This window comes from Devosia naphthalenivorans (assembly GCF_003056355.1).
GTDB lineage: Bacteria > Pseudomonadota > Alphaproteobacteria > Rhizobiales > Devosiaceae > Devosia > Devosia naphthalenivorans.
On record NZ_PYVW01000020.1, the window covers coordinates 1 to 56,478 of the forward strand.

Below are 56,478 nucleotides of genomic sequence, written 5' to 3' on the forward strand. Positions count from 1 at the left end.
TCAAGGGCGAGCTTGGCTGGCTCTGAGGGGCTACAGGCTATCCGGCCCGGACCATGGCTCACGCCACGCTCCAAGGCCGATCATCGTCAATCACGGCCTCAAAGGAAACATACAAGGGGCGAGGTGAACCGGTGCCTGGCCATGCCGAAAGCCGATCAGAGCAGGCGGATCATCAGGGCGCCGGTGACGAGGAGCATGGCGCCGGCTATGCGGCCGAGGGAGATTTCGCGGACGGCCATGCCCATGAAGCCGATGCGGTCGAGGAACATGCCGCCGACGAGCTGGCCGGCGACCGACAGAGCCATGACGGCGGCGGCGCCGATCATGGGGGTGAGCATGATGTTGGAAAAGACGTAGAAGGCGCCGAGGACGCCGCCGGCGACGAAGGTCCAGGGTGCGGGAGCGCCGAAATTGATCGGGATCGAGGCGGCGGCGCTATAGATGAAGGCGATGGTCCACAGCAGGATGGCGCCCGCGACGAAGGATACGCCGGCAGCCGCGATGGGGACGCCGAGGCTGCGGCCCAATTGCGCGTTGATCGGTGCCTGGGTCGCCACGCAGGCACCGGCTATGACGCCCATCAGCGTCCAGAGGATGGCGTCCATACGCAAGCGCTGCTCCTTGAGTGGCTGACAAAAAGAACCCTCGGGTCAGGCCCGAGGGTGACGATTGTGGAAGCGACGAGCGCCCGATGAAGGCGCTGTCACTCAGCCGGACGCTCAGGCAGCGATGTCAGCGGCGACTTTGACCGAGACCATCTTGTCGGGGTTGATGACAGGCTCGCCGCGCTTTATCTGGTCGACGTTTTCCATGCCTTCGATGACCTGGCCCCAGACAGTGTACTGCTTGTTGAGGAACGGCGCGTCGGTGAAGCAGATGAAGAACTGCGAATTGGCCGAGTCGGGGCTCTGGGCGCGGGCCATGGAGGCGGTGCCGCGGACGTGGGGCTCGGCGTTGAATTCCTGCTTCAGGTTCGGGTACTTCGAACCGCCGGTGCCGCGGCCTTCGGGGCAGCCGGTCTGGGCCATGAAGCCATCGATGACGCGGTGGAACACGATGCCGTCGTAGAAGCCTTCACGCGCCAGCTTCTTGATGTGAGCGACGTGGTTTGGCGCCAGGTCCGGGCGCATCGCAATGACGACGTTGCCCTTGGTGGTTTCGATGACGAGGGTGTTTTCCGGATCGGCGTATTCAGCCATGTGCTTGATACTTTCGGTTTGCGATTGTGGGGCGGATGTAATGCGATTGGGTGATGGGTGCAACTACTGGATAGGCAACAAACCCGGTGTCACCCCGGCGGAGGCCGGGGTCCATCTTGAGATGTTTCCACCACTGCACCAAGTTCAGCCATCTCAGGATGGATCCCGGCCTGCGCCGGGATGACACCGAGCGTGTGAAGACACCGTGCGTGCAAAGAGGCTCGCTTACTTATATTCGATCTTGGCTTCGACGATCTTGTCGGGGTTGGCGACCTGGCCGTTCTGATCGGCGGGGCCTTTTTCGATGGCGTTAACGGCGTCCATGCCGGAGACGACCTTGCCGAAGACGGTGTATTGGCCATCGAGGAAGCTGGCGTCGCCTGTGGTGATGAAGAACTGCGAATTGAAGGAGTTGGGGTCCTGCGAGCGGGCAGCGCCAACAGCGCCGGGCTGGAAGCTTTCGCTGTTGAATTCGGCTTCGACATCGGGAAGTTCGGAGCCGCCCATGCCGGTGCCGGTCGGGTCGCCCGTCTGGGCCATGAAGTCTTCGATGACCCGGTGGAAAACGATGCCGTCGTAGAAGCCTTCGTTGGTCAGCGCGATGATGCGCTCGACATGCTTGGGCGCGATGGCGGGCAGCAGCTCGATATCGACGGTGCCGTCCTCAAGAGTCAGGATCAGGTGCGGCGTGCCGGTCTGGGCGAAGGCAGGTGCAGCGCTTAGGGCAGCAGCGCCGATGACGAGGGCGCCAAACAGGCGGCGAGTGATGGTGATCATTTGCTCTTGAGGGCCTTGAGAACGATTTGCGGGACGAAGGCGGAAATATCCCCGCCCATTTCAGCGATTTGGCGCACCAATGTGGCCGAGATATGCCGAACCGGGGGGCTGGAGGGCAGGAATACGGTCTGCAGATCGGGCGCCATCTGGGCGTTCATGCCGACCATCTGCATTTCATAATTGTAATCGGTGGTGTCGCGCAGGCCGCGGATGATGAGCTTGGCGCCGTGGTCGCGGGCGGCGTTGACCATCAGGCCAGAGAAATCGACGATGCGGAACTCGGTGTCGGTGCGTTTGCCGACGGGCGCCAGCACCTGCTCGAGGACGCGCAGGCGGTCGTCGTGGGCGAAAAGCGGCGTCTTCTTGCCGGGGTTGATGCCGACGGCGACCACCAGTGTGTCGACCAGCTTGCAGGCGCGCTCGATGACGTCCAAGTGCCCATTGGTCAGCGGATCGAACGATCCTGGATAAAAGCCCACCAGATTGGCCATGACGCCCTCCCCCTTGTTGTTGCAGTGGGTTTTGTCATGGGAGGCGATTGCTGGCAAGAACAAGGGGCGCCGAAGCGCCCCTTTCATTCTTATTCGGATGCCGGTGGCTCGGGAGCCTCAGGGGCTTCCGGAGCGCTCGGCAGGTCTTCTTCGCTCTCTGGCTCGCTGATGTGCTCGACGGAGACGACCTTCTCGCCTTCTGCCGTGTCGAAGACGATGACCCCCTGCGAGCCTCGCGAGACGATGCGGATCGGCTTGTCGCCGCCGACGGGCAGACGGATGGTCTGGCCGCCATCGGTGATCAGCATGATCTGGTCCTCTTCTTCCACTGGGAAGCTGGAGACCAGATGGCCGTTGCGCTTGTTGACGGCCATGGCGACGATGCCCTTACCGCCGCGGCCGGTGATCCGGTATTCGTGGCTGGACGTGCGCTTGCCATAGCCATTTTCGGAGATGGTCAGGATGAACTGCTCGGTGGCGCTCATCTCTGCATAGCGTTCCTGCGACAGGGCGCCGGCGACGACATCAGCTTCGTCGGTCGAGCTTTCCTCGTCAGTCTGCTCGCCACGGACCGCACGGCTCATCTTGAGATAGGCGGCACGGTCTTCGGCCGAGGCGTCGGAGTGGTTGATGACGGCCATGGATATGACCTTGTCGCCCTCGGCCAGCTGGATGCCGCGCACACCCATGGAATCGCGGCCCTTGAACAGGCGGACGTCATCGGTGCGGAAGCGAATGGCCTGGCCGAGTGCGGTGGTCAACAGGACGTCGTCATGCGCATTGGCGGTTTCGACGCCGACGATCTGATCGCCCTCGTCGAGCTTCATGGCAATCTTGCCGTTCTGGCGCACTTCGACAAAGTCAGCGAGCGAATTGCGGCGCACGGTGCCGCGCGTGGTGGCGAACATGATGTCGAGGTTAGCCCAGCTGGTCTCGTCCTCGGGCAGCGGCATGATGGTGGTGATGCGTTCGCCCTGCTCCAGCGGCAGGATATTGATCAGCGCCTTGCCGCGCGCATTGGCCTGCGCCAGTGGCAGGCGCCAGACCTTGAGCTTGTAGGCAATGCCGCGGTCGGTGAAGAACAGCACCGGCGTGTGCGTATTGGCCACGAACAGGCGGGATACGAAATCCTCGTCACGCGTCGCCATGCCGGAGCGGCCCTTGCCGCCGCGGTTCTGCGAGCGATAGGTCGAGAGCGGCACGCGCTTGATGTAGCCCTCGTGCGATACGGTGACGACCATATCCTCGCGGGCGATCAGATCCTCGTCGTCGAAATCGCCGACAACGTCGGAGATCTCGGTGCGGCGCGGGGTGGCGAACTGCTCCTTGATCTCGGTGAGTTCGGTGCGGATGATCTCGACCACGCGTTCGCGGGAACGCAGGATATCAAGGTAATCCTCGATCTCACCGCCAAGGCCGTTGAGTTCATCGCCGATTTCATCGCGGCCAAGCGCGGTCAAGCGGGCGAGGCGCAGTTCGAGGATAGCGCGGGCCTGTTCCTCGGAGAGGTTGAACGTGCCGTCTTCGTTGATGCGGTGGCGCGGATCGTCGATCAGCTTGATCAGCGGGGCAACGTCCTCGGCCGGCCAGCGGCGGGTCATCAACTGCTCGCGGGCCGTCGCCGGATCGGGCGCGGTGCGGATCAGGGCGATGACTTCATCGATATTGGTAACGGCAACCGCAAGACCGACCAGGATGTGGGCGCGATCGCGGGCCTTGTTGAGCAGGAAGCGGGCACGACGCGTAACCACCTCGTGACGGAAATCGATGAAGGCCTGCAGGATCTCGCGCAAATTCATCAGCTGTGGCTTGCCGCCATTGAGCGCAACGAAATTGCAGCCAAACGAGGATTGCAGCTGGGTGAAGCGGTAGAGCTGGTTGAGAACGACATCGGCCAGCGCATCGCGCTTGATCTCGATGACGACGCGCATGCCTTCGCGCGAAGATTCGTCGCGCATGTCGGCGATGCCCTCGATACGCTTTTCGCGCACGAGCTCGGCAATCTTCTCAACCATCGTCGCCTTGTTCACCTGATACGGCAACTCGGTGATGATAAGGGCTTCGCGTTCCTTGCGAATTTCCTCAACGGCAACGCGGCCGCGTACCATGACCGAGCCACGGCCGGTTTCATAGGCCTGGCGAATGCCGGCGCGGCCCAGGATGATGCCGCCGGTGGGGAAATCGGGACCGGGGAGAACTTCGAGCAGTTCTTCGGCCGTCGCATGCTCGTTGTCGAGCATGAGCAGGGCCGCGTCGATGGTTTCGCCCAGATTGTGGGTGGGAATGTTGGTCGCCATGCCGACAGCGATACCGCCGCCGCCATTGACCAGCATGTTGGGGAAACGGGCGGGCAACACGGTCGGCTCATGTTCGGAGCCGTCATAGTTGTCGCGGAAATCCACCGTGTCCTTGTCGAGGTCATCGAGCAGGGAATTGGTGATCCGGCGCATGCGCACTTCGGTGTATCGCATGGCCGCAGGCATATCGCCGTCGACCGAGCCGAAATTGCCCTGTCCTTCCACGAGCATTTCGCCCATGGAAAAATCCTGCGCCATGCGCACCAGAGCCATGTAGACCGCGCTGTCGCCGTGCGGGTGGTACTTACCGATAACGTCGCCGACGACGCGGGCCGATTTGCGGAAGGGCTTGTTGTATTCGTAGCCGTTCTCACTCATCGAAAACAGGATGCGCCGGTGCACCGGCTTGAGGCCGTCGCGCACGTCTGGCAGCGCGCGGCTCACGATCACGCTCATCGCGTAATCGAGATACGACTTGCGCATTTCGTCGGTGATGGAAATCGTCGTGATATCGGAGGGCGGCAGCGCGCCAGTTCCGTCGTTGGGCGTATCGGTCACTGGGGTGATTCTTGGTTGATCTGGTTAGCCAATATATAAGTGATCCCGACCGAAAATGCTAATTTCAGGCCGCTTGCCTGTGGAGAGCGGGCGGCGGGGCGTTTTGATGTCGGCTCACCATGATTCAATCCAGAGAATAAGCCCTCAGTAGACCTCATCCTGAGCTTGTCGAAGGACGAGGTTGTGGCACCACCAGACCCTCCACTCGCTCGACCTCGTGGTTCGACAGGCTCACCATGAGGTCTCCTGATGCACCTCAACTTGATTCAGGCCGCCTCGTCGAATACGGCGCGGGCCTCGTCGATGCGGGGGTGGTTCTGGCTGGCCCAGACGATCAGATGGCCGAAGGGCACGATGATGGATTGGCCCAGGTCCGTCAGGCGGTATTCGACGGAGGGTGGCTTGGTGTCGAAGACCTTGCGCGAGACCATGCCGTCGCGCTGCAGATCGCGCAGGGTTTGGGTCAGCATCTTCTGGGAAATGTCGGGCACTTCGCGGCGAAGCTGATTGAAGCGGCGGGGGGCGGAGGCCAGTGTCATCACCAGCAGCATGCTCCATTTGTCGGAGATTTTGTCCAGCACGCCGCGGACGGGACAATCGCCCTGCGGGTTTCCGACATTGTCGTTCCAGCGCTGGACGACTTCGGCGGCCTGATCGAGAGGTGCGAGCATGAAGTTACCTCGTGGTGACGTTGTGCGGGGAAAGTGCCTCCTTTCGCGACGAACCGATGCCGCCTAGATAGCACTCTCTATCCGATACTTACTCTCCCCAGGCATCTGCCGCAAGGATTTCGGACAATCAAGGAGTGCATCATGACGCAATTCAAGGATCAGGCGCTGCTGGTCACCGGCGCTGGCGGCAAGCTGGGCCGCTTGGCTGTGGAGGAGCTTGTTGCCAGAGGGGCGACGAAGATCATCGCGGGAACGCGGGACCCGGCCAAGCTGACGGATCTGGGCAGCAATGTAGAGGTGCGGCGCATCGATTTCGATGATCTGGCCAGCCTGGAGGCTGGATTTGCCGGTGTCGATCGGCTGCTGCTGATCAGCACGGACGGCATCGGCAAGCGCGTCGCCCAGCAGACGGCGGCGATCGAAGCGGCGAAGGCCGCGGGCATCAAGCACATCGTCTATACGTCTGCGCCAGCCGCACGGCCCGATGCAGATGCGGGTGTGGTGCCGGAACATTTCTGGACCGAGGTCGCGCTGGCGCAGAGCGGCGTCGATTTCACCATTTTGCGCAACCACATGTATGCCGAGAACAATCTGGGCAACATCAACCAGGTGATTGCCTCGGGACAATTGTTCGGGCTGATCGGCGACCGGGGCACGGCCTATGTCACCCGCGCCGATACGGCACGCGCTGCGGCCGGCGCATTGCTGTTGGCAGAGGGCAAGACCATCGAAGATGTGACGGGCCCTGCCCCAGTGACCAATGAAGACCGCGCGGCGCTCTATTCCGAACTTGGCGGCAAGCCGGTCAGGAGCATTGCCGTTACGCCAGCCGAACTTCGCGCCGGCATGGTTTCGGCGGGCGTGCCGGAAGGATTTGCGGACGTGCTGGTTGCGTTCCAGACCGATGCCGTGCTCGGCCATCATGGCGTCGTGACTGATGTCGTCGAGCGCTATTCCGGCCGCAAGCCGCAGGCGTTCGCCGAGTTCCTGCGGGCCAATTCGACGGCTCTTGCCGCATGAGTGCTTGGCCCCGGATCAATCCGGGGCCGACTTGCGTCCCAATGACCCTGACAGCGATACGCAGACCGGTTACAGCGTCGATACCGCTTACGAAGACGTGAGCATGGCCGCTTGTGGGCTCGTAGTGGCCCCGATTAGATGATCGGCGCCGATTCGGTGGTGTGGTTTGTTGGAGGCCGGTGGCCATGATCTGTTTCGGACGCCGGTCGCGTGTTGTGGCGCTGGCGGGTTTGCTTCTCGCTGCGGGCGCCGCAATGGCTCCTGCTTTCGCGGGGCCGGCAGAAATCGCCTTGCTGCAATCCTATATCGGGGAATGGCGCGGGCGCGGGGTGCTGATCGGTGCCGACAAGCAGACCGTGATGTGCCGCCTGTCGGTGACGCAGGGCAACGTGGACAAGGTCAACTATAATGGCCGGTGCATGCTGGCCGGCACGCAATTGTCGGTGGCCGGCACCATGGCCTATATCGCGGCGAGCAGGCGCTATGAAGCGGTGATGAGTTCCAATGCCAATTTCACCGGCATCGCCGTGGGACAGAAGCGCGGCGGCGGACTGGTGTTCAATCTGCGCGAGCGGGACCAGGATGACGAGGGCAAGGACCTCAACATCACGGCGCAGATCAACCTGCAGCGCGAGGCCATCGATGTCGTGTTTGAGGTGATGTACGTCGAGAACGGCGACTATCTGCGGGCAGAGGTGCCGTTCTCTCGATAATCTGCGAGAATATATCGAAGTCAGCGCCTCGTTGGTTATCGGCAAAGTCTTGAGGCAGAAGAAGTTTTAACCATCGGCAGATAGCCTAGACGTCTTGTCTTGGGAAGAATCCGTTGATAGCCGCAGAAGCGCTTTATTCAGACAACCATCGTTCTGACCACGAGGTGCATCAGAGCGCATTGGCACTTCGCCTGGAACGACTTTGTGTCTTGCTCGGCGTAGAGGGAGGCCGGCTGAGCACCATTGCTGCGGCGGGGCTTATTCCAACCGTGACCTTGGGCGAGTATGGTCCGGACATCGCGGCGCTCGAGGCTGCCGCTCTCGAACAGCCCTCCCCCTTTGTTCAAAACGGGCCCTGCCCTCGCGCTGGTTTTTATATCGGGCTGGTGCTCGCGTCCGCAGATGGCAGGCCCGCCATGCTGCTCAGCCTGTTCGATGCCCGTCCTCGTAGCGCCGAGGTCGCGCAATCCACGGCGGCCGTCGCCAGTGATGTGCTTGCGGCCGCCTTGGTGCGGCGGCAACAGGCGGTGATAGAAAAGCAGCAGGCAGTCATTGCTGACTATGAAGCGCTTGAAGAACAACGCCGGAACCTGTTCGATCGCGCGTCGGCGACGGCCAAGGTTGGCGTGTGGCAGTGCGATTTGTCTGACAACAAGCTGTTTTGGACCAACGGCGTCTACGATATCTTCGAAATCGCTCGCACCACGCCGGTCACGCGCGAATTGACGCTGGGCTTCTACAAACCGGAGTCCCGGATCGCAATGGAAGCGGCACGGGCGCAGGCGATTGCCAATTGCACGGACTTTTCGCTCAATGTGGAGATCGTGACGGCGACGGGCAAAGAGCGCTGGGTGCGGCTTACAGGTGCGGTGGAGAGCCGAAACGGCGTTGCGCATCGCATTTTCGGGATGAAACAGGACATCACGGAAGAAAAGCTGCTGGGTGATCAAACCCGCTATTTGGCGGAATTCGACGTGATGACCGGGCTGGCCAATCGCGCTCAGTTCCAGAGTTATCTGCAGGACCTTGGCAGGCACCGGATCGGTGGGTTGCTGTTGGTCGACCTGGATGGGTTCAAGCAGGTCAACGATACCTATGGGCATGCCGTAGGCGATGCCTGCATTCGGGAAGCCGCGCTGCGCCTCAAGGCCAGCTGCCAAAGCGCCGTGCTGGTCGCCCGCATCGGTGGCGACGAATTTGCGGTGCTGACGGCCAGCAATTGCACCGCCCAGGAGGTGGAGGCGCTGGCAGCAGAAATCGTCAGGACGATAGCCGAGCCGCTGGAATGCGCAGGACACGTGCTGAACCTGGGTGCGTCAGTGGGTGTCGTCCAGGGGAGCGGATGGCTTGCCGAGGATTTGTTCCGCAACGCGGATGCGGCGCTTTATGCCGCCAAAGCCGCCGGGCGCAACACCAGCAGGACATTCAAACCTGCCGCCTAGCCGGGGCCCGAACGGGAATACCCCCACAGCGAAGAAACTCACCATGGGGGCGTGTGTGGAAATCAGGCGTTAAAACGGGATGTCGTCGTCCATGCCGCCCGGCTCGAAAGCCGGGGCATTGGCCGCTGGGCGCCGGCCGCCGCCCGCGTTGTCGCGCGCGCCGCGGAAACCACCGCCCTCGTTGCCGCCACCGTAATTGCCGCCGCCACCTTCGGCATCGTTGCGGCCATCAAGCAGCGTCAGGTTCGAGTTGAAGCCCTGCAGCACGATCTCGGTGGAGTATTTGTCGGCGCCGGACTGGTCCTGCCATTTGCGGGTCTGCAACTGGCCTTCGATATAGACCTTGCTGCCCTTGCGCAGATAGCTTTCGGCCACGCGCGTCAGGCCTTCCGAGAAGATCACCACGCGGTGCCATTCGGTCTTTTCGCGGCGCTCGCCGGTGTTCTTGTCTTTCCAGTTTTCCGAGGTCGCGATGGACAGGTTCACCACCTTGCCCCCGCTCGGGAGGTTGCGCACCTCCGGGTCTGCGCCCAGATTGCCAACCAGGATGACCTTGTTCACACTGCCTGCCATCGCCTATTCCTTTTCAATTCAGCCCGGCGGCCCAGTGGCCCGGCCAGACGCTCACTTACATAGCGGATGCACTTTACTCCGCCGCCCTGCCCGACGCTCGTGCGATCTGAGGTTGTGAACAGGACTGTTATTTTCGTTCACTTTATGTTCTCAATCAGAGCACGTCAAGGCGGCGGGAAAGCTGAACCTGCTGACACGGTTTGTCAGCAGCCCTGCCCCAAGCAGCGGGCTCGTTCTCCCCTCGGCATTCACATCGATCAGCGCGTCGACGGATTGACTTGACGAACGGCAATTTGTTCCGCTTATGTTCACCAGTCAGAATCGTGCTTTGCCGGGGTGGGCGTAACGGTAAAATGACAGGCTGCCGGGCGGCCATGCATCTGGGCTGCTTGCGGCGGAGGCAAGCGACGCCTATTTGTGGGGCCTTCCCTACCTTACGCCAGCTATCGACTTTGTCGCGGTGCCGCATTTCGGCGCCTTGAGCCATGGACTGAAATGATGACGCCAATGCCCAGCCAGAATCGTGAACTCGTCGTGCGCGGTGCGCGCGAGCACAATTTGAAGGGCATCGATATCAGGCTGCCGCGCGACTCCCTGATCGTGATGACAGGGTTATCGGGGTCCGGCAAGTCGTCCCTGGCGTTCGACACCATCTATGCGGAGGGGCAGCGGCGCTATGTGGAGTCGCTGTCCGCCTATGCCCGCCAGTTCCTGGAAATGATGCAGAAGCCGGATGTGGAACACATCGAAGGCCTGTCTCCCGCCATTTCAATCGAGCAGAAGACTACGGGACGCAATCCGCGCTCGACCGTCGGCACGGTCACCGAAATCTACGATTATCTACGCCTGCTTTATGCGCGCGTGGGGGTGCCCTATTCGCCGGCGACGGGGCTGCCGATCGAGTCACAGACCGTGTCGCAAATGGTCGACAAGGTGCTGGAGATGCCCGAGGGCACGCGGCTTTACCTGCTGGCGCCGATCGCGCGCGGGCGCAAGGGCGAGTACAAGAAGGAATTGGCCGATCTGATGCGCAAGGGTTTCCAGCGCGTCAAGATCGACGGGGAATATCACGAGATCGAGGACGCGCCGGCGCTCGACAAGAAGTTCAAGCACGACATCGAAGTGGTGGTGGACCGCCTCGTGGTGGGGCCAGACATTTCCGGGCGCCTGGCGGAGAGTTTCGAGACGGCGCTGAAGCTGGCGGACGGAATCGCGCTGGTGGAATTCGCCGACCAGAAGAACGAGGACGGCACACCATACCAGGTCACGTTCTCGGAAAAATTCGCTTGCCCGGTTTCGGGTTTCACCATTGCCGAGATCGAGCCGCGGCTGTTTTCGTTCAACAACCCGTTCGGCGCCTGCCCGGTTTGCGATGGTCTTGGTACCGAGCAGAAGATCGATCCGGACCAGATCGTGCCCGATCCGACGCTGTCGATCCGCGATGGCGCCATCCTGCCCTGGTCCAAGACATCGGCACCTTATTACCTGCAGACGCTGCAGGCGGTGGTGAAGCAATATGGCGCCTCGACCGGCACGGCCTGGAACGAGCTGCCATTCGAAGTGCAGCATGCGGTGCTGTTCGGCACGGGCAAGGTCCCGGTCAACTTCGTTTATGACGATGGCCTGCGCCAATACAAGACAACCAAGCCCTTCGAGGGCGTGATCGGCAACCTTGAGCGCCGCTACAAGGAAACCGAAAGCGCCGGCATGCGCGAGGAAATCGAGAAATACATGTCGGCCAAGCCGTGCTTTGCCTGTGGTGGCTATCGGCTCAAGCCGGAAGCGCTGGCGGTCAAGCTCGATGGACTGCATATCGGGCAGGTCACGGAAAAGTCGATCCGCAACACGGCCGAATGGTTCGAGCAGTTGCCGGCCAAGTTCACGCCGAACCAGAAGCTGATCGGCGAGCGTATCCTCAAGGAAATCAACGAGCGCCTGAAATTCCTGATCGATGTGGGGCTGGATTACCTGTCCATGTCGCGCAATTCGGGCACGCTTTCGGGCGGTGAATCGCAGCGCATCCGGCTGGCGAGCCAGATCGGCTCCGGGTTGACGGGCGTGCTCTATGTGCTGGACGAGCCATCCATTGGCCTGCATCAGCGCGACAATGCGCGACTGCTCGAAACGCTGCAGCGGCTGCGTGACATCGGCAATACGGTGATCGTGGTTGAGCACGACGAGGACGCGATCCTGACAGCAGACTATGTCGTGGATATCGGGCCCGGCGCCGGTGTACATGGCGGCCATATCGTGGCCGAGGGCACGCCGCAGGACATTCTCAACCACCCAGATTCGCTGACCGGCAAATATCTGTCCGGCCGCATGGGCATTCCCCTCCCCGCCGAACGGCGCCAGGGCAAGACCGGCAAGGCGCTGAGTATCAAGGGTGCGACAGGCAACAATCTCAAGAACGTTTCGGTGGATGTGCCGCTGGGCATGTTCGTGGCCATCACGGGCGTTTCGGGCGGCGGCAAGTCGACACTGATGATCGACACCATGTATCAGGCGATTGCGCGGCGGCTGAATGGCGCGCGCGTAGTCCCTGCCCCACATGAATCGCTGACGGGCCTCGAATTTCTCGACAAGGTCATCGATATCGACCAGTCGCCCATCGGGCGCACGCCGCGTTCCAACCCGGCGACTTATACGGGGGCGTTCACGCCGCTGCGCGAGTGGTTTTCGGGCCTGCCGGAAGCCAAGACGCGCGGTTATGGGCCGGGCCGGTTCAGCTTCAACGTCAAGGGCGGCCGTTGCGAGAAGTGCGAGGGCGATGGCGTTCTCAAGATCGAGATGCACTTCCTGCCCGACGTTTATGTCACCTGCGATGTCTGCAAGGGTAAGCGCTACAACCGCGAAACGCTGGAAGTGCAGTTCAAGGGCAAGTCCATCTCGGACGTGCTGGACATGACGATTGACGAGGCCGTCGACTTCTTTTCGGCGGTGCCGACTATCCGTGACAAGTTCGTTACGCTTCAGCGGGTCGGGCTTGGCTATGTGAAGGTCGGGCAGCCTGCGAACACGCTTTCAGGCGGCGAGGCGCAGCGCGTCAAGCTTTCCAAGGAGTTGAGCAAGCGGGCCACAGGGCGCACGCTTTATATGCTGGACGAGCCCACAACTGGGTTGCATTTCCATGACGTAGCCAAGTTACTTGAAGTGCTGCAGGAACTTGTAGAGGGCGGCAATACGGTGCTGGTGATCGAGCACAATCTGGAGGTCATCAAGACCGCGGACTGGGTGATCGATCTGGGGCCGGAAGGCGGCGACCAAGGCGGAGAAATCGTTGCGGTGGGCACGCCGGAAGAGGTTGCGATGGTCGAGCGGTCGTATACGGGGCGATTCCTCAAGGAGGTGATGGAGCGCCGTCCAAATTATGCGACGAAGGCGGCGGAGTGAGTTGCGCAATCGGTTGTTCAAGGGTCTAAAGGCGCGATGTCCTCTGTGGGGCGTCGTACCTGAAGACTGCGGGTAGACTCCGTGCCCCTCGCCTACCGCGCATCCGGCGGCGGGACGTCGGTGCTGGTTTTGCATTCGATGAGCCAGACGTCGTAGACGGCGTGGTCGACGGCGTTCAGTGCGGGGCTGTCGGCGAACATCCAGCCGGTGAAGATGCGTTTGGAGGTGCCTGTGAGGCTGCGCTGGTCGACTTCGAGGAAAGCCGAAACACGCTGGGACTCGGTGGGCGGGCGGCTGTAGCAGGCGCGGGGTGTGAGTTCCAGGGCGCCGAACAGCACGGTCTCGTCGATATAGACGTCGAAACGCGTGATGCGGCCGGTGATCTTATCGAGGCCGGCAAAGGTGGCGATTGGATTGGCTATGGGCTGCGCCCAAGCAGGCGCTGCCAGGCTGACAAACGCCACGCCCGCAGCCAAGGGCAGCAGTGCTGCTAGAAGAGCCGGCAAGCGCAATGCGCCGGCCTTATTCTGGTGACCAGGCTTCGTAGTCACCGGTCACGCGTGGGCGTTCGCCCTTGTTGAGCAGGCTGCCATCGGGGCGGTAGGCCTGGGCCGTTCCGGTCAGATTGGGCTCGCGCGGCTTTTCCCAGGAGCGGGCCACATATTTGTCCTGGGTCGGAAGGACATCGGTGCGGTGATGAATCCAGCCGTGCCAGCCAGCGCCGATGGTGCTGGCGTCGGCGTCGCCGTTATAGGTCACGTAACGGCGGTTGGCCTTCTTGTCCTGGTAGTAGCGGTTGCCGTTCTCGTCGGTGCCCACGAAATCGCCGAACCGCCAGATCCAGAGACGCGTCCCCCAGGTCTGGCCGCTCCACCAGGAGAAGATTTCCGTCAGAAACTGCTTGATACCGGTCTTAGCCAATTGTCGATTCCGCCGTCGAGGTCTGCGATTGCGCCGGGTGTATCATGGGCCATCGGCCGAGCCTAGAAAGAAGTGCGGCAAAGGCGAGGGGATGGACGAATGGGCCAGGCAATTTGGTGATATTGCCGGTTCATTTTACCCTCACCCTTCAATGGGGAGAGGGGTGAAGGCTTCACGGCAGGAACACCGGCGCTGAACCCCTCATCCGGCCCTGCGGGCCACCTTCTCCCCTCAGGGGAGAAGGGAAGGCAGGCGTACACCACATGCCGCTTTTTTCGTCAGCTGTTCAAGGAAGTAGCAACACCACCAGTGCGTACCCGGCGCGCCTCCGACACTATACCTTGTGTCATGCAGATCTGTTCAAATCTGCAAAATTTATACGCTTGACAGACCCGTGGCCGAGTCTGCCTTCGCCCCCTCTCTCAAAAGAGTCAAGGAAGCCGCGGCTTTGGCGCCAGCAGTTATCAAGCTGCGCAATGCGGATCGAGTTTTTTAGCTTTTCGTTAATCATTTATGACGCTTGCGAGTTATCCACGCTATTCCCATATATAACACTACATTTTGCGTCATCCATAGGCGCGGTCACCAGCAGTGGTGTGGAAAAATTGGCGACGCGTAAAAAATCTTCGAGTCGACTCTGGGGCAAAACGGGCTTTGAGTGAACCCAACACGACCCGCGAGTCTAGGCTTGCGCTCGGCCCACCAAATCAGACGAGTTACTATCATGCGCATTGAACGCCGCTTTACGTCCGCCGGTCAGGATCGTTACGGTTCGATCGAATTCCGTTCGGCCACCAGCGAAATCCGCAATCCCGATGGCTCGGTGGTATTCAAGCTCGAGAACATCGCCATTCCTTCGGCGTGGTCGCAGGTGGCTGCCGATATCATCGCGCAGAAATATTTCCGCAAGGCCGGCGTCGCCAAGGTCCTGAAGAAGGTAGAGGAAAATTCCGTCCCGTCCTGGCTGTGGCGCTCCGTGCCCGACGAGGCTGCGCTCGCCAAGCTGCCGGAAGCCGAACGCTACGGCTCGGAAATGGATTCGCGCCAGGTGTTCGATCGCCTGGCCGGCACCTGGACCTATTGGGGCTGGAAGGGCGGCTATTTCGCCAGCGAAGAAGACGCCCTCGCCTTCCGTGATGAATTGGCCTTCATGCTGGCGACGCAGCGCGTGGCGCCGAACTCGCCGCAATGGTTCAACACGGGCCTGTTCTGGGCCTATGGCATCGATGGCCCCGGCCAGGGGCACTTCTATGTGGACCCCTTCACCCACAAGCTGGTGGCGTCCAAGAGCTCCTACGAGCATCCGCAGCCGCATGCCTGCTTCATCCAGTCGGTCAATGACGATCTGGTCAACGAGAACGGCATCATGGACCTCTGGGTCCGCGAGGCGCGGCTGTTCAAGTATGGCTCGGGCACCGGCACAAATTTCTCGGCCCTGCGCGGTTCGGGCGAAAAGCTTTCGGGCGGCGGCAAGTCGTCTGGCCTGATGAGCTTCCTCAAGATCGGCGACCGGGCAGCGGGCGCGATCAAGTCGGGCGGCACGACGCGCCGTGCGGCCAAGATGGTGGTGCTCGATATCGACCACCCCGATGTCGAGGAATACATCAACTGGAAGGTCAAGGAAGAGCAGAAGGTCGCGGCGCTGGTCACCGGCTCCAAGGTCGTTTCCAAGCACCTCAAGGCCATCATGAAGGCCGCCGTGAACTGCGAAGGCAGCGGCGACGACTGCTTTGACGTGGCCAAGAATCCGGCGCTGAAGCGCGAAGTGCGTGCGGCCAAGAAGGCGCTGGTGCCGGAGAACTACATCTACCGCGTCATCCAGTTTGCCAAGCAGGGCTATACCGATATCGAATTCCCGGTCTACGACACCGATTGGGATAGCGAGGCGTACCTGACCGTTTCGGGCCAGAACTCCAACAATTCCGTGCGCGTGACGGATGACTTCCTGCGCGCCGTCGAGGGTGATGGCGACTGGGACCTCAAGGCACGCCAGTCCGGCAAGGTGACCAAGACGCTGAAGGCACGCGATCTGTGGGAACAGGTTGGTTACGCGGCATGGGCTTCGGCTGACCCAGGTATTCAGTATCACACCACGATCAATGAGTGGCACACCTCGCCCGAAGCTGGTCCGATCAATGCGTCGAACCCCTGCTCGGAATACATGTTCCTCGACGATACGGCGTGTAACCTCGCCTCGGTGAACCTGCTGCCCTATCGCAATGCCGATGGCTCGTTCAACACGCCGGCCTATGAGCACACCGTGCGGCTGTGGACCATCGTGCTCGAAATCTCGGTGATGATGGCGCAGTTCCCGTCCAAGGCGATTGCCGAGCGCTCGTTCGAATATCGTACGCTGGGCATCGGCTACGCCAATATCGGCGGCTTCCTGATGACTTCGGGCATTTCCTATGACTCGGCCGAGGGCCGCGCCATTGCCGGTGCAGTCACTGCCATCATGACGGGCGTCTCTTATGCGACGTCGGCCGAAATGGCCAAGGAGCTGGGCCCGTTCAAGGACTATAAGCGCAACGCCAAGCACATGCTGCGCGTGATCCGCAACCATCGCAATGCCGCTCACGGCAATGCGCAGGGTTACGAGAACCTGTCGATCAATCCGGTGCCGCTGGACCATGGCTCGCTGATCGACGCGAACCTTTCCGAACGCGCCAAGGTGGCGTGGGACAACGCGTTGGCGCTGGGCGAAAAGCACGGCTACCGTAACGCGCAGGTTTCGGTTATCGCGCCGACCGGCACGATTGGCCTGGTCATGGATTGCGACACCACCGGCATCGAGCCTGATTTCGCGCTGGTGAAGTTCAAGAAGCTGGCCGGTGGTGGCTACTTCAAGATCATCAACCGCGCCGTGCCACCTGCCCTGCGCACGCTGGGCTATTCGGAGGCGCAGATTGCCGAGATGGAGGCATATGCGGTCGGCCATGGCAATCTGAACCAGGCACCGGGCGTCAATCCTTCGACGCTGCGCGCCAAGGGCTTCACCGACGAGAAAATCGCTGCGCTCAACGCCGCGACGGCCTCGGCCTTCGACATCAAGTTTATCTTCAACCAGTGGACCTTGGGCGTCGATTTCCTGAAGTCGCTCGGCGTGACCGATGAAAATCTCGCCGATTTCAGCTTCGACCTGCTCTCCTTCCTCGGCTTCTCCCGCGCGGATATCGAGGCGGCCAATATCCACGTTTGCGGTGCCATGACGCTGGAAGGCGCCCCGCACCTCAAGGCAGAGCACCTGCCGGTGTTCGATTGCGCCACGCCATGCGGCAAGATCGGCAAGCGCTACCTGTCGGTGGAAAGCCACATCCTGATGATGGCTGCCGCGCAGCCCTTCATTTCGGGCGCCATTTCCAAGACCATCAACATGCCCAATGACGCCACGGTGGAAGACGCCAAGGAAGCCTACATGCTGTCCTGGCGGCTGGCGCTCAAGGCGAACGCGCTTTATCGCGACGGCTCCAAGCTGAGCCAGCCACTGAACTCCTCCGTGTTGGCTGCGGCCGATGACGAGGAAGACGAGGACGTGGTGGAAACCCTCACCGCCATGAATGCCGATGCCCGCGTGCCGGCGATTGCCGAAAAGATCGTCGAGCGCATCATCGAGCGCGAAGTGGAAATCCGCTCCCGCGAGAAGATGCCGGACCGCCGCAAGGGCTACACCCAGAAAGCCGTCGTCGGCGGCCACAAGGTCTATGTCCACACCGGCGAATATGCCGATGGGCGCCTGGGCGAAATCTTCATCGACATGCACAAGGAAGGCGCTGCCTTCCGCGCCATGATGAACAATTTTGCCATCGCAATCTCGATCGGCCTACAATATGGCGTGCCGCTGGACGAATATGTGGAGGCCTTCACCTTCACCCGTTTCGAGCCCGCCGGCATGGTCATGGGCAATGACCGCATCAAGAACGCGACCTCGATCCTTGACTATGTGTTCCGTGAACTGGCCGTGTCCTATCTCGACCGCGACGACCTTGCCCACGTCAATCCGGACAGCCCGACTTCGCTCGGCAAGGGCGTTGCCGAAGGCCAGGATGCGCGCAGCAATGCGCCCGCCCCTGCCCCGGTGCCCGCCGAGCGCTTTGTCTCCCGCGGCATGACCCGCGGCAAGGTCAACAACAAGAGCCTGATGATCGTCTCGGGCGATCATCAGTTCAATCCCGTGCAGGCGATGCAGACCTCGACCGTGACGGCCCTGCGCACCGCCACGGCGCTCAAGGTGGACACTCAGTTGAGCCCCTCGGCCTTCGCCCCGGCAGAACTGAGCCCCATCCCAAGCCCGCCGCCGTCCAAGGATGCGGGATTACTGAGGGCCGAGGCCCAGATGAAGGGCTATACGGGGGATCAGTGCACGGAGTGCCACAACTTCACGATGGTGCGGAATGGCACGTGTCTGAAGTGCGATACATGCGGGACGACGACTGGGTGTAGCTAACTTACCTTGGCCGCAGCGAGAAGAACTCGCTGCGGCCAAATGGTTCAACGAACAAATCAAGTACGGAGAACTACGGTGACAAGAATCGACAATTTTGCCGACCGCTTGCGCGAACAACTTGGAATCCCGGACGATCTGCGGCCTGATGCTCTCGACGTGTTGCGTCGTATGAAGATCAGCAAGGTGATTTCTGATTATGCAGAAGATCCCGAGGCAGTCGGCCGCGATGCTCGTTGGGATGCGGACAACCGTGTCATCTACCTGTCGACCGCCCTATGGAATGCTGTTCTCGACGGTAACGACTACGATGCGAGGTTCACGGTGTTGCACGAAGTGGGGCACGCGGTCTTGGGCCACACTCATCGGAATCGCCTTACAGCCGGCAAACGCCAGTTCGGACGGTTCGTCGAAGCAGATGAGTCGGACGCCGATCAGTTTGCATTGGCATTCGCTATTCCGCTCAAGTTTGCTGCGCTCGCAAGCACATCTGGCATCGCGTCCCTAGCAGACCAATTCGGACTGCCTCAGGCTCAGACAAGTCGGCGTGTCGTAGATCTCCAGCGCGACCTGCGAGTATCGCGGCGGCAAACAACTGAACATGACATCGACAATTACACCGACGCTATGAGGGCCATGCGAATCAACGCTATTAACTGGAACTCATAGAAGAGGAATCGACTCAATTCCCGGCCCGCGAACCGCTTCCCATCTAAGGGATAAAGCTGTGGAAAAACAGTATTCCACATGAATCCATTGTTTGAGCTTGAAGTGGGCAAAACCCCACTTATAGTGGATCAAACGGAAATTGTACCTGTATCTAGTACGTCTTGCTTTGATAGTCCCGATTCTAGGCTTGACGCAAGAGCGCTGTGAATAGTGAAGGATTTTGTCTGCTGGACTCACCTATGACTTCAGCAGACCATCAAAGAATAAGGGCAGCATGAGTTGTGATCACACCGCCCTAATAGAACAGCCTAGGCGGACCCGCCGCCCTTGCGTCCATGTGCTTTGGTAAGCGTGGACATGCTGTTCTCCAGAGCAACCGATGTCAAGCGGACGAGATGCCGCGTGGCACAAAGTGATGCGGGACAAAGGAGAATGTCCAATGGCCTATCATTACGTGAACAAGAACGCCCAATCGAATGGCGATCACGAAGTTCATGCAGCCGGTTGCAGTTTCATGCCGGCTTCTGAAAGTCGCATCTATCTTGGCGATTTTTGAGCTGCACACCAGCGGTAGTGGAAGCTAAGCGGTACTACAGTCAGTCAAACGGCTGCTTTTACTGCAGTTCCGCTTGTCACACCCAGTAGTTGAAACGAAGACGGCGAGGGCCAACGGCCCTCGCAATTTCCCATGCAACTGGAGATACCCATGTCCAAGGACAGGAAAACGTTTGATGTCGGCCGCGATTCTAAATCGGGTCAATTTATCCCGGTGAAAGAGGCGGATCGCCGCCCTAGCACCACAACCGTCGAACGGGTTCCAAAACCCGGCTACGGTGACACGAAGAGCAAGTAGAAGTCTGCGTAATGGGGCACCAGCGGTGCCCCATTACATTTACACGTCGAGGGAAGGGTAACTGCGTAACAACACCCACCATGTTATTCCGGCGGCGGCCGGAATCCATCCTGAGATGCCCAGACACTCCGTGAACGTGGCAAGATAACAGGGTGGACCCCGCCGTCGCCGGGGTGACATTAGGGCGGCGTTGCAAATCCAAGCGGCCCCGAGCGTTGCTCGACTATTCCTCGCGGCCCCTGCCCGTGCGGTCGTGTTTGTATTGCCGCATTCGTGGAAAATTGGGCAGCCAGGTTTCGCGCCTGGTGGTCCAGCATTCGTAGCTGGGCGTTAGCTGGTTGGGTTCATCCAGGGCGCCCAGATATAGCTCTACCTCGTCGCCGCTCCGGGCGAAGACGGAGGAGCCGCAATTGGGGCAGAAGTGGCGGTCGCGGTAGTGGTGGGTCTCGCCGGTGATCGTCACGGCGTCCCGTGGGAAGATGGCGGCGGCGTAGAATGGGGCGCCGTGGTGCTTGCGGCAATCGAGGCAGTGGCAGATGCCGACACGGTATGGGTGGCCGGTCGCGGTGACGCGGACTTTGCCGCAGAGGCAGCCGCCGGTGAACTGGTCCATGTCGCATCCCCCTGAGGTCAAATTCTCCCGAGGGTAAGGCCGGCGGCCTTGTCGTGGCAATTGCCGGAGCAAACGCACTAGGAGATTGCGGTGATCTCGAGTTCCTGTTCTCCCAGGCTCACCACATCGCCCAGCGCCTTGCCCATCAGGGCGCGGGCGATTGGCGAGGCGTAGGAGATTGATCCGGCTTTGGGATCGGCTTCGTCTTCGCCCACGATTTTGTAGGTCTGCACGCGGCCATCGTCGCGGCTGAAGGTGACCGTGCTGCCAAAGGCGACTGCCGTGTTGCTGGTCGGCGCGGGTACGAGTTGGGCGGTGCGCAGACGTTCGGCGAAGTAGCGAAAATCGCGGAAGGGATTGGCGGCCTGGCGGCGGCGCTCGTTGACGTCTTCGATCAGCAGGGCAGCTTCGTAGGCGGCGCGGGCCTGGGCAAGCTGACGTTCAAGCGCGGCAAGGCCGGCAGCGGTCACCAGGTTCGGCCCGGCCGGAATGGGCCGGTCGGGCAGCATGGTTTCAGCGGCCGTTTCGGCACTGTCTTCCTTGGTGAAAGCGACGCTCAACGGGAATTCCTTTGGACCGGTAGCCAGTGGGGAATGGTCCCCACCGGCGCAGCAGATAGCTTAGGCGGCCTCGACGATTTCGACGAGTTCGACGTCGAACACCAGATCCTGGCCAGCGAGCGGATGGTTGGCGTCAACCTTCACGCTTTGGTCGTCCAGCGCCACCACGGTGATGGGCAGCATGCCGCCGTCGCTGGTGCGAGCCTGCAACTGGGTGCCGACCTTGACGTCGATGCCGGAGGGCACCTTGGCGCGATCCAGCGTCTGCACGGCTTCGGGGCGGTGCTGGCCATAGGCCAGATCACATGGAATGGTGACCGTGCTCTTGTCGCCCGGGGCCATGCGGGAAACTTCGGCTTCCAGGCCCTTGATGACCTGTCCCTCGCCGAGGGTGAACTGGAGTGGTTCGCGCCCTTCCGAGGAGTCGAACTGGGTGCCGTCGGTGAGGCGTCCGGTATAATTGATACGTACAACGTCGCCCATTTTGACTTGGGTCATGGCTGTGTCCTTCTGTGAATGCGGGCGGATTGCTCGACGCCCTTCCAGTGAGGCCGCGCACAGGAGCGCACGACAGCGAAGCGCGTAATGTAGGCACTCCAGGCGCGATGTAAACCGCAGCCGGGCAAAAGAGCCGTTCACGAGGGCCAAGCCTGGCCGCGGAGAAATCGGAATTCGTAGCGAAAATAATCTGTCCATGGCTGTCGGTCTCGGCATGGCTCGCTCGTCTATGATACAATTGGACGGCTGGAGGGAACGGCAAATGGAACGGCATTATGGCTGGGTGATCGTAGCAGCGGGAGCGCTGATCACCTGCGTAGCGGCGGGGTCGATGTTCGCCCTGCCGGTTTATCTGCAACCCATGGCCGAGGAGACCGGCTGGTCACGGGCCGGCATTTCGGCGGCCATGACGGTGGGGTTCATCGTCATGGGGGTTGCCGGCTTCGCCTGGGGTACCCTCAGCGACCGCATCGGGGCGCGGCCCGTGGTGCTGATCGCTTCGGTGATGCTGGGTCTGGGGCTCTTCATTTCGAGCCGCGCCAGCAATCTGCTGGTGTTCCAGATTGCCTATGGCGGGCTGGTCGGTGGCGCGGGCGGCGCGTTCTTTGCGCCGCTGATGGCAACCACGATCGGCTGGTTCGACAAGCATCGCAGCCTCGCCGTGTCGCTGGTATCGATCGGCGGCGGCGTGGCGCCGATGGTGGTTACGCCCCTGGCCAGTGTCCTGATCGGCATTTATGGGTGGCGCATGGCCATGCTGATGATCGCCATCGGTGCCTCGGCCATCATCATTCCCGCGGGCTTCCTGATCCGCCGGGCCCCTGAGGCCGCCGCCGCGCCGCAGGTCAGCGGAACCGTGGAGCATGCGGCCGTGCCGCGGGAGACAGGCATTGGCTCGGTCATGCGCAAGCCGCAGTTCATCGTGCTGGCGGGGACGTTCTTCTTATGCTGCGCCGCCCATTCGGGACCGATCTTCCACACGGTCAGCTATGCCATGCTGTGCGGCGCCTCGGCGTTGGCAGCGGCGAGCATCTATAGCGTGGAGGGTGTTGCGGGGCTGTTTGGCCGCCTGATTTTCGGCGTGCTGGCCGATCGGTTGGGCGTCAAGCGGGTCATCATCGGCGGCCTCGTGCTGCAGGCGCTGGGCATCTACACTTATATCTACGTTACCCAGTTGCAGGACTTCTACATGCTGGCGGTCGTTCTGGGCCTCGCCTATGGCGGCGTCATGCCGCTTTATGCCGTGTTGGCGCGCGACTATTTCCCTGCCCATGTCATGGGTACGGTCCTGGGCGGCATCACCATGACGGCTAGCCTGGGCATGGCGTTCGGGCCGGTCGGCGGCGGGTGGATCTTCGACACCTTCGGCGATTATCACTGGCTTTACGTCAGTTCCGCCGCGATCGGGCTGGCGGCGGCAGCGGTTGCCCTCACCTTCCCCCGGCCCAGCGTGCCAAACGAAGGTCAGCTGCAGCCGGCCTAGCCGATCAGGCGGGGCTCACTTGTGGCGCCCCGCCGTCCGCATCATCATTGCTGTTGCCGGCGTAGGCCGCCGAAAGATCGCGATAATAGCGCGAGTTGAAGGCGAGGATGGTCAGCATCACGCCCAAGAGCCCCGCAACGGTGAACACCAGCGCGATGCCGCGAGCCGGACCTGTGCCAAACCAGTCGCCGATGGCGTCGGCTCCGGCCCCGTCGGTCATGAACGGAATGACGATGAACTGGGTCAATGGTCCGATGAGAAACGCGGTCAGCGGCGATGCCGATTGTTCGACCGACTGGGCGAAGCCGAAGACGCGGCCCTGCCGCTCCGGCGGCACCACTTTTTGCAGTGTCGTGTGCTCGGCCGCTTCGGCATAGGGCCCCAGCAGCATCCAGACAAAGCATCCGCCGGCCAATAGCCAGATCGAGGGCTGGATGGTGAAGACACAACACACCGCCCAGGTGATGAGGTTGACCAGGAGCAGGGTCCGTAGCGGGTTCTTGCCCAGGCCGGTCCGCGAAATGATGATGCCGCTGGCGATGAACGCTGTCGAAAGGACGCCGAACAGCAGGCCCCAGACTTGCACCGAGACAAGCGACAAGCCATAGGCATCGAGCAGCGCCATGAAGATGCCGCCGAGAAAATTGTTGAAGGTGGCAAAGAAGATCAGCGCGAACAGTCCGGGCACTGCGGCGATCACCCGGATCGTGCCCCTGATGTCCACGGTCCGGGGCGCTGCCGGAACGCCGGGCTCCGCCGCGACGCGTTTCTCGTCGATATTGACCAGGGTCAGGTGGAGGAAGGCCAGCAGCGACAGGGCCAGGGCCATCAGCAGCACGGCCAGCATGCCACCATAGGCAACGAGGAAGCCGCTTATGACCGACGTGGTCAAAAAGCCGATGCCGCTCACCATGCCGACAAGACCGTTGGCCCGGTCGCGGCGGTCTTCGGGGATCATGACGGTCACCAGCGTCGGCAGGGCTATGGAGCGAATATTACCCGCGATCACGCCAAGCATGATGAGCAGGACGAAACCCCACAGGTAAGGACCGTACGGGTCCGCGAAGGCGGCCTCGGGCTCCAGCAGCAGCATGACCATGGAAAGCCCATAGAAGCCGAAGGACACTACGCTCGAGCCGAGCATTACGAGCTTTTTGGGATTGTGGTCGACGATGCTGCCCAGCCAGAAGCCGAAGCCTGCGGTAAACACCAGATAGATGCCGGCAATCATGCCCGTGGCGAACACCGACTGCGTCTCGATAAAGACCCAGAATGTCAGCGCAAACCAGACGGTGTAGTTGGTTACATTGGCAACGAGGTTGTTGCCAAGGACCTGATAAAACGGATTGTTCATGGTGCACCTGCTGCTGGCCAACCCACGCTAGCGGGCTATCGCGACTTGCTCAAGCAGTAGCGTTTTGTCGTGCCAGGATGCGTCAGTAGCGGCTCAAGACTTCGGGGTTTGTACCCCACCAAACGCGCCGACCTCTAGAGGTCCAGCGCTCGCGGCCAGTAAACATCGCTGTCGAAGTCGGCAGGGATGGGTGAAAGCCGCGAGATTGCCTCTGCCGCGAAGCCCACCTGCAGGGCAAAGTGGCGAATGTGCGCGGGCATGGGCTGGCCGGTGATAAACTCCCGGGTGCGCCATTCATTGAGTTTGACCGATCGCAGGCGACGGTTCGCTTCGGCCTCGACGTCCGCGACCAGCACCGGAACTCGAACTGCAGAGGCAGTGTGCCGCGCTGGCTCGGTCCACTCCCTGCTATTGTCGATCACTGCGAAACGCACGTCTCTCCCCTGCACTATCCCGTCGGGACCATCGGCATCGCCGATTTGATGCAGATTGTCACAATCACCTTACCGAACCGGTAACGGTGCTTGCCGACGGGAAGTACTAACGATTTTGTGAGGATTTCTTGTCGCGCCGGGCGCGGCTCCATGTGGTCCACCTGCGGCCACCACGAAGGATGGCGAGGTTTACCGGTCCCTGCAGGAACACCAGATCGAGAGCCAGCAACAACAGACCCAGCGGCAGCATCCATATGCCCAAAACGGGCAGAAAGCTGAAAATACCACCGAGAACCAGCAGGATTCCCAGCGGTATCCTGATCCAGCGCGCGCCGGGACGACGGATACGCTCAAGCCAGTTGGCAGCGAACTTGGGAATCCGGCGCTGCAAGCGGTCGAACTGGCGGTCGAGACGGTGTCTGGCTTTGGACATGGCGCCCCCTCGGATCACGTAGCGTTAGTTTCATCTAGGAAGTCTTGGCTTATTCGCCAAGTGTCTGCGACGCAAACACCCAGATGGGCGAAAGCCGGCAAGTTTGGAACTTCCATGTCTTATGCCGAGTTGATGCGACATTACCAAGTGGAGCGTCACCATGGCAATTGCGGCAAAACGAGCACTGAGACACGCTGAGGCGAGCGGCGAAGAATTGATCGACAACCTCTCGCACCAGATCGCCATGCTGCGGAAGGAAATTGCTTCCATCACCGAAGCCGTCAACGATTATAGCGGCAGCACGCTCGAGGATGTGCAGCACAACGCCGTCGTGCTGGCGCGGGAAATGCGCAAGGGCGGCGAACTGGTAGCCCGCCAGGTCGGGCGCAATGCCGGGCGCGCCGGCAAGGCTGTGCAGGAAAATCCGGTTCCGGTCATTGTTGCGCTCGGCACTATCGCGCTGATTTCCGCACTGATCTTCAGGCGCGACTAGGCGAAAAGCGGGGTTAGCGAATTACTAACCTTGCGGGTCAGACTTTCCTTAAGTCTGTTGGGTCATTTTCGGTCTTCATTGCACAATTGCAACAGACCGGAGATGGCCCCATGCGTTTTTCGACAAAAGCCGTGCTACGCGCTGCCGCGCTTGTCGTTTCCGCAAGTACACTCGGCGGATGCAGCTTTCTTGGCCTCAACTTTGGCATGGCCCAGCTGAGCGAGAAAGAGTGCCTGATGCGGGCAATGTATTTCGAATCGAATCGTTCGAGTTCCGAGGGCATGCTCGCGGTTGGTACGGTGGTGATGAACCGCAAGGACGACCCGCGCTATCCCAAAACGGTGTGTGGCGTGGTGGGGCAGAAGAACCAGTTTGCGCAAGGCGTTCTGAGCAAGAAAATGACGGACAGCGGCGCCGTGCTGGCTTCGCAGATGGCCGATCAGGTGCTGCGTGGTGCGCGTCACCCCGGCGTGCGCAATGCCCACCATTTCCACACAGCCGGGCTGCGGTTCCCCTACAACAACATGCACTATGTGCTCGAAGCCGGCGGCAACGAGTTCTACGAGAAGTACTAGCGCCTAAAACTGCGCCGGGACGCCGAGCAGGACAATCAGCGCCGCGATTGCTGCAAATGTGAGCGTCGTGCGCAAGGCTGTGCGCCGCTGACGATAGTTGTAGAACATCGGAAAACCCTCGGGACGAGTTGCATCCTGAGGGTCTTGCACCAGTGGCGTTGAACTGGGGCTGTGAGGCTCGTTCAGGTGGTGTTTAGAAATCGCCGCCCATGTCGAAATCGTCGCCGCCAAAATCATCGGCACCGGCATCGATCTCTTCAGCACCCGGATCGGCTTCCGGTTCCGGCTCGGGGTTGTATTCAGTTGCATTTGCGCCGCCGGTCATCATGCCGGCAATGGCGCTGCCCAACAGCACGCCGCCGGTGACGCCTAGCGCAGTCTGGGCCGCGCCGGCGAGGAAGCCGCCGCCGGATGGCCGACGCTGCTCTTCGTCATCCTGCCCGCGATCCCAGGGCCCGCGGCGGCGAGCGGGTTGTTGCTGTTGCTGTGGTTCGCTGCCGCCGAACATGCCGCCCAGAAAGCCTCCGCCGCGCTGCTGGCCCTGTGCCTCGAGCTGTTCGATGCGGGCCTGAGCCTGACGAAGCGCTTCCTCCTGGATCAGGATAGTTTGAGCCATATAGTAGGGCGCGGGCGGAAACTGCTGCAGCCGCTGCTGAATCTGGGTCTCGGCATCTCGGTCGCGCGGCTGGCTGTTGCGGGCAACATCCTCGATACGATCAAAAAGGCCGTCGATCGCGGCATGATCATCCTGGTTCGGCATGGCTCCACTCCAATTGGTGTTGGCTCGCCATGTGAAATGGGTGCCGTCCGCCATCGTTGCAATGATACGCAGCGAAAGCGACTGCCTATTTCTTTGCGCCGACCTGCAGCACGTAGCCGATCACGATCGCCACGGCCTCATAGAGTTCGAGTGGTATTGTGTCGTCCAGCTCAATGCCGGCAAGTGCTTCGGCCAGCGCCGGATTGGCTTCGATGATGACGCCGTTCTCTTCGGCCAGTTGAAGGATGCGCTCGGCGAGAAGCCCCCGCCCCTTTGCAACCACTCGCGGCGCGTCGCGCGTGCCCTTTTCGTAGCGCAATGCGACGGCGAGCGGCCGCTCCCTGGGCTGCTCCGTCATGTGCGTGCATCCAGGAAGTGCCCCGACGCGGCAGCTGCCTGCATGGGCGGTTCGCCGTGGCGCACGATCACCGCTCCGGCCCTGAGGCCGATTGCGGCGAGGGTTTGGCGCAAGGCGCCAAGGTCGCTTTCGAGCGCCTCCGAGGTTTCGCGCTCGGTGGCCCACAGCATGACCCCGGTTGCGCCGCCCCGCATCGACACCTGAGCGCCGACCTCACCCAGTTGCGGCAGGCTCAGTGCAAAGCGCATCTGCCAGCCACGCTCCGCTGGCGTATCCGATGTATCTTCTGCATCCCGGTGGATCTGCAAATGGAGCACCGTCTGCTGTGTTCCCACAAGAACCGGCAGGTCCATGCTCCAATCGGCTGTCTTTGCGACCAGGTCCGGCAAGGACGCACTCTGGTGCAATCTCAGCCGGGCGAGTGACGCTTCCGTGCGCTCCAGCAATTGCTTGCCGATTTCGGCGGGAAGGGCATCGGGATCGATGCGCGGGGCCTCCGCGACACGGGCGCGCGGCCCCTGCCCGCGCATGGGCGGCGCAAGCTGCATTGCGGGAGCGACCGACGACGCCAGCGGCCCCAGCCAAGTGGTCAGGGTCTGCCGCAGGGCCAGAAGGGTGGCTTTCTGGTCGGCCTGCATGGCTGGCGCTTGCGCTTGCCCATTGGCAAGTTTTGCCTCTTGAAAAATGCCGGAGTTCAGCACGGCCTTTTGCAAAACGGCCCCGTCCAGCTTGCCGCCGTCCACCGCGACGCGCCCAGCGAGCACCTGTTGGGCGGCTCGGATCACCGGTTCAGGCAGGGCTGTTTTGCCGGCTATCGCGGTCAAGGCGGTCATCAGGTTGGCGATGCTATCCTGCCGGGGCAATGCCGACTGCACCATCTGCGCAAGGGCCGCTTGGGGCGTGGTCGCGGGTGACGATGTAGAAGCAGGCTGCGTAGTGGGTCCGCTCCGAGGAGCCGCGGTCTGCTCGAGCGTTGGTTTGTGGGCAGTGGGTGGCAGATCAGCCAATGGAGCTTGGGGGCGCGACTGAGGCTGTAGTGGAGGATATGGGCTTGCCGGCGTTTTGGCGGCGGGCGTCGTGACCGTCGGCCGGCTTTCGGGTCTGGGCAAGGTAGCGGCTGGCGCTTGAGACAAAGGCGTTTGGGTCGCATTAGCTGGGGTGGGCGCGGCGGGAGCGCTGCCGGAAGAAATGGCCGGTTGTACAGGGCCAGGCGTTACCGCAGGCGCAGGCGGCAATATGTTGCTTTGCGGCTGCACCTGCACGGCAGCGACCGGCAAGGAGGTTTGCCCCGGAGGCAATGGCGGGGCTTGCGGTGGCGCGGTCGGCGCTTGGTGGCTCGGTTGCAGGGCCAGTTTGATCTGTGCGCCGCTGCCCTGCACCTGGAAGCGAAGTGTTTCACCGGGCTTGGCCAATACCGGCAACAGGAGATTGAGCATTTGACCGGCGATCTTGACCTGCGTGCCGCCGTTCGGAGCCGGGCCGATCACCTCGCCCTCGATCATCTGGCCCGCCTGCAGCGCCAGTGCCTGCAAAGCGCTGCTGCGCGCGGCGATCACGAACTGGGGAAGCTGCGGAGACATCGGCATGCCTGGGCCCTGGCCGCGTCATGCGGCGCCACAGTCTAGTCCATCGCAATGCGGATGGCTGCTGCCGTATTGACCAGGCTTAACGAGATTTCAACGAGGCGATCATTCAGGGCGGATGTCGGTGTGGCTCTTGGTTACCGGCTTGCCACGGAACGTCACCCAGAAGAAATTGAGAGTGTAGGTGCCTGCAGTTTTAAATACGCCTTCTTTTTCAAGGCGCCGGCCAGATGTCTTCATCTTCAAGGCGAACGTCCATTTCACGCCGCCGACCTTCGAGAGGCGTACGGCAACGTCCGTATCTTCGCCGAAGAACACGATGGAGCGGTCATAGCCGCCCACCTGCTCCCAGGCGGCGCGCTTGAATACGAAATTGCCACCCTGCACGACGGAGCCGACACGCAGGACGAAGCGGTTGACCACGTAGATGAGGTAGGTCAGGCCATAGAAAGCCCCCACAAGGAAGCGGTTCCATGGGCTCATGTCGTAATAGACATAGGGGCCGCTCAGGCACACCAGCTTGTCGTCGCGCGCGAACTCGCTGAACACCGTGTCCAGCCAGCCCTCCGGCACGATGGTGTCGCTGTCGATATTGGCGATCAGCTCATAGCCCTCGCTGGCCGCGAAGCCGGCGTCACGCGCATTCACCAGCCCCTTCTTGGGCTCGTCGACCACCTGCACGGTGGGGAAGCTGCGCGCGATCTCGCCAGTGCGGTCCGTGGATGCGTTGTTGACGACGATGATATCGGCGTCCGCGCCAGAGCGGGCAATCTCGGCGACAACGGATTCCAGGCACTTTCCGATAAGCGCTTCTTCGTTGTAGGCCGGAATAACGAATGCCAGTTTCATCGTGCCCTCGTTCAAAGCCGGAAAAGCCGGCCATTCCGCTGCCATAACCGCCCGGCGCGCAGAGGGCAACAGAGGACGCGGTTTTTCCCTGCCAGTCGCAGAGCACCGGCAACTATACTCTCTGGTCTATCGCCCGCGCTTCCGCATCGCCGCCGTTGTCTGCTAGTGTTCAACCCTCGTTCAGAATGAATCTGTTGCGATGCGGCGAGCATTGCGGAAGGCGGTTCAACATGAGACGGCATCTGTTCGGAATTATACTCGTGCTGGCGCAGATTGGTTTTGCGCCAGCGGTGTTCGCCCAGGGAGAGGGTACGGCTGTAGGCGTCAACCCGGACGCTGTCGCCCGGGTCCGAAGCCAGGAGAGAATCCTGCAGGTGGGCACCGACGTGTCGGTGGGGGAAACAATCGTCACGGGACCGGCCGGCCAGGTGCAGGTGGTGTTCGATGACGACACGCGGCTCGTTGTCGGGCCTGGTTCCTCGCTCAAGGTGGAAACCTATCTGCTGGCCAGCAGCAACACCGCGCAGCGGCTGACGATCAACGCACTGGGCGGCTCGTTCCGGTTCATAACCGGCAACAGCCCCAAGCCAGCCTATTCCATCCACACACCCACGGCCGCCATCGCTGTGCGCGGAACGGAGTTCGACCTTGTGGTTGAGCGGCGCAGTACCCGCGTCATGCTCTACAAGGGCGCTGTCCAGATCTGCAATTCGGGCGGCGCCTGCGAAATATTGACGGAGCGCTGCGAAATTGGCGTGGCGGCACCGCAGCAGGTGGCGTTGTTGGGCGCCAGCGAACCACAGCGCGCAGCGCTCAGCCTGGATTTCCGGTATGCCCGGTTTCAGAGCTCGCTCATGAACGGGTTTCGGGTTGGTGGCGCCGGCAATTGCATAGGGACGCCGCAGTCCAGCAATTCCCTTGAGTCGCTGAGCACGATGGATGGTGGCGGGCCCAGTTCGCAAACGCGGCAGCAATCGCCCAACGGGAGCAATGGCCAAACTTCGCCGTAGCGCTTGGAGTAGGGATAGTCAGCGGCGTCCTTGCGAATTGCCTCTTGCGCAGGCTCGGGCGGGCTGGCAAGCAAGGTCGCTATGGGCAAGAACGCAGCTGCCGACGACATTCCCGAAACCGGTTTCCGCCGCCTGCGCAGCACGTTGCGGCTGCTCTACCACAGCCAATCGCCGCAAGCGCAGCGTTTCCAGTATTCGGTGCTGATCGTCGACCTGGCGATCATTGTGTTCTTCATCGCCTCACCGGTCCTTCGTGAATACGATACGTTCCTGTGGATCGACTATTCCATAGCCGCGCTGCTGTTTCTCGACCTGATGGCGCGCGCCCTTGCCTCGACTGACGTGTTGCGCTGGCTGCGGCAGCCCAACATCATCCTCGACATCTTCATTCTCGCGACGCTGCTGTTCCCCGCGCAGCTCTACAATCTGGGCTTCCTGCGCATCATGCGCCTCTGGACCCTCACCCGCGGACATGCCATCTGGCGGCCGCTCCGGCGGCGCGGATTAATCGCGTACCAGGAAACCGTCCAGGCGGTCATCAACCTGCTGGTGTTTCTCTTTGTCGTTACCGGCTTTGTCTACACCGCGTTCGTGGACCGCGAGAGCGAGGGCATAGCCTCTTATATCGACGCGCTGTATTTTACGGTCACCACCGTGACGACCACCGGTTACGGCGATCTCACCCTGCCCGGATCAGGCGGCAAGCTGGCGTCCATCGTCATCATGATCATCGGGATTTCGCTGTTTGTGCGCCTGGCGCAGTCGATTTTCCGGCCCAACAAGGTGCACTTCCCCTGCCCGCAATGCGGCCTGCAAAAGCATGATCCGGATGCGGTCCACTGCAAGGCCTGTGGGCACCTGCTCGCCATTCCCGACGAGGGCCACGCCTAAGGCGTTGGCAGTTCAGGCGAACCGGCCTTGATCGAGATGCCTTCACCTTCCAGCGCATCCCGCACCTCCCGCGCCAGATCCACCGCGCCGGGTGTATCTCCATGCAGGCATATCGAGCGCGCCGATGATTTCAGCACGGTGCCGTCGATGGCCACCAGTTCACCGCTTCTGGCCAGCCGCAGGCATCGTTCGATGACAGCATCGACATCGTGGATGACCGAGCCTTCCTGGGCGCGCGGCACGAGCAATCCATCGGGGGTATAGGCGCGGTCGGCATAGGCCTCGCGGATCAGCGGCAGCCCCACCGCCTTTGCAGCCCGCACCTGCTGGCTGTTGTCGAGCGCGAGCACCGCCATGCGGGAATCCATCGCCTGAATGGTCGCGAACACCCCTATGGCAAAGGCCAGTTCCTCTGCGGTTTGGTTGGCCAGCGCCCCGTGCAGCTTCACATAGGCCAGCGGCACGCCCACCTCGTCGGCAATGAAGCGCACGAGGAATAGCTGGCTACGAATCTGGCCGAGCAATTGGTCGAGCGGCATGACCACGCGAAACCGGCCGAACCGTTTGGGGTCGGCATAGCCCGGATGGGCTCCGGCCCGCACGCCGCGCGCCTTGCAGATCTTGAGGATGCGGCGGATCGTGGGTGCATCACCCGCATGGCCGCCGCAAGCAATGGAAGCGCTGGAGACGATCTGGAGCAGGTCCTCGTCCGTTCCCATGCCCTCGCCAAGGTCGGCGTTGAGGTCGATCGATGTCATCGGCGGCTCCGCAGCAAATCCTGGGCATGTTCCACCGTCACCGGCGTGAAGGCAATCGCGGTGCCGGGACGAAGCTGTGCGAAGCGATCCAGATCGGCAGTGATGATGGTGGCGATACGGGGGTAGCCGCCGGTTGGCTGGTGATCGCGCATCAGGACGATCGGCGTACCGTCACCCAAAATCTGGACATCACCCGGCACGATCGCGTCAGACGCGAGCGAAAGAATATTAGTACCAGCAAAGACGCAGCACGAGTCGTTCAGGCGAACGCCCATGCGGTCCATGCTCGAAGAAATATCGAAGCTTGCTTCGAGGAACTTCTGTCGTTGAAGCGGCTCGAACAGATCGGCATGCAGGCCCCAGACGATGCGCAGGGGGCCTTCTGCGGTGTGAGCCGGCGCGGCAGATTTGGTTGCGGTGCCCTGCTCCGCCAGCTCCAGCACATCCCCAACCTGCAAGGGTCGCCCGTTCACTCCGCCAAGCCGGGCACGGCTGCTCGTCGCTATGCTTCCCATGATGGCTTCCGCCATCAAGTCGGTATCGAAGCGGAGATATCCGTAGTTTCCCCAGGCTCCCGGGGTAATCGAAACAACATCACCTGCGCCAAGCCGCGCCATTCCTAGCCATTGCGCGGGCGCGCCATTAATCGTGATGGTGAAGTCACCGCCGGCAAAGCCGATCTGGCATTGGCCACTGGCGACGCGAAACTCGATGCCTGCCCTCGTCATCTCGATGCCGCCGCGCCCGCTACGACCGGCTTGCTCGAAAGCACCCCGGTCCATGGGGCCCGAAGCGCTGATGCCGTGTCGCAGCATGCCAAAGCGCCCCTCATCCTGAATGGTGGTGAGTGGCCCCGCACGCAGAATCGCCAGCACTGCACTCATGGGGCCACCATGAAGCGGACCTGATCGCCGGGCTCAAGACGCGTTGGCGGACTGGCGGTCGGGTCGAAATTGGCGAAATCGGTATGTCCGATGATGTGCCAGCCGGTCGGCATTTCGGTGGCGGTAATGGCGGTTTGCCCGGCCGCAAAGAGCACGCTGCCCGGCGGGACCGATGGGCGGACAGTGGGACGACGCGGCAACGTCAATTCATTCGGGTGCAGGCCGCAATAGACGAATCCGGGAGCGAAGCCGGTGGCCAACACCCTTAGGCTGCCTCGGTTGTGAGCCGCGATGAACGCCTCGGCGGTCATCCCAAAGGCCGTTGCTACATCGGACAGATCGGGGCCGTCGAACGCCACGGCAATGCTCCATTCCCGGGTCTCAGCACGGTGGCTCTCGTGCCCCAGAAGCCGCAACCGTACCTCGCCGGCGATTGTCTGAGCGCTCGTTTGCAGCGGATCAAACCGAACCAGGACCGAAATCAGGTTCGGAACAATCTCCAGCGCCCCAGCCGGTGGATCGCTATCCAGCAATCGGGCTAGACCAATCGCCGCGCCATTGGCGGCGTCGGTCAAGCTATTCCCGAAACGCACCAGCAGAGCGCTGTCACCCAACGGCACAAGCGTTGGTGTCGGGTTAGTGGGAGGATTCAAGCCGCTCAATTGCAAGCCTCGCAAGCCGGATCATGCGCAGTCCTGTCGGAACGCTTCCGATCCGTCAACCCGGACTAAAGGCGCCGGAAACTGCGCCCCGCCCGGATCGCGATTTGCTCAAGCCAGCGCCACGCGTGTGCCGCTGGCCAGGTGTGACTTGCCGGCAATCGGCGCTGTGTCAGTTGGGGTCTTTGCCGTCCTGCTCAACTACGGCATCGAACAATTGCCTGGCCTGCCCTGCTCCGATCGCCTCAATGGCAACCGCAGCAATAGCCGCAAACAATTCTGCGATTTCCTGGGGATCGGTGATTTCGGCGTCGTCGTCTTCGGCGTCGGCGTTGATTAGAGTGAACACAATAAGCGCCTCCAAGTTAGCCAATGCCTCATTGTGCGGCGATTCCCATTACAGAATAAATAACGGAAAACGGCACCTGCCCATGACGAGAGCGATTGCCAGCGCGTAAGGGCTAGCCTAGTCTTCGCCCGCTTCGAGCTTGTCGAGATACGCCTCGATATCTTCCAGCGTTGCCGTGAATGGCAGTGGAATGTGGCCGAAGATCACCTTGAAGCTCTCGTCGTCGCGTAGCGCGTGTCCGCCCTTGCCCTGCTTGGCCGTGAGCTTTTCGGCTGTCAGGATCGTCAAGCCATGGCGCCCGGCGATCCGCCTCATGCGGCGCATCCGCGATGCTTCGAATTCCTTGCGGCTCACTCGTCGTCCCTTTGATACACTTGCGAGGAAGCGGAACTATTCTCCCGCCTTCCCAATTTCGAGCAGCCATAGCAGCGGCGGCACGCTAATGCCATACCCGATGCACCCGCGGGAGAAGAGCCGCAGCCCCGATCACGCCCCTGCCCGCTTTGGCAGCAAGCTCTTCACGCTTGCCCATACAGGCGAGATCACGTGCTCCACGACCGGGATCAAAATCGCCCCGAGCACGACGCCGGCAACGAAGTAGAGGAAGGTTTCGACGAACCACTCGGCTACCGGGCCCAAAGGTTCAACCGCGTGAACTGCGCCGTGCATGACCACTTCCAAAGCGTGCAGTCCGAAGCCTTCTAGACCGTGCACGATGATGCTGCCGCCCACCCAGATCATCGCGGCGGTGCCAACGACAGTCAGGGCCTTCATGAACCAGGGCATGCCCTTGACGATGGCTGTTCCCACCGAAGCGAGGGGCCCTCCGCGCTTTGCCAGCGACAGGCCGAAATCGTCGGCTTTGACTATCAGGGCCACGCTGCCATAGACGGCAATTGTGATGCCGACGGCGACAATAAGCAGCGCGACAGCCTGAAACCAGATACTCTCTCCGGGCATCTCGGCCAGGGCGATAGCCATGATTTCCGCTGACAGGATGAAATCGGTCTTGATCGCGCCTGCGATCTTCTGATCCTCGAGCGTTTTCGGGTCGATCGCGGTGTGGGTTATGTTCGCTTCGTGAGCATGCGCCGCGGCGGGGGCCACCGAGTGCCAGATCTTTTCAGCACCTTCGTAGCACAGATACGCCCCGCCGATCATGAGCAGCGGCGTGATCGCGCCAGGCAACACGACACTGAGGATGAGTGCGGCAGGCAGCAGGAAGATCAGCTTGTTCTTGATCGAGCCCTTGGCGATGCTCGCAACGATCGGGATCTCACGGTCTGCACTGAAGCCATGGACATATTTGGGGGTAACGGCGGCATCGTCGATCACCGCTCCGGATGCCTTCAGCCCCGCCTTCGCGGACATTTTGATGACGTCGTCCAGTGAGGCCGCTGCGATCTTGGCTATGCCTGCCACGTCATCGAGAAGACCAAGAAGTCCCACGCTCATTCAGATTGCTCCATGCTGGCCGAATCGAACGGCATTACTTGTTAGTACCAATTTTCGTGGGTCCCGGCGCGAAGTTCGCCGCGTCATGAACGCCCTTGCCACCCATACCCATCTGCTCAGGTCAAAGAGGCCACATATCGGGCATTGAGGAACAGATGGGCGGCGCTACCGTTTTGCAACGGTTGATCGGAGCTTTCTGAACCATGCCGCAAATCGGATTCCACGCGTCTCACGAACAGATCGATCCTGCTTCGCTGCTGAAAGCTGTTGTCGATGCCGAACAAGCCGGATTCGACGCGGCGATGTGTTCGGATCACTTTGCTCCCTGGAATTCAAAGCAGGGCCAATCCGGCTTTGCATGGTCCTGGCTTGGTGCGGCGCTGCAAGCGACCTCGCTGCCATTCGGGGTCGTGAACGCACCAGGTCAGCGCTATCATCCGGCAGTCATTGCACAGGCAGGCGCCACCCTGGCGCAGATGTTTCCCGGCCGCTTCTGGATGGCGCTCGGCTCCGGCGAAGCCGCCAATGAGCACATCACCGGCGAGCCGTGGCCCACCAAGCAGGTGCGCAATCAGCGCCTGGGCGAATGCGTCAGCGTTATGCGTCAGCTTTTCGCTGGCGAGACCGTGACCCACGACGGCCTGGTCACCGTTGACAGAGCCAAACTCTGGACCCGCCCGGAGCAGCCGCCGAAACTCATCGGCGCTGCTGTTAGCGTCGAAACGGCGCGGTGGGTGGGAAGCTGGGCCGATGGACTCATCACGATCAACCAGCCGCATGACCAATTGATCCAGATGATCGACGCTTTTCGCGCGGGCGGCGGTGAAGGCAAGCCCGTCTACCTGCAGATCCATCTTTCCTACGCAGAGAGCGACGAAATGGCGCTCGGCATCGCCTTCGAGCAATGGAGGTCGAATGTGTTCTCTCCGCCTCTATGTTGGGATCTCGAACTCCCCGAGCATTTCGAGGAAGCCTCCCGGTTCGTGCGCAGGGAAGACATGTCCGCCAGCGTATTGATTTCAAGTGAGCCCGCCCGGTTCGTCGACTGGCTGGGTGAATTGGCCAGTCTCGGCTTTGACGGCCTTTATCTGCACCATGTGGGCCGCGAGCAGCAGGCGTTCATCGAGACATTTGGTGAGCTTGTATTGCCCCAACTGAGAGGAAGCTGATTATGGATATGGCCAAGACCAGCGATCTCTGGTGGAAGAACGCGGTGTTTTATTGTCTTGACGTGGAGACGTTCCGCGACGGCAACGGTGATGGGGTTGGCGATTTCTTGGGTCTCGCCGATCGGATCGACTATCTGGCCGGACTGGGCGTCACCTGCCTGTGGCTGATGCCATTCTACCCGACTGCCAACCGCGACGATGGCTATGACATCATCGACTATTATGCAGTGGACCCGCTTTATGGCTCGCTTGGCGACTTTGTCGAGTTTCTGAGGACCGCGCGCGATCGCGGCATTCGCGTTATCGCAGATCTCGTGGTCAATCATACCTCCGCCGAACACCCTTGGTTCAAGGCGTCCCGCTCGGATAAGGCTTCCCCGTTCCGCGACTGGTATGTCTGGCAGGACAAGATACCGGAGGGTGCCTCGGAGAACCTGGTTTTCCCCGACAAGGAAACCAGCAATTGGGAGCTGGACCGGAAAACAGGGCAATATTACCTGCACCGCTTCTACACTCACCAGCCCGATCTCAACGTCACCAACCCGGACGTGCGGGAGGAAATCCGCAAGATCATCGGGTTTTGGCTGGAAGTCGGTCTGTCGGGCTTTCGCGTCGATGCCGTTCCATTCCTGCTCGAAACCGAAGGTGTCGAGCAGTCGATGGAGATGGCGCCACACGATTGGCTGCGTAACTTGCGCGGTTTTCTTGGCCGCAGGCGTGGTGATGCACTTCTACTAGGCGAGGTGAACCTCGAATACGAAGCGGTCAGAGAGTTCTATGGGGATGGTGGAGGCGGTGAACTTCACATGTGCCTCAACTTCAACCTCAATCAGGCGTTTGCCCTGGCGCTTGTTCGGGAAGATGCCGGCGCGCTGGTCCACGATTTGCGCGCCATGCCCACCCTGCCGCAGGACGGAGCCTGGGCAAACTTTGTCCGCAACCACGATGAATGGTCGCTCGATAAACTCACCGAGGCAGAACGGCAGGAGGTCTTTCGCGCCTTCGGCCCCAAGCCGGACATGCAGATATTTGGACGCGGATTGCGTCGCCGGCTGCCAACCATGCTGAACGGAGACCAGGCCCGGCTACGAATGGCCTATAGCCTGATGTTCTCGCTGCCCGGGGCGCCCGTGCTTTTCTACGGAGAAGAGATCGGCATGGCGGAGAATCTGGAGATAGAGGGCCGGATGAGCGTTCGCTCGCTCATGCAATGGTCGGACCGGGAGAATGGCGGCTTCTCTGAGGCGCCTGCTGAGACGCTCTGCCGGCCATTGCTGAAGTCAAAGAAGTGGGGGGCTTCAGCAATCAATGTCCGCGACCAGGAGAGCGATCCCAACTCATTGCTGGCCTGGATGGAAAGCCTCATTCGCCGACGGCGGGAAATGCCAGAAATCGCCTTCGGGAACTGGAGCCTGGTGCCGATATCCGATCCTGCCGTACTTGCCCTCAGCTACGACTGGGGGGAGCGCCGGTCGATACTCATTCACAATCTCGCTTCGGACAAAAAAGAGATTTCATTCCGGCTTGACCCGGCGCAGGGGGAGAACTCCATCGTTGATCGAGTCGGCGGCGATGACATCACAGTCCAGAAGGACGGCGCCGTAACACTCAGCCTCGCAGGTTATGGGTGCCGATGGCTCAAATTTTCGTGACAACGCAAGCTTGGGCAATGGGTGCGCAGAACTGAGTTCACCCAGTAGACGTCATGGTGAGCCTGCCGAGCCACGCGGTCGTGGCATCAGGCCTCCACTGGCTCGACCTCCTGCTTCGACAGGCTCACCATGAGGCTTTGAGGGCCTACCCCTTGGGGTCCGTCAAACGTGACACCCTAGGATCCTGACGTCTTTTCGTTACGAAAACGCGGTAAGGCGTACCCGCTCGTCCTGTCGAGGACTGCCAAGCAATAGTTGCGCCTTCGTTCTACATGTGCATCCAATGTCTTTGGGGGCTTGGGAGGGCCTGACTATGCAAGTCAACGTGTTTCTGGCTCGGGAACAACGGGGGCCACGGTCCAAGCTGTTGGTGCTGACTGTGGCTTCGGAAGCGGAGATACCAAAGAACCTAAGCAAGTACTGGAGATTTTACGGGACCATCGACAGCCAGAGCGCCCTGTTCGATGGAGTTGCTGTCGAGTTGCACCTGCAGGCTCGAGGCTTCGCGATCGTCGAAGCGTAGCGACAGAAACAAGATCAATAATCTGAGGGGGAAGGCCATGCAGGTAAATGTATTCATCACCCGGCAACAGGGGCGACTTGGAACCCAGTTGCTGGTGTTGCCGATCAATCCGCAGGCTGCGATACCCAAGGAGTACCGGGACGGCTGGCGATACTACAGCACGGTGAATACGGGCGACCGGATGTTCGGCGACATCGATGCCCGCGCCATCGAGGCGGAGCTGGCTGCCAGCGGCTATGCCATCGTGACGCCGGAGGCACCAGATAGAAGATAGGGCGCGATGTCGAATAGCCCTCCGTCGTGAAGCAACCCCGTAACGGGAACAAGAGATGCCGTTTCCGACTTACAATGGCATGAAGCGTTCCCTCCTGTATCCTTTTCGCCTTGCGCTGACCGCCTGCGCACTGGTGTTCTCCCATGCCGCTTTCGCTCAGCCGGACGAACTTGCGGCGCGGCTGGAGCCCGTGCTGGACGAGGCCGAACGCCTTGCTCCCCTCAATACCGTGGTGGTCGCAGCCGATGGCGAGATCGTTGCCGAGCGCGGCTATCGCGGCAATTCGGTTTCTGAGCCGGCCAACATCAAGTCTGCGTCCAAGAGCATCATTTCGGCGATGGTCGGCATCGCCATCGACCGCGGGCTCATTGAAGGCGTCGATCAACCTATTGCCGAATTGCTGGCCGACGATCTGCCTGACGATCCCGATCCGAGGATTTACGAGATCACCGTGGGGAACCTGCTGTCCATGCAGGCCGGGCTCACCCGCACGTCTGGTCCCAACTACGGCCGCTGGGTCGAAAACGCCAATTGGGTGCGCGCCGCTCTTGCACAGCCCTTCGAGGACGAACCGGGCGGCGCGATGCTCTATTCGACAGGCTCGACGCATCTGCTCTCGGCCATACTGACCAGCGTAAGCGGCCAATCGACACTGGCACTCGCCCAGGACTGGCTTTCGCCGCTCGATGGCTTTTCCATCGCCGCATGGGACCGCGATCCACAAGGCATCTATCTCGGCGGCAACCAGATGGCGATGAGCCCGCTATCCCTTCTTTCGTTCGGCGAGCTTTACCGAAACAATGGACTTGCCGACGCAGGAGAGCGGGTAGTCTCCGAGGATTGGATCAGACAGTCCTGGGAGCCACGAGTCATCTCCCGCCTATCGGGGGATGAATATGGCTATGGCTGGTTCCTGCGCGAGGTAGCCGGCGAGCAGGTCTATTACGGCTGGGGCTATGGCGGACAGATGCTCTATATCGTCCCCAGTCTTGAGCTAACGGTGGTTATGACTTCGGACGAGTACAGCCCATCCGCCAGCACGGGTCACCGGGACGACCTGCACCGATTGCTGGGCGAAATAGTCGAAGCCACTCGGCTCCCCGCGGACTGACTGTCGAGTCCGCAGGCTGCGAGCAAATTGGCTGCTTGAGCGATGGCGGGTAGAGAGGGATTCGAACCCCCGGAACGCTTGCACGTTCGCCGGTTTTCAAGACCGGAGCAATCAACCGCTCTGCCATCTACCCGTTGGATGTGCCTTTAGCCGTAGAGCGGCTGGCTGTCCAGTCTGGAACGGCGTCTGCTGCCCTATGGCAACAGCACAACCGAACCCGTCGTTTCGCGCCCTTCGAGGGCACGGTGCGCATCGGCAGCGTCGCTCAAGGGGAACGTCTTGTTGATGTTCACCTTGATGCTGCCGTTGGCGACAGCGTCGAACAGCGATGCGGCGCCTTCCAGCAATGCCTCGCGATTATTGAGGTAATGCGCCGTGGTCGGGCGCGTCACGTAGAGCGAACCCTTGCGGGAAAGAACTGTGATGTCGGGGATGCTGACGACGCCCGAGGCGTTGCCGAAACTCGCCATCAGCCCGCGTGGACGAAGGCAATCGAGCGACTTCTCGAACGTAGACTTGCCAACGCCATCATAGACGACATCGACACCCTTGCCGCCGGTGATTTCCTTGACCCGCTCGGCGAAATCCTCGGTGCGATAGTTGATGACATGATCGCAGCCATGCGCGCGAGCAAGCTCGACCTTTTCTTCACTGCCCGCCGTGCCGATCACCGTGGCGCCGAGTGCTTTGGCCCATTGGGTTGCGATAAGGCCAACGCCGCCTGCAGCCGCCTGCCAGAGAATGGTTTCGCCCTTGGCCAGCGGCCAGGTCTTGAACAGGAGGTAATAGGCCGTCAGCCCCTTGAGCATGATGGCGGCGGCAGTCTTGTCATCGATGCTGTCGGGAATTGGCACCACACGATCGGCGGCTGCCAGACGCTCGACGGCGTAGGCGCCGATCTGCCCCTGGTAGGCAACACGGTCGCCCACCCTGAGATCGGTCACGCCTTCGCCGACAGCGGTGACCACCCCTGCCCCTTCATTGCCGGCAACGAAGGGCGTCTGGACTGGATACAGCCCCGAGCGCTGATAGGTGTCGATGAAGTTCAGCCCGATCGCCGTCTGCTTGAGCTTTACCTGGCCGGCACCTGGATCGGCGACGGGCCGATCCTCGAAGCTCAACTGTTCGGGGCCACCGGTTTGGAGAACGACAATGGCTTTGGTCATGATCTTGGCTTCCGGGGAGCAGATTTAGGCCGCGCCTGGGCGCGGGCGGTTGGCGAGGTCTTGGAGCGAGCACGTGTACGGGCCGCGGACGCTTCTTCCGAACTGACGGAGCCCGTGACGCCGGTGAATGGCGCAACGCCGCCGCTCGCCCCTCCAGCACCGGCGCGCTTGCGCTTGGACGCAAAGATATTGATCGCCTCGACAAGCACCGAGAAGGCCATGGCCGCGTAGATGTAGCCCTTGGGGATATGGAAGCCAAGGCCATCAGCAACGAGCGAAACGCCGATCAGCAGTAGGAAAGCCAGCGCCAGCATCTTGGTGGTCGGGTGTTCCGAAACGAACCTGGCGACCGGGCCGGAGGCTACAAACATCACGCCTACCGCGACGATAACGGCGGCAATCATGACCTCGACGTCGTCGGCCATGCCGACCGCCGTGACGATGGAGTCGATCGAGAACACCATGTCGATCACGATGATCTGGCCGATAACGGCGGCAAACAGGGCGGTCGCCTTGCTCGCAATTTCGGGTTCATGCGGCTCTTCGATCGCGGCGTGCATTTCGTGCGTGGCCTTGTAGACCAGGAACGCGCCACCGGCGATCAGGATGAGATCTTTCCAGGAGAGATCGAAGCCGAAGGCGGAAATGGCAGGCTGGGTGAGGCTAATGATCCAGCTGATGACCAGCAGCAGCAGAATGCGGAAGATCAGCGCCAGCGCCAGGCCGAGCTTGCGGGCCCGATCCGCCTGCTCCTTGGGGAGACGGGAGACCAGCACCGAGATGAACACGATATTGTCGATCCCCAGCACGATCTCCATGACCGTCAGGGTACCAAAAGCGATCCAGGCGTTTGGATCGGACAATAGTTCAAGCATGTGTAGCTCCGGTGCGAGTCTGTTGGCGGTATGTTTACGGGGAGCGCAGTGTTTCGGAAAGCCTCGGCGTCAGAGTTTGTTGCGATGCGGCGTTCGGCAGCACGACCCGTGCCGCTCAAGGCTGGCCTGCGAGCCTCGGCGGGTGCTAAATTGGCTCATCAATCACGCGAGTGCCGCCTCATGCAGCTGTTTTGTGCGACCGTCTCTTTCTCCGACGAGATTTTTGATCGATGAGCGCGCATGATGCAATCGTGGTCGGCGGCGGGCTCACCGGTGCCGCATCCGCCATCGCCCTAGCGAAGGCCGGGCTCGACACGCTGCACCTTGCACCAAAGGGCCAGCTTGACCGCAGGACGTCGGCGCTGATGATGCCCAGCGTCGATTATCTGCGCAGCGCCGGGCTGATCGATGAACCGGAGAAGCTGGGGCACGCACTCACCCAAATCCGCATCATCGATGCCACCAACCGCCTGATCCGCGCGCCCGAGACTTTGTTCGAAGCAGGCGAAGCCGGCCTTGAGGCATTCGGATGGAACTTTGCCAACGCGAAGCTCCTGCAGAGATTCGAGGAGGTTGCCACAACGCTACCGAGCCTCGCCACGCGCGACCTGATGGTCTCACGGATTGAAAGTACAGAAGCTGGTCACCGGGTTCAGTTGAGCGACGGCTCGGTGGCTGAGGCGCCGCTGCTGGTAGGGGCGGACGGCAAGAAATCAGTGGTGCGGGCGTCCGCAGGTTTCGCCGTGCGCGAAAGTGCATTCGAGCAGGCCGCGCTGGTTTGCGATCTGGAACTGTCCCGACCCATCGGCGGCACGTCCATCGAGTTTCACTATCCGAACGGGCCTTTTACGCTGGTTCCTGCGGGTGACAAGCGGGCCAATCTGGTGTGGATCGACCAGCTTGCCGTACTCAAGGCCGCCCAGGCCGGGAGCAAGGAGGAATTCACCACGGCACTGCTGGAGCGATCGCAGCGATTGCTCGGCAGCATCAAGGTGACCACGCCAAGTTTCATCTTCCCGCTCAGCACGCTGGCAGTGGATCACGCGGGCAAGAACGGCGTCGTGCTGGTGGGCGAAGCTGCTCACGCCTTCCCGCCCATCGGCGCACAAGGCCTCAATCTCGGACTGCGGGATGTTGCGGATCTCGCGGCTGCCCTCGCCGAAATCGACCGTTCCCGGCCCAATTGGGCCAATAGGGTGAGCCGGGACTATGCCCAGCGCCGTGCGGCCGATCTGGTGCGCACCGGCGGCATGGTCGACACGTTGTTCCGCTCGCTGCTCGCCGAGATGGTGCCCATGCAGGCACTGCGCGCAGGGGGCGTGTGGGCTTTGAAGCTGATGCCGAGCCTGCGGCGTCAGGCATTCTCCGTAGGCATGGGCGGGCGGTAGGTTCTTCCGCGCGGCATGCGACTCTGGAGACCTCATGGTGAGCCTGTCGAACCACGAGGTCGAGCGAGTGGAGGCTTGGTGCCACGACCTCGTCCTTCGACAGGCTCAGGATGAGGTCTACTAGGACCTATTCGGTGCTACATGCTCCACGCAAAGAAAAAGGGCGCGGTTTCCCGCGCCCTTCTCCAAATCAGATCGCCGGATTTTACTGGGCGGCTGGTGCCGGCTCAGCGGGCGCTTCAGCCTCAGAGGCTTCACCTTCGGCCGGAGCGGCAGCTTCGCCATCCAGCTGACGGCGCAGTTCTTCGGCGCGGTCCTGCAGAACCTGCTCCAGCGCGTTCTCGCCGGAGGTTTCCTGGCGGAATTCGTCGAAGCTGAGCGAAGCGTCGCCGTCATAGGCAGCCGTGAAGCCAGCCAGGGTGATCTCGATGGTCAGGTCTTCGTTCTGGCGGTTCTTGGCCGTCAGCTTCAGGGTGCTGCCGCGCTTGAGCGAGTTCACATACTGCTCGTTGATGACCAGCTGGGTTGCGCAAGAAGTCGGATCGCACAGCATGTAGGGCACGCGAACCGGCTTGGCGCCGTCGATCTGCCAGGTCAGGCCGAATGGCAGCAGGACACCTAGCGGTACGGCGGCGACGGCGAGCAGGCGACTTTCCTGACCCGGGTCATCACGCAGCAGGAACGAGCCGAGGAACTGGCCGTTCGCCAGAACCACTTGGCGCATGATGCAGGCCTCCTGCCCATCTGGCAGCGGATCGCAAACCTTGAGCCAGTTCTGGCCTGGGGTTGCGGCCGTACCACCGGCAGCAGCATCGGGAGCGCTTGGGGCGGGAGCGGCGGGTGTTTCGGCTGCCGGTGCTTCCGGCGCTGGCGTTTCCTGAGCGAAGGCCGAGAGCGGGGACAGCATGAGCGCAGCCACCGCAAAACCGGCGACGAGAGGTTTCCTGAAGTTCATAGAATATCCTTGGCTTCTTTGGCGGTCCCGGTGGCCAACGCCACCTCGAGAATAGAACTGCCCTTCAAGTGCTGAAATCGGGCAATAACATGACCGACGATACTTGCCAAAGCATTATGGCAGATAGGGTAAGCATGGCCCCCATCAAGCCGCATTTTCGGCCAGTTTTGCTAGGCGTGAGAGGATTGCGGCCGCCCCCTTCAGACGGTCATTTGGGGTCGGCCAGTTGCGCACGAACACGAGTTTCTGATCGGGCTTGATGCGAACCTGGTTGGAAATGTCGCTCACCATGCGGACAAGCGCGGCCGGATTGGGGAACTCATTGTTGCGCAGCGTGAGGACGGCGCCCTTGGGTCCGGCGTCGACCTTTTCGACATTGGCCTGGCGGCAGAGCGCCTTGACCAGGATGACCTTGAGCAGCGCCTCGACCTCGTCGGGCAGCGGCCCGAACCGGTCGATGAGCTCGGCACCAGCCGCGTCGATGTCGCGAATATCGGTGAGATCGCCCAGACGCCGATAGAGCTGCATGCGCAGCTGTAAATCGGGCACGTAATGCTCGGGAATCATGACCGGCATGCCCAGCGAAATCTGCGGGCTCCACTCGTTCTTGTCTTCGTAGTCTTCATCGCCATTCCTAAGGTTGGCGACCGCTTCTTCCAGCATGGACTGGTAAAGCTCGTAACCGACTTCGCGGATATGGCCCGATTGCTCATCGCCCAGCAGATTGCCGGCGCCACGAATATCGAGGTCATGGCTGGCAAGCTGGAACCCTGCGCCCAGGCTTTCGAGCGACTGCAAGACGCCAAGTCGGCGCTCAGCGGTGTCGGTCAACTTCCGGTCGGCTGGCACGGTGAAGAGAGCGTAGGCACGCGCCTTCGCCCGTCCGATACGGCCGCGGATCTGATACAGCTGCGCCAGCCCGAAATTATCCGCACTATGCACGATCAAAGTATTTGCATTGGGGATGTCGAGGCCGGACTCCACGATGGTCGTGGCAACCAGAACGTCGAATTTATTGTCGTAGAAGGCGTTCATGATGTCGTCGAGTTCGCCCGGCGCCATCTGCCCGTTCGCGACGACGAACGACACCTCCGGCACCTGTACCCGCAGGAATTCGGCGATATCGGCCTGGTCCTTGATACGTGGGACGACATAGAAGCTCTGTCCGCCACGATACTTTTCGCGCAGCAGCGCCTCGCGGATGGACAGCGGATCGAAGGGCGAAATGAACGTGCGGATGGCCAGGCGGTCCACCGGCGGCGTTGCCAGCAGCGACAGATCACGAACGCCGGTAAGCGCCAGTTGCAGGGTGCGCGGGATCGGTGTCGCCGTAAGCGTCAGCACATGCACATTGGCCTTGAGCTCCTTGAGACGCTCCTTGTGGCCAACGCCAAAGTGCTGCTCTTCGTCGACGATCACCATGCCCAAATCCTTGAACTTGATGGTCTTGGACAGCAGCGCATGCGTGCCGATGACGATATCGACCTGGCCGTCTGCTAAGCCTTCCTTGGTCGCTTTAAGCTCGGCCGACCCCACCATGCGCGAGGCCTGACGCACCCGCACCGGCAGGCCGACGAACCGCTCGGCAAACGTCTTGTAGTGCTGCCGCGACAGCAGCGTCGTCGGCACCACCACGGCAACCTGCTTGCCGCTCAGCGCGACTGCGAAGGCCGCGCGCAGCGCCACTTCGGTCTTGCCGAAGCCGACGTCGCCACACACGAGGCGGTCCATGACGCGGCCGGAGGTGACATCATCGAACACGGCCTCAATGGCGGCCATCTGGTCTTCGGTTTCCTCATAGGGGAAACGAGCCGCGAATTCGTCGTAAGCGCCGGGATTGATCTCGATCACATCTGCGCGCGTCAGCAGGCGGGCGGCAGCGATCTTGATCAACTGCTCCGCCATTTCGCGGATGCGCTTCTTGAGCCGGCCCTTCTTGGCCTGCCACGCGACGCCGCCGAGCTTGTCGAGCGTGACATTGCCGTCGTCGGACCCATAGCGGGTCAGCAGCTCGATGTTTTCGACCGGCAGGTAAAGCTTGGTATCTCCGCCATATTCGAGTTCGACGCATTCGTGAGGCGCGCCGCCCGCCTGAATGACCTTGAGACCAAGGAAACGGCCAATACCATGATCGACATGGACCACCAGGTCGCCCGCTGCCAAGCTCGCAGCCTCGGTCAGGGCATCCGAAGCCTTTTTCTTGCGCTGGGGCCGCAGGATGCGTTCGCCCAGGATGTCCTGCTCGCTCAGAACGATCAGGTCATTGGTTTCGAATCCGGTTTCGAGCGGCAGCACGACGAGCGATGTCGTCGCAGCGCTAGTGGTTTCGGCATCGCGCCAGTTCTCGGCGAGACGCGGATTGGTCAGGCCATGATCCCTTAGCACCTGAACCATGCGGTCGCGGGTACCAGTGCTCCAGCACGCGACGATGGCCCGGCGTCCATTGCGCCGTTCGGCCAGCAGCCGGTTGACGACCGCCTGGAAGAGGTTGGTATCCTGCGCCAGCCGCTCGGCGGCGAAGCTGGGGGCGATCTGCCCGCCGGCATCGTCGACCGCCTTGGTGCCGGGCGCGAGGAATTGGCTGAGTTGCACCACCGATGCGCCGGCCAGCGCATAGGGATGCTCGTCCACGGCGTAGAGCAGTTCGGGCTTGATCGGCTTGTAGGGCGCCCCTGCCCCGGCAACCACCGGCGCCAGCCGTGCTGTTTCGCGCGCCTCATAATAGTCACGCACCTGCTCGACACGGTCGGCATAGGCCTCCGCCGCCTGTTCATCGAACACAAAGGGCGCGTCGCCGACATAGGCGGCCAGCGTATCGAGATGTTCATAGAAGAACGGCAGCCAGTGTTCGGTGCCTGAATACCGCGCGCCGCCGCTGACGGAGGCATAGAGCGTGTCGTCTACCGTGTTGCCGCCAAAAGCCGCCGTGTAGTTCTGGCGGAAGCGGCGGATGGTTTCATCGGTCAACACCACTTCGCTCATCGGCGTCAGGTCGACGCGCTTGAGCTGCCCCGTGGTGCGCTGGGTATCCGGATCGAAGGTGCGGATCGATTCAAGCTGGCTGCCGAAGAAGTCGAACCGCAAGGGAGCTTCGGCGCTGGCGGGGAACAGATCCACCAGCCCGCCGCGCACCGCATATTCGCCGCTTTCGCGCACCGTTGGCACGCGCAGATAGCCATTGTTGGCGGCCCAGGCGATCAGCTTTTCGCTATCGACGATCCGCCCGGTGGCGGCCGAAAACGACATGGTTTCCACCACGTCTCGCGGCGGCAGGCGCTGGATCAAGGCGTTGACCGCTGTCAGCACCACAGCGCCCTTGGCTCCGCTGGTCAGCGCCGCCAGCGTGTTCATGCGCGCGGCAATAGTGACGTTGTTGGGCGACACGCGATCGTAGGGCAGGCAGTCCCAGGCCGGCAGCGTCAGGATGGTGTGGCCGGGCAGCATGGCGGTCAAGATATCGGCCATGCGCTGCAGCCGCCGACCATCGCGCGCCACAAAGACGATGCTTGCGGCATCATCGGGCGCAGCTTCGACGCGCTGCTGGATCAGCCGCGCCAGCACCATGGGCTGCATGCCATCGGGCACATTGGCGATGGTGCGCGTGGGGCGCTGGGCGACCAGTTCGTTCATTTTCCTACCCGTGCCTGATGATCGGCAATCACCTCGGCCAGAAACGCCTTGTCGACGTGGTCCGGCGGCGTTTCCTGCCCCATCACCCAGGTCAGCAATGGCGGGTCCTCCTCGCTCATCAGGGCTTCGAGCCGGTCAAGCTGGCTGTCATCCATGCTATCGGTGTGTGTGTCGGCATAGGGCCCCAACACCAGATCCATCTCGCGCGTTCCACGATGCCAGGCCCGATACCGCAGCTTCTTGCGGCGAATGGCAATGTCTTCACCGGCCGTCATTTGACACACCATGATCCCGCTTGTTCTCGCTTTGGACGCCTGTGTAACCAGATATGGTGAAGTTGTCAGCCCTTTACCGCTGCTCGTCGCGGTACACGACGCCCTCGCTTGTGCTGCGCTGAGCGCCGGTGGTTGTGGCTTGAAGTACTCACCAATACTCTCCACCCAAGGAGAATCGCTTGGTATCTCGCCCGGAATCCCTTTCGCCATTGTTTCGTTCCCTGCACTCCATCAAGGGCGTGGGCGACAAGCTGGCTGCCTTGCTGACGCGCTATTTCGGCGCGCCGGAAGGGCAGGAGGCGATTGCCCTCGATATTCTGATGCACATGCCGACAGGCGTGGTGGATCGGCGGCGGCAGGTCGGCATCGCCGAGGCCTATCTCAACCAGATCGTGACGCTGCGTCTTCATATCGACAGGCACCAGCCGCCGCCCCGCGGCAAGCCACATGTGCCCCATCGGGTTTTTGCCCATGACGAGACCGGCGACGTCCAGCTGGTGTTTTTCCGCGCGCAGGGCGGCTGGGTGGAGAAGGCCCTGCCCGAGGGAGAAGAGCGCTTTGTTTCCGGGCAGATCGGGTTCTTCAACGGCGAAAAGCAGATCACCCACCCCGACTACATTGTCGAGCCCGACAAATTCGCCACCCTGCCGCTGGTCGAGCCGGTTTACCCGCTTACCCAGGGGCTGAGTTCGAAGGCCCTCACCAAGCTGGTGCGCCAGGTGGTGGAAACCATACCCCCGCTTCCCGAATGGGCCAGTGCGCGGATGCTGGAGCAACGCCAGTGGCCGGCCTTTGCCCATGCGATGAAGTCGGTGCATTTGCCGGCAACGCCCGACGAAGCCGAATTGTGGGGTCCGGCCCGCATGCGGCTGGCCTATGACGAATATTTTGCCGGCCAGCTGACGCTGCAGCTGATCCGCTCGACCATGGTGGCCGACCGCGGGATCGCCCGCACCTTCACCGGCGAGATCACGCGACGGGTAACCCACGCCCTACCCTTCTCCCTCACCGAGGGGCAGCAGAAGGCAGTGGACGAAATTCGCGCGGATCTCGCCTCGCCCGACCGCATGTCGCGCCTGCTGCAGGGCGATGTTGGCGCGGGTAAAACCGTGGTCGCTCTCATGGCCATGGCTGCGATGGCCGAAAGCGGCGCCCAATCCGCACTTATGGCGCCGACGGAGCTTCTGGCTGCGCAGCATTTCAAGACGGTGAAACCGCTTTGCGACATGGCTGGGCTCGGCTGTGAATTGTTGACCGGCAAGATGGGCGCCGCCGAGCGCCGGGCGAAACTCGCCGGCATCGCCAGTGGCGACACTACCATCGTCGTTGGCACCCATGCCCTGTTCCAGTCCGGCGTGGAGTTCCAGAATCTTGGCCTGACGGTGGTTGACGAGCAGCACCGCTTCGGCGTCCACCAGCGGTTGGCGCTATCGGACAAGGGCAAGCACACCGACTTGCTGGTGATGACGGCGACCCCCATTCCGCGCACGCTGGTGTTGACCCATTTCGGCGACATGGACGTCAGCATCCTGCGCGAGAAGCCGCGCGGCCGTCAGCCGATAGATACGGCAGTTCTTTCCATCGGCGATTACGCCAGGGTCATTGCGCGCCTTCAGGCCCGACTCGGAGAAAGTGCCCAGGCGTTCTGGGTATGTCCGCTGGTGGAAGAAAGCGAACACCTCGACGTTGTTGCGGCGGAAGACCGCTTTGCCGAGTTGCAAAAGGTGTTTGGCGACCAGGTGGCGCTGGTGCATGGCCGCATGAGCGCCACCGCCAAGCAGGAAGTGATGCAGCGCTTTTCCGCCAATGAGCTCAAACTGCTGGTCGCCACCACGGTGATCGAAGTGGGGGTCGATGTGCCCAATGCCTCGATCATGATCATCGAACATGCCGAGCGCTTCGGCCTGGCGCAATTGCATCAGCTGCGCGGCCGGGTTGGGCGCGGTTCGCAGCGCTCCGCGTGCCTGCTGCTCTACAAGGACCCCTTGAGCGAAACCGCAAGGGCGCGCCTCGATACCATTAAATCCACCGAGGACGGTTTCGAAATCGCCGAACGCGATCTGGAACTGCGCGGGCAAGGCGACGTGTTGGGCACCCGCCAGTCCGGCATGCCCGGCTATCGGCTGGCCGTGCCCGACGTACACCGTCATCTGCTCGACTTTGCCCATGATGACGCCAAGGAATTGCTGGCGCGGAACCCCGGCCTGACGGGCGACGAGGGAGAGGCGGCGCGCACAGCGTTGTATTTGTTCAGGAAGGACCTGGCGATTCCGCTAATCAGGGCAGGATAAGCACACCTCTCTCCGGTCCACCACGCTGCCCTCAGACCTGTTCCGAGGGTCACTCGCAACGCGGCACAAGTGGGACAATGGTCCTCGGATCAAGTCCGAGGACAGCGCTGTGCTTGTGATGTGCGAAGGAGCCCTACTCCACCGTCACTGACTTCGCCAAATTCCGCGGCTGGTCAACATCCGTGCCCATGAACACGGCCGTATGATACGCCAGCAACTGCACCGGAATGGTCGCCAGGATCGGCGCCACGAAGCTCGATACATGCGGGATAACGATCACATCTGCCACCCCATGCCCCACCGTGCCCGCACCCTCGGCATCGGTAATCAGGATGATCTTGCCACCGCGCGCCGCCACTTCCTGCATGTTGCTCAGCGTCTTGTCGACCAACTCGTCCGAGGGCGCCACCACGATCACCGGCATGTCCTCGTCAACCAGGGCAATGGGGCCGTGCTTGAGTTCACCTGCTGCATAACCTTCTGCGTGGATATAGCTGATTTCCTTGAGCTTCAATGCGCCTTCCATGGCGATCGGGAACATCGGGCCGCGACCCAGATAGAGCACATCCTTGGCCTTGCTCAGGCGCTTGGCAATGTCCATGATCTGGGTTTCGGTGTTGAGCGCCTGCGCCACCGCCGTCGGCAGATGCACGAGGTCGCGCACGAACTCCGCCTCCTGCTCGGCGCTCAGCACACCACGCGCACGGCCTGCCGCGATGGCAAGGCTGGCAAGAGCCGTGAGCTGCGCGGTCAATGCCTTGGTCGATGCGACGCCGATCTCCGGGCCGCAGAGGATCGGAAACACCACGCTCGATTCCCGCGCAATGGTGGATTCCAGCGTGTTGACCAACGAGGCAACGTGTTGCCCCTGCCCCGCACAATAACGCAGCGCTGCCAGCGTATCTGCAGTCTCGCCAGACTGCGAGATGAACAGCGACAGCCCGCCTTTTTCCAGCGGTGGCTCGCGGTAGCGGAATTCGGACGCCACATCTATGTCCACCGGCAGCCGCGCATAGCGCTCGAACCAATACTTCGCCACGGCGCCCGCAAGATAGGCCGTGCCACAGGCGCTGATGGTGAGGCGCGTCAGGTCGGCAAAGTCGAACGGCAGGGTTTCGCGAATGGCAACCCTTTCGGCGCCCATGTCCACATAGTGGCTCAGCGTATGCGAGATGGTTTGCGGCTGCTCGTAGATTTCCTTGGCCATGAAGTGGCGGTGGTTGCCCTTGTCCACCAGCAGCGCCGAGGCCTGCGAAAGCTGCTGCTCGCGCTGCACGATGGCATCCATGCCATCCCTGATGGTCACGCCAGCCGGAGTGATCACCGCCCAGTCGCCGTCTTCGAGATAGGTCAGCCGCGAAGTGAATGGCGCCAGAGCCATGGCGTCGGAGCCCAGATACATCTCGGTCGTGCCATAGCCGATCGCCAGAGGCGCGCCGTGCCGAGCGGCGATCAGGAGGCCATCTTCGCCCTTGAACAGGAAGGCGAGCGCGAAGGCGCCCTTGAGCTTTTTCAGCGTACGCGCCACCGCCAGTTCGGGATCGGCACCATTGGCAATCTCACGGCTGACCCATAGCGCGACGGATTCGGTGTCCGTCTGCGTCTGGGGCAGATAGCCGTCCTTGGCGAGATCGGCCAGCAGTTCGCGGAAGTTCTCGATGATGCCGTTGTGCACGACCGCCACGCGATCAGTGGTGTGCGGATGGGCGTTCTGCTCGGTCGGCGCGCCATGCGTCGCCCAGCGTGTGTGGCCGATGCCTACCTGCCCGCCAAGCGGTTCGAAGCTGAGCTTCTGCGCCAGATTGCCCAGCTTACCCTCGGCGCGACGGCGGGCGATGTCGCCGCCTTCGAGCGTCGCCACCCCGGCGCTGTCATAGCCGCGATATTCCAGCCGCTTGAGCGCATCCACCAGGCGGCCAGCCACGGGGGCGCTACCGACAATACCTACGATACCGCACATGTTATTTTCCCTTCGCAGCCTTCTTGGCGAGTGCCTTCTCGCGGACTTTTGGCGCGTGGCCAAGCTTATTTTCCTGGCGTGCCCGGCCAAAGGCCACCGCATCGGCCGGAACATCCTGGGTGATGACGCTGCCGCTCGCCACCAGCGCACCCGCGCCAACGGTGACCGGCGCCACCAATGCGCTGTTTGACCCGACAAAGGCACCGTCGCCAATGGTCGTGCGATACTTGTTGTAGCCGTCATAGTTGACGGTAATGACCCCGGCACCAACGTTTACGTTAGCGCCCACCGAGGCGTCGCCGATATAGGTCAGGTGACTGACCTTGGCGCCCTGCCCGATCTCGGCTTTTTTGATCTCGACGAAATTGCCCACCTTGGCGCCTTCGGCAAGATTCGCATCCGGCCGCAACCGCGCAAAAGGACCGACCGACGCATTGCGGCCGACATGAGCGCCTTCGAGGTGACTAAAGGCGTGGATCACCGCCCCTTCCTCGACGACCACGCCGGGGCCGAACACCACGTTCGGCTCGATGGTAACGTCCTGGGCGATCTCCGTATCATAGGAGAACCAGACGCTCGCCGGGTCTTTCAGCGTCACACCGGCCTTCATGAAGTCCTCGCGCCGGACTTCCTGGAATAGGCCTTCCGCCCGTGCCAGTTGGCTGCGGTCATTGACGCCCATGACGTCGTTTTCCGGTGCCAGGCCATACCCCACCCGCTTGCCGGCCGAATTGGCGAGGCCCACCAGATCGCCAAGATAGTATTCGCCCTGCGCGTTGTTGGTTTCGACCTTGTCGATCAGGTCTCGAAATACCTCGGCGCGGAAGGCGAGAATGCAGGCGTTGCACAGCCGAATGCCGCGCTCGGCTTCGGTTGCGTCCTTGTGCTCACGAATGGCCAGCAGGGTATCGCCATCGGTGATGAAGCGGCCATAGCCGGTTGGGTCCTTGGGCTCGAACCCCAGAATCGCAACATCCAGGCCGGCATCGAGCCGATCCAGCACGACGCGGAAGTTCTCCCCGCGCAGCAGCGGATGGTCGCCATAGACCACGGCGATATAGCCGGTTGCCTCCTTGAACAGGTCCCGCGCCATGGACGCGGCGTGCGCTGTGCCCTTGGCTTCACCCTGCTCGAAATGCACGATGTCCGGATGCATCTTCGAGACGGCGGAGCGAATAGCATCGTGCTTGGGTCCGGTGACCAGCGCGATTTTCGTGGAGCCCGCCTCGCGTGCGGCGCGCGCCACATGCCCCACGATCGGCATGCCGCCAACCTGGTGCAGAACCTTGGGCGTAGTCGATCGCATCCGCGTGCCCTCGCCAGCCGCAAGGATGATCGACAGCAGTTCAGTCATGACGCATTCTCCGGTTGAGCGGTCTATTGCCACCCATTTTTACCGATTTATGGCAGGGAAGAGTTGGCGAAGCACTAATCTCGGCGGCATGGTTCAATTCTCGCACAATACTTGATTCGGATGCGACCTGAGGGATTGCTGACTTGGCCAAGGCATCGGAACAGTTTCGGCAGGCGGACGCTACGATCTGGGGCATTGTCGCGCTGGTCACCTGCGGCATAGCCGTCATGGGCGCCAATCTTTCCGCGCTGGTGCCATCGAGCGCCCTGGGCGGTTTGCACCGCACGCGCATCGAAGGCTTTTCGCTGGAGCAATTGCGCCTGCAGGTTGCGGATTTGCGGGAGCAGACGGTCGAGCTCGGCCAGGAAAACAGCCAGTTGCTGACGCGCTTTGCGCTGAAGGAGCAGCAAAGCAACGAAGTAGTGCAACGCGTCGGGGCGCTTGAGGTAAGCTTGCCCAGATTGCTGGAGGTCATGCCCGACAAGGCCCGCATCGACCGCGCCACCATAACCTCGTCGATCACGCAGGACGAGCCGGTGGTCTTCGACGCCGAGGGAGGTTCGGTCGCGATCCGCCGGCGCCCTATGCCAGAGGCCATGTCTGTGCAGCCGGATGATCAGCCAATTCCCGCCCTCGCAACCGCTGCAATGACCATGCCAGTCATGGGCTCGTTCGGCGTTGCGCTGGGAACTGCCGTTTCTCCCGAACTGGTAGGCGGCACCTGGCGCGATCTTTCCATGAAGCTCGGTCCACTGCTGCTTGGCCTCAACCCGATAGTCGCCGATGACGCAACTGGCAGCCAAAGGCGCATCATCGTCGGACCCATCGCCGAGGTCGTGGCGGCCAATGCCCTTTGCGGGCGATTGGAGCGCATCTCGATCTCCTGCATGCCGGTGCCTTACGCTGGAACTCCTCTTGCCGACCCTACGACCGTGCAATAGCGGTTGACACGAAAACGAAGCTGACTATGTTCCGCCGCGACGCCAGCAGCGTCAGCATTTGGTGCGTGCCGGTAGCTCAGTGGTAGAGCATTCGACTTTTAATCGAATGGTCGAGGGTTCGACCCCCTCCCGGCATACCAATTTTCTTCTCCCCATCAAGGCGAGCCATTCCGGTGTCACAAGACAGCATCGATCTGCTCAAGGTGCTGGCGGCGACCGTGCTGGTTTTCGCGGCCGGCACGCTGGTGATGCTCTACGTTATCTACCTGCTGTCGCAATATGGCGCCGATCTGCCCATGATCGGCTCATTGCCGCTCACTGCGCCGCCCGAGATGGTGCCGCTGCTCGCCAACACCCAACTCTTCGCGACCCTTGCCGCCGCGCATGTCACCGCCATGGGGCTGGCGCTTCTGCTGACCAGCCAGACCATCGACATGGCGCTGTTGATCACGTCCAAGGCCGTGGCCGTTGTCATCACCGCGCTGATCGGCTTCGCCGGCGGCCATATGATCTATCTTCAGCTCAACGAACGAACCGCGCTGAACCTGCAGGCACTCACCCCGGCGCTGATTGCCCTCGTCGCATTCCTCGTTCTGTCGAGCGTGCTCAGCATCCCGAGCTTCCGCCAGCTCGGCAATCTGCGCTTCGTGGTGGCCATCGGGCTGATTCTCATCGGCCCGATGCTGTTGCTCTGGCTTTAGTGCGATCCGAGCAGCACGTCGGCGTCGGCTCGTTGGTGCTGGCCCAGATCGTCGACGATGGTCGCACTGGCTTCGTTCAGCCCCTGCAGTGACACCTTCACGCCGTTGCGCCGGAATTTTACGACGACCTTGTCGATGCTGGCGACGCTGGAAATATCCCAGATATGGGCATGCGCCAGATCGATGATGACGCTCT

Annotated in this window: 54 protein-coding genes and 2 tRNA genes (1 of these 56 only partly in view); 21 read left to right on the plus strand and 35 right to left on the minus strand. The window is 61.7% G+C overall.

Features of this window, described 5'->3' with window-relative positions; genetic code table 11:
- Positions 1-155: 155 nt before the first annotated feature.
- The 6 genes from C8264_RS19330 to C8264_RS19355 all read right to left on the minus strand — a co-directional run bounded on the left by C8264_RS19330 (position 156) and on the right by C8264_RS19355 (position 5,993).
- Positions 156-605 (minus strand): DMT family transporter, encoded by a 450-nt coding sequence (locus C8264_RS19330; protein ID WP_108462628.1) that lies wholly within the window; start codon positions 603-605, stop codon positions 156-158.
- A 114-nt stretch (positions 606-719) separates the two neighbouring features.
- Positions 720-1,199, minus strand: a complete 480-nt coding sequence (locus tag C8264_RS19335; RefSeq protein WP_108462629.1) for a peptidylprolyl isomerase — start codon at positions 1,197-1,199, stop codon at positions 720-722.
- Positions 1,200-1,424: 225 nt separating this feature from the next.
- Complete coding sequence (locus tag C8264_RS19340) at positions 1,425-1,976, minus strand: peptidylprolyl isomerase (RefSeq protein ID WP_108462630.1); 552 nt, start codon at positions 1,974-1,976, stop codon at positions 1,425-1,427.
- Positions 1,973-2,467, minus strand: a complete 495-nt coding sequence (gene coaD / locus C8264_RS19345; RefSeq protein ID WP_108462677.1) for a pantetheine-phosphate adenylyltransferase — start codon at positions 2,465-2,467, stop codon at positions 1,973-1,975. Before coaD ends, C8264_RS19340 begins: the two co-directional genes overlap by 4 nt.
- 89 nt (positions 2,468-2,556) lie before the next feature.
- Positions 2,557-5,322, minus strand: a complete 2,766-nt coding sequence (gene gyrA / locus C8264_RS19350; protein WP_281261469.1) for a DNA gyrase subunit A — start codon at positions 5,320-5,322, stop codon at positions 2,557-2,559.
- A 266-nt stretch (positions 5,323-5,588) separates the two neighbouring features.
- Positions 5,589-5,993, minus strand: coding sequence for a winged helix-turn-helix transcriptional regulator (locus tag C8264_RS19355; RefSeq protein ID WP_108462631.1), 405 nt, complete (start codon positions 5,991-5,993; stop codon positions 5,589-5,591).
- A 141-nt stretch (positions 5,994-6,134) separates the two neighbouring features.
- On the opposite strand from C8264_RS19355, the gene C8264_RS19360 reads away from it, so the two are divergent.
- From C8264_RS19360 to C8264_RS19370, 3 genes are all read left to right on the plus strand, one after another.
- Positions 6,135-7,013, plus strand: a complete 879-nt coding sequence (locus tag C8264_RS19360; RefSeq protein ID WP_108462632.1) for an NAD(P)H-binding protein — start codon at positions 6,135-6,137, stop codon at positions 7,011-7,013.
- A gap of 185 nt (positions 7,014-7,198) precedes the next feature.
- Positions 7,199-7,726, plus strand: coding sequence for a hypothetical protein (locus tag C8264_RS19365; protein WP_108462633.1), 528 nt, complete (start codon positions 7,199-7,201; stop codon positions 7,724-7,726).
- Between the two features lie 209 nt (positions 7,727-7,935).
- Positions 7,936-9,168, plus strand: a complete 1,233-nt coding sequence (locus C8264_RS19370) for a diguanylate cyclase domain-containing protein (RefSeq protein WP_245893401.1) — start codon at positions 7,936-7,938, stop codon at positions 9,166-9,168.
- A 69-nt stretch (positions 9,169-9,237) separates the two neighbouring features.
- Here C8264_RS19370 and ssb read toward each other — a convergent pair whose 3' ends face one another.
- Positions 9,238-9,741, minus strand: coding sequence for a single-stranded DNA-binding protein (gene ssb, locus C8264_RS19375; protein ID WP_108462634.1), 504 nt, complete (start codon positions 9,739-9,741; stop codon positions 9,238-9,240).
- 507 nt (positions 9,742-10,248) lie between these two features.
- Between ssb and uvrA the strand changes: the two genes are divergently transcribed.
- A complete protein-coding gene (gene uvrA / locus C8264_RS19380; protein WP_205245734.1) occupies positions 10,249-13,134 on the plus strand; it encodes an excinuclease ABC subunit UvrA in 2,886 nt (961 codons plus the stop codon).
- Between the two features lie 92 nt (positions 13,135-13,226).
- On the opposite strand, the gene C8264_RS19385 is transcribed toward uvrA, so the two are convergent.
- Both C8264_RS19385 and C8264_RS19390 read right to left on the minus strand, forming a co-directional pair.
- Positions 13,227-13,640 (minus strand): DUF2155 domain-containing protein, encoded by a 414-nt coding sequence (locus C8264_RS19385; RefSeq protein WP_425430701.1) that lies wholly within the window; start codon positions 13,638-13,640, stop codon positions 13,227-13,229.
- A 16-nt stretch (positions 13,641-13,656) separates the two neighbouring features.
- Positions 13,657-14,040 carry an NADH:ubiquinone oxidoreductase subunit NDUFA12 gene (locus tag C8264_RS19390; RefSeq protein WP_108462680.1) on the minus strand — a complete coding sequence of 128 codons (384 nt, stop codon included), beginning with the start codon at positions 14,038-14,040 and terminating at the stop codon, positions 13,657-13,659.
- 739 nt (positions 14,041-14,779) lie between these two features.
- Here C8264_RS19390 and C8264_RS19395 point away from each other — a divergent pair.
- The 3 genes from C8264_RS19395 to C8264_RS22410 all read left to right on the plus strand — a co-directional run bounded on the left by C8264_RS19395 (position 14,780) and on the right by C8264_RS22410 (position 20,018).
- Positions 14,780-18,499, plus strand: coding sequence for a vitamin B12-dependent ribonucleotide reductase (locus C8264_RS19395; RefSeq protein ID WP_108462637.1), 3,720 nt, complete (start codon positions 14,780-14,782; stop codon positions 18,497-18,499).
- Positions 18,500-18,574: 75 nt separating this feature from the next.
- On the plus strand, positions 18,575-19,165 hold the full coding sequence (locus tag C8264_RS19400; RefSeq protein ID WP_162783782.1) for an ImmA/IrrE family metallo-endopeptidase: 591 nt from the start codon (positions 18,575-18,577) through the stop codon (positions 19,163-19,165).
- 706 nt (positions 19,166-19,871) lie between these two features.
- On the plus strand, positions 19,872-20,018 hold the full coding sequence (locus tag C8264_RS22410) for a hypothetical protein (protein WP_205245735.1): 147 nt from the start codon (positions 19,872-19,874) through the stop codon (positions 20,016-20,018).
- 223 nt (positions 20,019-20,241) lie between these two features.
- Here the strand turns inward: C8264_RS22410 and C8264_RS19410 are convergent, their stop codons facing one another.
- From C8264_RS19410 to C8264_RS19420, 3 genes are all read right to left on the minus strand, one after another.
- Positions 20,242-20,631, minus strand: a complete 390-nt coding sequence (locus C8264_RS19410) for a GFA family protein (protein WP_108462639.1) — start codon at positions 20,629-20,631, stop codon at positions 20,242-20,244.
- Between the two features lie 77 nt (positions 20,632-20,708).
- Entirely contained in the window at positions 20,709-21,191 is a 483-nt protein-coding gene (gene greA, locus C8264_RS19415; RefSeq protein ID WP_108462640.1) for a transcription elongation factor GreA, read from the minus strand.
- Between the two features lie 60 nt (positions 21,192-21,251).
- The gene (locus tag C8264_RS19420; RefSeq protein ID WP_108462641.1) at positions 21,252-21,689 is read right to left on the minus strand and encodes an FKBP-type peptidyl-prolyl cis-trans isomerase; all 438 of its coding nucleotides are present in this window, start codon (positions 21,687-21,689) and stop codon (positions 21,252-21,254) included.
- Between the two features lie 262 nt (positions 21,690-21,951).
- Here C8264_RS19420 and C8264_RS19425 point away from each other — a divergent pair, with 262 nt between their 5' ends.
- A complete protein-coding gene (locus C8264_RS19425) occupies positions 21,952-23,172 on the plus strand; it encodes an MFS transporter (protein WP_108462642.1) in 1,221 nt (406 codons plus the stop codon).
- Positions 23,173-23,176: 4 nt separating this feature from the next.
- Here C8264_RS19425 and C8264_RS19430 read toward each other — a convergent pair whose 3' ends face one another.
- From C8264_RS19430 to C8264_RS19440, 3 genes are all read right to left on the minus strand, one after another.
- Positions 23,177-24,526, minus strand: a complete 1,350-nt coding sequence (locus C8264_RS19430) for an MFS transporter (protein WP_108462643.1) — start codon at positions 24,524-24,526, stop codon at positions 23,177-23,179.
- A gap of 134 nt (positions 24,527-24,660) precedes the next feature.
- Positions 24,661-24,960 carry a hypothetical protein gene (locus tag C8264_RS19435; protein WP_162783783.1) on the minus strand — a complete coding sequence of 100 codons (300 nt, stop codon included), beginning with the start codon at positions 24,958-24,960 and terminating at the stop codon, positions 24,661-24,663.
- A 106-nt stretch (positions 24,961-25,066) separates the two neighbouring features.
- Complete coding sequence (locus C8264_RS19440) at positions 25,067-25,393, minus strand: hypothetical protein (RefSeq protein WP_108462645.1); 327 nt, start codon at positions 25,391-25,393, stop codon at positions 25,067-25,069.
- A 160-nt stretch (positions 25,394-25,553) separates the two neighbouring features.
- Between C8264_RS19440 and C8264_RS19445 the strand changes: the two genes are divergently transcribed.
- On the plus strand, positions 25,554-25,886 hold the full coding sequence (locus C8264_RS19445) for a hypothetical protein (RefSeq protein WP_108462646.1): 333 nt from the start codon (positions 25,554-25,556) through the stop codon (positions 25,884-25,886).
- 110 nt (positions 25,887-25,996) lie between these two features.
- Complete coding sequence (locus C8264_RS19450; protein ID WP_108462647.1) at positions 25,997-26,461, plus strand: cell wall hydrolase; 465 nt, start codon at positions 25,997-25,999, stop codon at positions 26,459-26,461.
- Positions 26,462-26,654: 193 nt separating this feature from the next.
- Here C8264_RS19450 and C8264_RS19455 read toward each other — a convergent pair whose 3' ends face one another.
- From C8264_RS19455 to C8264_RS19470, 4 genes are all read right to left on the minus strand, one after another.
- Positions 26,655-27,221: a DUF2076 domain-containing protein gene (locus tag C8264_RS19455; protein WP_108462648.1), complete on the minus strand. Its 567-nt coding sequence runs from the start codon at positions 27,219-27,221 to the stop codon at positions 26,655-26,657.
- 85 nt (positions 27,222-27,306) lie between these two features.
- Complete coding sequence (locus C8264_RS19460) at positions 27,307-27,579, minus strand: EscU/YscU/HrcU family type III secretion system export apparatus switch protein (RefSeq protein WP_108462649.1); 273 nt, start codon at positions 27,577-27,579, stop codon at positions 27,307-27,309.
- A complete protein-coding gene (gene fliK, locus C8264_RS19465) occupies positions 27,576-29,165 on the minus strand; it encodes a flagellar hook-length control protein FliK (RefSeq protein ID WP_108462650.1) in 1,590 nt (529 codons plus the stop codon). Before fliK ends, C8264_RS19460 begins: the two co-directional genes overlap by 4 nt.
- Positions 29,166-29,267: 102 nt before the next feature.
- Positions 29,268-30,011, minus strand: coding sequence for a glycosyltransferase family 2 protein (locus tag C8264_RS19470; RefSeq protein WP_108462681.1), 744 nt, complete (start codon positions 30,009-30,011; stop codon positions 29,268-29,270).
- Between the two features lie 230 nt (positions 30,012-30,241).
- Here C8264_RS19470 and C8264_RS19475 point away from each other — a divergent pair, with 230 nt between their 5' ends.
- Together C8264_RS19475 and C8264_RS19480 are read left to right on the plus strand one after the other, a co-directional pair.
- Positions 30,242-31,021 carry a FecR family protein gene (locus tag C8264_RS19475; RefSeq protein ID WP_162783784.1) on the plus strand — a complete coding sequence of 260 codons (780 nt, stop codon included), beginning with the start codon at positions 30,242-30,244 and terminating at the stop codon, positions 31,019-31,021.
- Between the two features lie 81 nt (positions 31,022-31,102).
- Positions 31,103-31,912, plus strand: coding sequence for an ion channel (locus C8264_RS19480; RefSeq protein WP_108462652.1), 810 nt, complete (start codon positions 31,103-31,105; stop codon positions 31,910-31,912).
- On the opposite strand, the gene C8264_RS19485 is transcribed toward C8264_RS19480, so the two are convergent.
- The 6 genes from C8264_RS19485 to C8264_RS19510 all read right to left on the minus strand — a co-directional run bounded on the left by C8264_RS19485 (position 31,909) and on the right by C8264_RS19510 (position 36,017).
- Complete coding sequence (locus C8264_RS19485) at positions 31,909-32,670, minus strand: 5-oxoprolinase subunit PxpA (protein ID WP_108462653.1); 762 nt, start codon at positions 32,668-32,670, stop codon at positions 31,909-31,911. The two genes, C8264_RS19480 and C8264_RS19485, sit on opposite strands and share 4 nt — an antisense overlap.
- Positions 32,667-33,554, minus strand: a complete 888-nt coding sequence (locus C8264_RS19490; protein ID WP_108462654.1) for a 5-oxoprolinase subunit C family protein — start codon at positions 33,552-33,554, stop codon at positions 32,667-32,669. The genes C8264_RS19485 and C8264_RS19490 overlap by 4 nt, the downstream gene beginning before the upstream one ends.
- Positions 33,551-34,174 carry a 5-oxoprolinase subunit B family protein gene (locus tag C8264_RS19495; protein ID WP_281261471.1) on the minus strand — a complete coding sequence of 208 codons (624 nt, stop codon included), beginning with the start codon at positions 34,172-34,174 and terminating at the stop codon, positions 33,551-33,553. Before C8264_RS19495 ends, C8264_RS19490 begins: the two co-directional genes overlap by 4 nt.
- A 211-nt stretch (positions 34,175-34,385) precedes the next feature.
- Complete coding sequence (locus C8264_RS19500; protein WP_157959773.1) at positions 34,386-34,562, minus strand: hypothetical protein; 177 nt, start codon at positions 34,560-34,562, stop codon at positions 34,386-34,388.
- 117 nt (positions 34,563-34,679) lie between these two features.
- Complete coding sequence (locus tag C8264_RS19505; protein WP_162783786.1) at positions 34,680-34,877, minus strand: hypothetical protein; 198 nt, start codon at positions 34,875-34,877, stop codon at positions 34,680-34,682.
- Between the two features lie 171 nt (positions 34,878-35,048).
- Positions 35,049-36,017, minus strand: a complete 969-nt coding sequence (locus C8264_RS19510; RefSeq protein ID WP_108462658.1) for a DUF808 domain-containing protein — start codon at positions 36,015-36,017, stop codon at positions 35,049-35,051.
- Between the two features lie 203 nt (positions 36,018-36,220).
- Here C8264_RS19510 and C8264_RS19515 point away from each other — a divergent pair, with 203 nt between their 5' ends.
- Positions 36,221-37,186: a TIGR03885 family FMN-dependent LLM class oxidoreductase gene (locus C8264_RS19515; protein ID WP_108462659.1), complete on the plus strand. Its 966-nt coding sequence runs from the start codon at positions 36,221-36,223 to the stop codon at positions 37,184-37,186.
- Between the two features lie 2 nt (positions 37,187-37,188).
- Positions 37,189-38,838, plus strand: coding sequence for an alpha-amylase family protein (locus C8264_RS19520; RefSeq protein WP_108462660.1), 1,650 nt, complete (start codon positions 37,189-37,191; stop codon positions 38,836-38,838).
- 409 nt (positions 38,839-39,247) lie between these two features.
- Here C8264_RS19520 and C8264_RS22800 read toward each other — a convergent pair whose 3' ends face one another.
- The gene (locus tag C8264_RS22800) at positions 39,248-39,373 is read right to left on the minus strand and encodes a hypothetical protein (protein ID WP_281261470.1); all 126 of its coding nucleotides are present in this window, start codon (positions 39,371-39,373) and stop codon (positions 39,248-39,250) included.
- A gap of 25 nt (positions 39,374-39,398) precedes the next feature.
- Between C8264_RS22800 and C8264_RS19530 the strand changes: the two genes are divergently transcribed.
- Positions 39,399-39,635, plus strand: a complete 237-nt coding sequence (locus C8264_RS19530) for a hypothetical protein (RefSeq protein WP_108462662.1) — start codon at positions 39,399-39,401, stop codon at positions 39,633-39,635.
- 55 nt (positions 39,636-39,690) lie between these two features.
- A complete protein-coding gene (locus tag C8264_RS19535) occupies positions 39,691-40,746 on the plus strand; it encodes a serine hydrolase domain-containing protein (RefSeq protein ID WP_245893403.1) in 1,056 nt (351 codons plus the stop codon).
- A 43-nt stretch (positions 40,747-40,789) separates the two neighbouring features.
- Here C8264_RS19535 and C8264_RS19540 read toward each other — a convergent pair.
- From C8264_RS19540 to C8264_RS19550, 3 genes are all read right to left on the minus strand, one after another.
- A tRNA-Ser gene (locus C8264_RS19540) sits at positions 40,790-40,879 on the minus strand.
- Between the two features lie 61 nt (positions 40,880-40,940).
- A complete protein-coding gene (locus tag C8264_RS19545) occupies positions 40,941-41,912 on the minus strand; it encodes a quinone oxidoreductase family protein (protein ID WP_108462663.1) in 972 nt (323 codons plus the stop codon).
- Positions 41,909-42,787, minus strand: coding sequence for a TerC family protein (locus C8264_RS19550; RefSeq protein WP_108462664.1), 879 nt, complete (start codon positions 42,785-42,787; stop codon positions 41,909-41,911). The genes C8264_RS19545 and C8264_RS19550 overlap by 4 nt, the downstream gene beginning before the upstream one ends.
- Positions 42,788-43,017: 230 nt before the next feature.
- On the opposite strand from C8264_RS19550, the gene C8264_RS19555 reads away from it, so the two are divergent.
- The gene (locus C8264_RS19555) at positions 43,018-44,175 is read left to right on the plus strand and encodes an FAD-dependent monooxygenase (RefSeq protein WP_108462665.1); all 1,158 of its coding nucleotides are present in this window, start codon (positions 43,018-43,020) and stop codon (positions 44,173-44,175) included.
- A gap of 205 nt (positions 44,176-44,380) precedes the next feature.
- Here the strand turns inward: C8264_RS19555 and C8264_RS19560 are convergent, their stop codons facing one another.
- The 3 genes from C8264_RS19560 to C8264_RS19570 all read right to left on the minus strand — a co-directional run bounded on the left by C8264_RS19560 (position 44,381) and on the right by C8264_RS19570 (position 49,035).
- Positions 44,381-45,130, minus strand: a complete 750-nt coding sequence (locus C8264_RS19560; protein ID WP_108462666.1) for an invasion associated locus B family protein — start codon at positions 45,128-45,130, stop codon at positions 44,381-44,383.
- A 144-nt stretch (positions 45,131-45,274) separates the two neighbouring features.
- Positions 45,275-48,760, minus strand: coding sequence for a transcription-repair coupling factor (gene mfd, locus C8264_RS19565; protein ID WP_108462667.1), 3,486 nt, complete (start codon positions 48,758-48,760; stop codon positions 45,275-45,277).
- The gene (locus C8264_RS19570) at positions 48,757-49,035 is read right to left on the minus strand and encodes an FAD assembly factor SdhE (protein WP_245893404.1); all 279 of its coding nucleotides are present in this window, start codon (positions 49,033-49,035) and stop codon (positions 48,757-48,759) included. The genes mfd and C8264_RS19570 overlap by 4 nt, the downstream gene beginning before the upstream one ends.
- Positions 49,036-49,214: 179 nt before the next feature.
- Between C8264_RS19570 and recG the strand changes: the two genes are divergently transcribed.
- Positions 49,215-51,326 (plus strand): ATP-dependent DNA helicase RecG, encoded by a 2,112-nt coding sequence (gene recG, locus C8264_RS19575; RefSeq protein ID WP_108462669.1) that lies wholly within the window; start codon positions 49,215-49,217, stop codon positions 51,324-51,326.
- A gap of 133 nt (positions 51,327-51,459) precedes the next feature.
- Here the strand turns inward: recG and glmS are convergent, their stop codons facing one another.
- Together glmS and glmU are read right to left on the minus strand one after the other, a co-directional pair.
- Entirely contained in the window at positions 51,460-53,286 is a 1,827-nt protein-coding gene (gene glmS, locus C8264_RS19580; protein WP_108462670.1) for a glutamine--fructose-6-phosphate transaminase (isomerizing), read from the minus strand.
- A gap of 1 nt (position 53,287) precedes the next feature.
- Positions 53,288-54,640, minus strand: a complete 1,353-nt coding sequence (gene glmU, locus C8264_RS19585; protein ID WP_108462671.1) for a bifunctional UDP-N-acetylglucosamine diphosphorylase/glucosamine-1-phosphate N-acetyltransferase GlmU — start codon at positions 54,638-54,640, stop codon at positions 53,288-53,290.
- 143 nt (positions 54,641-54,783) lie between these two features.
- On the opposite strand from glmU, the gene C8264_RS19590 reads away from it, so the two are divergent.
- The 3 genes from C8264_RS19590 (at position 54,784) to C8264_RS19600 (ending at position 56,282) form a co-directional block, all read left to right on the plus strand.
- Positions 54,784-55,581 (plus strand): hypothetical protein, encoded by a 798-nt coding sequence (locus tag C8264_RS19590; RefSeq protein WP_108462672.1) that lies wholly within the window; start codon positions 54,784-54,786, stop codon positions 55,579-55,581.
- Between the two features lie 65 nt (positions 55,582-55,646).
- Positions 55,647-55,721 (plus strand) — tRNA-Lys (locus tag C8264_RS19595).
- A gap of 33 nt (positions 55,722-55,754) precedes the next feature.
- On the plus strand, positions 55,755-56,282 hold the full coding sequence (locus C8264_RS19600) for a hypothetical protein (protein WP_108462673.1): 528 nt from the start codon (positions 55,755-55,757) through the stop codon (positions 56,280-56,282).
- Here the strand turns inward: C8264_RS19600 and C8264_RS19605 are convergent.
- Positions 56,279-56,478, minus strand: the 3' portion of a protein-coding gene (locus C8264_RS19605; RefSeq protein WP_108462674.1) for a SulP family inorganic anion transporter. Its footprint extends 1,285 nt past the window's final position; the window shows 200 of its 1,485 coding nt (coding positions 1,286-1,485); its start codon lies beyond the right edge, outside the window; its stop codon occupies positions 56,279-56,281. The genes C8264_RS19600 and C8264_RS19605 overlap by 4 nt on opposite strands.

What these genes read in the sequence shown, in the direction of transcription:
- C8264_RS19445 (WP_108462646.1), top strand. Translation starts at nt 25,554, where the DNA reads ATGGCAATTGCGGCAAAACGAGCACTGAGACACGCTGAGGCGAGCGGC.
- C8264_RS19530 (WP_108462662.1), top strand. Translation starts at nt 39,399, where the DNA reads ATGCAGGTAAATGTATTCATCACCCGGCAACAGGGGCGACTTGGAACC.
- C8264_RS19365 (WP_108462633.1), top strand. Translation starts at nt 7,199, where the DNA reads ATGATCTGTTTCGGACGCCGGTCGCGTGTTGTGGCGCTGGCGGGTTTG.
- coaD (WP_108462677.1), bottom strand. Translation starts at nt 2,467, where the DNA reads ATGGCCAATCTGGTGGGCTTTTATCCAGGATCGTTCGATCCGCTGACC.
- C8264_RS19395 (WP_108462637.1), top strand. Translation starts at nt 14,780, where the DNA reads ATGCGCATTGAACGCCGCTTTACGTCCGCCGGTCAGGATCGTTACGGT.
- uvrA (WP_205245734.1), top strand. Translation starts at nt 10,249, where the DNA reads ATGCCCAGCCAGAATCGTGAACTCGTCGTGCGCGGTGCGCGCGAGCAC.
- C8264_RS19455 (WP_108462648.1), bottom strand. Translation starts at nt 27,221, where the DNA reads ATGCCGAACCAGGATGATCATGCCGCGATCGACGGCCTTTTTGATCGT.
- C8264_RS19440 (WP_108462645.1), bottom strand. Translation starts at nt 25,393, where the DNA reads ATGTCCAAAGCCAGACACCGTCTCGACCGCCAGTTCGACCGCTTGCAG.
- fliK (WP_108462650.1), bottom strand. Translation starts at nt 29,165, where the DNA reads ATGCCGATGTCTCCGCAGCTTCCCCAGTTCGTGATCGCCGCGCGCAGC.
- C8264_RS19570 (WP_245893404.1), bottom strand. Translation starts at nt 49,035, where the DNA reads ATGACGGCCGGTGAAGACATTGCCATTCGCCGCAAGAAGCTGCGGTAT.
- C8264_RS19420 (WP_108462641.1), bottom strand. Translation starts at nt 21,689, where the DNA reads ATGACCCAAGTCAAAATGGGCGACGTTGTACGTATCAATTATACCGGA.
- C8264_RS19480 (WP_108462652.1), top strand. Translation starts at nt 31,103, where the DNA reads ATGGGCAAGAACGCAGCTGCCGACGACATTCCCGAAACCGGTTTCCGC.
- C8264_RS19535 (WP_245893403.1), top strand. Translation starts at nt 39,691, where the DNA reads ATGCCGTTTCCGACTTACAATGGCATGAAGCGTTCCCTCCTGTATCCT.
- C8264_RS19360 (WP_108462632.1), top strand. Translation starts at nt 6,135, where the DNA reads ATGACGCAATTCAAGGATCAGGCGCTGCTGGTCACCGGCGCTGGCGGC.
- C8264_RS19430 (WP_108462643.1), bottom strand. Translation starts at nt 24,526, where the DNA reads ATGAACAATCCGTTTTATCAGGTCCTTGGCAACAACCTCGTTGCCAAT.
- C8264_RS19505 (WP_162783786.1), bottom strand. Translation starts at nt 34,877, where the DNA reads ATGAGGCGGATCGCCGGGCGCCATGGCTTGACGATCCTGACAGCCGAA.
- C8264_RS19335 (WP_108462629.1), bottom strand. Translation starts at nt 1,199, where the DNA reads ATGGCTGAATACGCCGATCCGGAAAACACCCTCGTCATCGAAACCACC.
- C8264_RS19355 (WP_108462631.1), bottom strand. Translation starts at nt 5,993, where the DNA reads ATGCTCGCACCTCTCGATCAGGCCGCCGAAGTCGTCCAGCGCTGGAAC.
- C8264_RS19485 (WP_108462653.1), bottom strand. Translation starts at nt 32,670, where the DNA reads ATGACATCGATCGACCTCAACGCCGACCTTGGCGAGGGCATGGGAACG.
- C8264_RS22410 (WP_205245735.1), top strand. Translation starts at nt 19,872, where the DNA reads ATGTCCAAGGACAGGAAAACGTTTGATGTCGGCCGCGATTCTAAATCG.
- glmU (WP_108462671.1), bottom strand. Translation starts at nt 54,640, where the DNA reads ATGACTGAACTGCTGTCGATCATCCTTGCGGCTGGCGAGGGCACGCGG.
- C8264_RS19555 (WP_108462665.1), top strand. Translation starts at nt 43,018, where the DNA reads ATGAGCGCGCATGATGCAATCGTGGTCGGCGGCGGGCTCACCGGTGCC.
- C8264_RS19545 (WP_108462663.1), bottom strand. Translation starts at nt 41,912, where the DNA reads ATGACCAAAGCCATTGTCGTTCTCCAAACCGGTGGCCCCGAACAGTTG.
- mfd (WP_108462667.1), bottom strand. Translation starts at nt 48,760, where the DNA reads ATGAACGAACTGGTCGCCCAGCGCCCCACGCGCACCATCGCCAATGTG.
- C8264_RS19340 (WP_108462630.1), bottom strand. Translation starts at nt 1,976, where the DNA reads ATGATCACCATCACTCGCCGCCTGTTTGGCGCCCTCGTCATCGGCGCT.
- C8264_RS19560 (WP_108462666.1), bottom strand. Translation starts at nt 45,130, where the DNA reads ATGAACTTCAGGAAACCTCTCGTCGCCGGTTTTGCGGTGGCTGCGCTC.
- ssb (WP_108462634.1), bottom strand. Translation starts at nt 9,741, where the DNA reads ATGGCAGGCAGTGTGAACAAGGTCATCCTGGTTGGCAATCTGGGCGCA.
- C8264_RS19425 (WP_108462642.1), top strand. Translation starts at nt 21,952, where the DNA reads ATGGAACGGCATTATGGCTGGGTGATCGTAGCAGCGGGAGCGCTGATC.
- C8264_RS19475 (WP_162783784.1), top strand. Translation starts at nt 30,242, where the DNA reads ATGAGACGGCATCTGTTCGGAATTATACTCGTGCTGGCGCAGATTGGT.
- C8264_RS19510 (WP_108462658.1), bottom strand. Translation starts at nt 36,017, where the DNA reads ATGAGCGTGGGACTTCTTGGTCTTCTCGATGACGTGGCAGGCATAGCC.
- C8264_RS19450 (WP_108462647.1), top strand. Translation starts at nt 25,997, where the DNA reads ATGCGTTTTTCGACAAAAGCCGTGCTACGCGCTGCCGCGCTTGTCGTT.
- C8264_RS19490 (WP_108462654.1), bottom strand. Translation starts at nt 33,554, where the DNA reads ATGAGTGCAGTGCTGGCGATTCTGCGTGCGGGGCCACTCACCACCATT.
- C8264_RS19470 (WP_108462681.1), bottom strand. Translation starts at nt 30,011, where the DNA reads ATGAAACTGGCATTCGTTATTCCGGCCTACAACGAAGAAGCGCTTATC.
- C8264_RS19460 (WP_108462649.1), bottom strand. Translation starts at nt 27,579, where the DNA reads ATGACGGAGCAGCCCAGGGAGCGGCCGCTCGCCGTCGCATTGCGCTAC.
- C8264_RS19410 (WP_108462639.1), bottom strand. Translation starts at nt 20,631, where the DNA reads ATGGACCAGTTCACCGGCGGCTGCCTCTGCGGCAAAGTCCGCGTCACC.
- C8264_RS19550 (WP_108462664.1), bottom strand. Translation starts at nt 42,787, where the DNA reads ATGCTTGAACTATTGTCCGATCCAAACGCCTGGATCGCTTTTGGTACC.
- C8264_RS19515 (WP_108462659.1), top strand. Translation starts at nt 36,221, where the DNA reads ATGCCGCAAATCGGATTCCACGCGTCTCACGAACAGATCGATCCTGCT.
- C8264_RS19330 (WP_108462628.1), bottom strand. Translation starts at nt 605, where the DNA reads ATGGACGCCATCCTCTGGACGCTGATGGGCGTCATAGCCGGTGCCTGC.
- glmS (WP_108462670.1), bottom strand. Translation starts at nt 53,286, where the DNA reads ATGTGCGGTATCGTAGGTATTGTCGGTAGCGCCCCCGTGGCTGGCCGC.
- C8264_RS19520 (WP_108462660.1), top strand. Translation starts at nt 37,189, where the DNA reads ATGGATATGGCCAAGACCAGCGATCTCTGGTGGAAGAACGCGGTGTTT.